48 protein-coding genes and 1 tRNA gene (1 of these 49 running past the window's edge) are annotated in these 57,671 nt (G+C 42.1%); 29 read left to right on the forward strand and 20 right to left on the reverse strand.

The window, feature by feature from the left end; genetic code table 11:
* Window positions 1-74: 74 nt before the first annotated feature.
* Window positions 75-614, reverse strand: coding sequence for a DUF2799 domain-containing protein (locus ACTXGH_RS01750; RefSeq protein ID WP_439261671.1), 540 nt, complete (start codon window positions 612-614; stop codon window positions 75-77).
* Window positions 615-969: 355 nt separating this feature from the next.
* On the opposite strand from ACTXGH_RS01750, the gene ACTXGH_RS01755 reads away from it, so the two are divergent.
* Both ACTXGH_RS01755 and topA read left to right on the forward strand, forming a co-directional pair.
* On the forward strand, window positions 970-1,566 hold the full coding sequence (locus ACTXGH_RS01755) for a hypothetical protein (protein WP_439295920.1): 597 nt from the start codon (window positions 970-972) through the stop codon (window positions 1,564-1,566).
* Window positions 1,567-1,858: 292 nt separating this feature from the next.
* Window positions 1,859-4,522, forward strand: a complete 2,664-nt coding sequence (topA, locus tag ACTXGH_RS01760) for a type I DNA topoisomerase (RefSeq protein WP_439261669.1) — start codon at window positions 1,859-1,861, stop codon at window positions 4,520-4,522.
* Window positions 4,523-4,621: 99 nt separating this feature from the next.
* Here topA and ACTXGH_RS01765 read toward each other — a convergent pair whose 3' ends face one another.
* A complete protein-coding gene (locus ACTXGH_RS01765; protein ID WP_439261668.1) occupies window positions 4,622-5,176 on the reverse strand; it encodes a superoxide dismutase family protein in 555 nt (184 codons plus the stop codon).
* Window positions 5,177-5,530: 354 nt separating this feature from the next.
* Window positions 5,531-7,987, reverse strand: coding sequence for an endopeptidase La (lon, locus tag ACTXGH_RS01770; protein WP_439295942.1), 2,457 nt, complete (start codon window positions 7,985-7,987; stop codon window positions 5,531-5,533).
* A gap of 483 nt (window positions 7,988-8,470) precedes the next feature.
* Here lon and ACTXGH_RS01775 point away from each other — a divergent pair, with 483 nt between their 5' ends.
* Both ACTXGH_RS01775 and bla read left to right on the forward strand, forming a co-directional pair.
* The gene (locus ACTXGH_RS01775; protein ID WP_439295919.1) at window positions 8,471-9,847 is read left to right on the forward strand and encodes a Na+/H+ antiporter family protein; all 1,377 of its coding nucleotides are present in this window, start codon (window positions 8,471-8,473) and stop codon (window positions 9,845-9,847) included.
* A 149-nt stretch (window positions 9,848-9,996) separates the two neighbouring features.
* Entirely contained in the window at window positions 9,997-10,893 is an 897-nt protein-coding gene (bla, locus tag ACTXGH_RS01780; RefSeq protein WP_439261666.1) for a class A beta-lactamase, read from the forward strand.
* Between the two features lie 83 nt (window positions 10,894-10,976).
* On the opposite strand, the gene ACTXGH_RS01785 is transcribed toward bla, so the two are convergent.
* Entirely contained in the window at window positions 10,977-11,876 is a 900-nt protein-coding gene (locus ACTXGH_RS01785; protein ID WP_439295918.1) for a 5-formyltetrahydrofolate cyclo-ligase, read from the reverse strand.
* 195 nt (window positions 11,877-12,071) lie between these two features.
* On the opposite strand from ACTXGH_RS01785, the gene fumC reads away from it, so the two are divergent.
* The 3 genes from fumC (at window position 12,072) to ACTXGH_RS01800 (ending at window position 14,899) form a co-directional block, all read left to right on the forward strand.
* A complete protein-coding gene (gene fumC / locus ACTXGH_RS01790) occupies window positions 12,072-13,475 on the forward strand; it encodes a class II fumarate hydratase (RefSeq protein WP_439261664.1) in 1,404 nt (467 codons plus the stop codon).
* A gap of 53 nt (window positions 13,476-13,528) precedes the next feature.
* Window positions 13,529-14,056, forward strand: a complete 528-nt coding sequence (locus tag ACTXGH_RS01795) for a peroxiredoxin (RefSeq protein ID WP_439295917.1) — start codon at window positions 13,529-13,531, stop codon at window positions 14,054-14,056.
* A 411-nt stretch (window positions 14,057-14,467) separates the two neighbouring features.
* Window positions 14,468-14,899, forward strand: a complete 432-nt coding sequence (locus ACTXGH_RS01800; RefSeq protein WP_439295916.1) for an ACP-like domain-containing protein — start codon at window positions 14,468-14,470, stop codon at window positions 14,897-14,899.
* A 126-nt stretch (window positions 14,900-15,025) separates the two neighbouring features.
* Here ACTXGH_RS01800 and ACTXGH_RS01805 read toward each other — a convergent pair whose 3' ends face one another.
* The 6 genes from ACTXGH_RS01805 to ACTXGH_RS01830 form a co-directional block, all read right to left on the reverse strand.
* Window positions 15,026-15,454: an Hsp20/alpha crystallin family protein gene (locus ACTXGH_RS01805; protein ID WP_439261662.1), complete on the reverse strand. Its 429-nt coding sequence runs from the start codon at window positions 15,452-15,454 to the stop codon at window positions 15,026-15,028.
* Window positions 15,455-15,562: 108 nt separating this feature from the next.
* Window positions 15,563-16,423 carry a DMT family transporter gene (locus ACTXGH_RS01810; protein WP_439295915.1) on the reverse strand — a complete coding sequence of 287 codons (861 nt, stop codon included), beginning with the start codon at window positions 16,421-16,423 and terminating at the stop codon, window positions 15,563-15,565.
* A gap of 273 nt (window positions 16,424-16,696) precedes the next feature.
* Window positions 16,697-17,506 carry a MipA/OmpV family protein gene (locus ACTXGH_RS01815; protein ID WP_439261660.1) on the reverse strand — a complete coding sequence of 270 codons (810 nt, stop codon included), beginning with the start codon at window positions 17,504-17,506 and terminating at the stop codon, window positions 16,697-16,699.
* 114 nt (window positions 17,507-17,620) lie between these two features.
* Window positions 17,621-18,532, reverse strand: coding sequence for a rhomboid family intramembrane serine protease (locus tag ACTXGH_RS01820; protein ID WP_439261659.1), 912 nt, complete (start codon window positions 18,530-18,532; stop codon window positions 17,621-17,623).
* Between the two features lie 57 nt (window positions 18,533-18,589).
* The gene (locus ACTXGH_RS01825) at window positions 18,590-19,798 is read right to left on the reverse strand and encodes an alpha-hydroxy acid oxidase (RefSeq protein ID WP_439295914.1); all 1,209 of its coding nucleotides are present in this window, start codon (window positions 19,796-19,798) and stop codon (window positions 18,590-18,592) included.
* Window positions 19,799-19,862: 64 nt separating this feature from the next.
* Entirely contained in the window at window positions 19,863-20,180 is a 318-nt protein-coding gene (locus ACTXGH_RS01830) for a glutaredoxin family protein (protein WP_439261657.1), read from the reverse strand.
* 210 nt (window positions 20,181-20,390) lie between these two features.
* Here ACTXGH_RS01830 and mtgA point away from each other — a divergent pair, with 210 nt between their 5' ends.
* Both mtgA and ppk1 read left to right on the forward strand, forming a co-directional pair.
* On the forward strand, window positions 20,391-21,077 hold the full coding sequence (gene mtgA, locus ACTXGH_RS01835) for a monofunctional biosynthetic peptidoglycan transglycosylase (RefSeq protein ID WP_439261656.1): 687 nt from the start codon (window positions 20,391-20,393) through the stop codon (window positions 21,075-21,077).
* 106 nt (window positions 21,078-21,183) lie between these two features.
* Window positions 21,184-23,382 (forward strand): polyphosphate kinase 1, encoded by a 2,199-nt coding sequence (ppk1, locus tag ACTXGH_RS01840; RefSeq protein ID WP_439295913.1) that lies wholly within the window; start codon window positions 21,184-21,186, stop codon window positions 23,380-23,382.
* Between the two features lie 6 nt (window positions 23,383-23,388).
* On the opposite strand, the gene ACTXGH_RS01845 is transcribed toward ppk1, so the two are convergent.
* On the reverse strand, window positions 23,389-23,934 hold the full coding sequence (locus ACTXGH_RS01845; protein WP_439295912.1) for a DUF2058 domain-containing protein: 546 nt from the start codon (window positions 23,932-23,934) through the stop codon (window positions 23,389-23,391).
* Window positions 23,935-24,292: 358 nt separating this feature from the next.
* Here ACTXGH_RS01845 and ACTXGH_RS01850 point away from each other — a divergent pair, with 358 nt between their 5' ends.
* From ACTXGH_RS01850 to ACTXGH_RS01865, 4 genes are all read left to right on the forward strand, one after another.
* Complete coding sequence (locus tag ACTXGH_RS01850; protein WP_439295911.1) at window positions 24,293-24,463, forward strand: hypothetical protein; 171 nt, start codon at window positions 24,293-24,295, stop codon at window positions 24,461-24,463.
* 86 nt (window positions 24,464-24,549) lie between these two features.
* Window positions 24,550-24,801 carry a hypothetical protein gene (locus tag ACTXGH_RS01855; protein ID WP_439295910.1) on the forward strand — a complete coding sequence of 84 codons (252 nt, stop codon included), beginning with the start codon at window positions 24,550-24,552 and terminating at the stop codon, window positions 24,799-24,801.
* A gap of 71 nt (window positions 24,802-24,872) precedes the next feature.
* Complete coding sequence (locus ACTXGH_RS01860) at window positions 24,873-25,328, forward strand: hypothetical protein (protein WP_439261651.1); 456 nt, start codon at window positions 24,873-24,875, stop codon at window positions 25,326-25,328.
* A 185-nt stretch (window positions 25,329-25,513) separates the two neighbouring features.
* Window positions 25,514-25,714: a hypothetical protein gene (locus tag ACTXGH_RS01865; protein WP_439261650.1), complete on the forward strand. Its 201-nt coding sequence runs from the start codon at window positions 25,514-25,516 to the stop codon at window positions 25,712-25,714.
* Window positions 25,715-25,857: 143 nt separating this feature from the next.
* On the opposite strand, the gene ACTXGH_RS01870 is transcribed toward ACTXGH_RS01865, so the two are convergent.
* Window positions 25,858-26,565 carry a MiaE family protein gene (locus ACTXGH_RS01870; RefSeq protein ID WP_439295909.1) on the reverse strand — a complete coding sequence of 236 codons (708 nt, stop codon included), beginning with the start codon at window positions 26,563-26,565 and terminating at the stop codon, window positions 25,858-25,860.
* 620 nt (window positions 26,566-27,185) lie between these two features.
* Between ACTXGH_RS01870 and ACTXGH_RS01875 the strand changes: the two genes are divergently transcribed.
* The 12 genes from ACTXGH_RS01875 (at window position 27,186) to ACTXGH_RS01930 (ending at window position 42,703) form a co-directional block, all read left to right on the forward strand.
* On the forward strand, window positions 27,186-29,384 hold the full coding sequence (locus ACTXGH_RS01875; protein WP_439295908.1) for a malate synthase G: 2,199 nt from the start codon (window positions 27,186-27,188) through the stop codon (window positions 29,382-29,384).
* A 598-nt stretch (window positions 29,385-29,982) separates the two neighbouring features.
* On the forward strand, window positions 29,983-31,029 hold the full coding sequence (locus tag ACTXGH_RS01880; protein WP_439295907.1) for a porin: 1,047 nt from the start codon (window positions 29,983-29,985) through the stop codon (window positions 31,027-31,029).
* A 169-nt stretch (window positions 31,030-31,198) separates the two neighbouring features.
* On the forward strand, window positions 31,199-32,329 hold the full coding sequence (locus tag ACTXGH_RS01885; protein WP_439295906.1) for a porin: 1,131 nt from the start codon (window positions 31,199-31,201) through the stop codon (window positions 32,327-32,329).
* A 230-nt stretch (window positions 32,330-32,559) separates the two neighbouring features.
* On the forward strand, window positions 32,560-34,194 hold the full coding sequence (locus ACTXGH_RS01890; protein ID WP_058369208.1) for a CTP synthase: 1,635 nt from the start codon (window positions 32,560-32,562) through the stop codon (window positions 34,192-34,194).
* Between the two features lie 222 nt (window positions 34,195-34,416).
* Window positions 34,417-35,292 (forward strand): 3-deoxy-8-phosphooctulonate synthase, encoded by an 876-nt coding sequence (kdsA, locus tag ACTXGH_RS01895; RefSeq protein ID WP_439260416.1) that lies wholly within the window; start codon window positions 34,417-34,419, stop codon window positions 35,290-35,292.
* A 27-nt stretch (window positions 35,293-35,319) separates the two neighbouring features.
* Complete coding sequence (locus ACTXGH_RS01900; RefSeq protein ID WP_439260417.1) at window positions 35,320-35,574, forward strand: heavy-metal-associated domain-containing protein; 255 nt, start codon at window positions 35,320-35,322, stop codon at window positions 35,572-35,574.
* A 179-nt stretch (window positions 35,575-35,753) separates the two neighbouring features.
* A complete protein-coding gene (locus ACTXGH_RS01905) occupies window positions 35,754-35,978 on the forward strand; it encodes a heavy-metal-associated domain-containing protein (protein WP_058369205.1) in 225 nt (74 codons plus the stop codon).
* Between the two features lie 389 nt (window positions 35,979-36,367).
* Complete coding sequence (locus tag ACTXGH_RS01910; protein WP_439295905.1) at window positions 36,368-38,716, forward strand: heavy metal translocating P-type ATPase; 2,349 nt, start codon at window positions 36,368-36,370, stop codon at window positions 38,714-38,716.
* 317 nt (window positions 38,717-39,033) lie between these two features.
* Window positions 39,034-40,350, forward strand: coding sequence for a phosphopyruvate hydratase (eno, locus tag ACTXGH_RS01915; protein WP_439295904.1), 1,317 nt, complete (start codon window positions 39,034-39,036; stop codon window positions 40,348-40,350).
* Between the two features lie 123 nt (window positions 40,351-40,473).
* A complete protein-coding gene (locus ACTXGH_RS01920; protein ID WP_299217052.1) occupies window positions 40,474-40,782 on the forward strand; it encodes an FtsB family cell division protein in 309 nt (102 codons plus the stop codon).
* A gap of 123 nt (window positions 40,783-40,905) precedes the next feature.
* Window positions 40,906-41,655 (forward strand): 2-C-methyl-D-erythritol 4-phosphate cytidylyltransferase, encoded by a 750-nt coding sequence (gene ispD / locus ACTXGH_RS01925; RefSeq protein WP_439295903.1) that lies wholly within the window; start codon window positions 40,906-40,908, stop codon window positions 41,653-41,655.
* Window positions 41,656-42,082: 427 nt separating this feature from the next.
* Window positions 42,083-42,703: a BLUF domain-containing protein gene (locus ACTXGH_RS01930; RefSeq protein ID WP_439260424.1), complete on the forward strand. Its 621-nt coding sequence runs from the start codon at window positions 42,083-42,085 to the stop codon at window positions 42,701-42,703.
* Window positions 42,704-42,935: 232 nt separating this feature from the next.
* Here the strand turns inward: ACTXGH_RS01930 and ACTXGH_RS01935 are convergent.
* From ACTXGH_RS01935 to pyrC, 3 genes are all read right to left on the reverse strand, one after another.
* Window positions 42,936-43,011: transfer RNA gene (locus ACTXGH_RS01935), tRNA-Glu, on the reverse strand.
* 520 nt (window positions 43,012-43,531) lie between these two features.
* A complete protein-coding gene (gene rnt, locus ACTXGH_RS01940; protein WP_439260819.1) occupies window positions 43,532-44,191 on the reverse strand; it encodes a ribonuclease T in 660 nt (219 codons plus the stop codon).
* 276 nt (window positions 44,192-44,467) lie between these two features.
* Window positions 44,468-45,547, reverse strand: a complete 1,080-nt coding sequence (gene pyrC / locus ACTXGH_RS01945) for a dihydroorotase (RefSeq protein WP_439260425.1) — start codon at window positions 45,545-45,547, stop codon at window positions 44,468-44,470.
* 470 nt (window positions 45,548-46,017) lie between these two features.
* Here pyrC and ACTXGH_RS01950 point away from each other — a divergent pair, with 470 nt between their 5' ends.
* Window positions 46,018-47,256, forward strand: a complete 1,239-nt coding sequence (locus ACTXGH_RS01950) for an argininosuccinate synthase (RefSeq protein ID WP_299217041.1) — start codon at window positions 46,018-46,020, stop codon at window positions 47,254-47,256.
* 136 nt (window positions 47,257-47,392) lie between these two features.
* On the opposite strand, the gene ACTXGH_RS01955 is transcribed toward ACTXGH_RS01950, so the two are convergent.
* Complete coding sequence (locus ACTXGH_RS01955) at window positions 47,393-48,646, reverse strand: alpha/beta hydrolase family protein (RefSeq protein ID WP_439260427.1); 1,254 nt, start codon at window positions 48,644-48,646, stop codon at window positions 47,393-47,395.
* 136 nt (window positions 48,647-48,782) lie between these two features.
* Between ACTXGH_RS01955 and ACTXGH_RS01960 the strand changes: the two genes are divergently transcribed.
* The gene (locus ACTXGH_RS01960) at window positions 48,783-49,298 is read left to right on the forward strand and encodes a L,D-transpeptidase family protein (protein ID WP_439260428.1); all 516 of its coding nucleotides are present in this window, start codon (window positions 48,783-48,785) and stop codon (window positions 49,296-49,298) included.
* Window positions 49,299-49,419: 121 nt separating this feature from the next.
* Here the strand turns inward: ACTXGH_RS01960 and ACTXGH_RS01965 are convergent, their stop codons facing one another.
* Both ACTXGH_RS01965 and ACTXGH_RS01970 read right to left on the reverse strand, forming a co-directional pair.
* Complete coding sequence (locus ACTXGH_RS01965; protein WP_439295902.1) at window positions 49,420-51,018, reverse strand: CYTH and CHAD domain-containing protein; 1,599 nt, start codon at window positions 51,016-51,018, stop codon at window positions 49,420-49,422.
* Between the two features lie 197 nt (window positions 51,019-51,215).
* Window positions 51,216-52,802: an isocitrate lyase gene (locus tag ACTXGH_RS01970; protein WP_299217030.1), complete on the reverse strand. Its 1,587-nt coding sequence runs from the start codon at window positions 52,800-52,802 to the stop codon at window positions 51,216-51,218.
* Window positions 52,803-53,483: 681 nt separating this feature from the next.
* Here ACTXGH_RS01970 and ACTXGH_RS01975 point away from each other — a divergent pair.
* Both ACTXGH_RS01975 and ACTXGH_RS01980 read left to right on the forward strand, forming a co-directional pair.
* On the forward strand, window positions 53,484-54,473 hold the full coding sequence (locus tag ACTXGH_RS01975) for a LysR family transcriptional regulator (RefSeq protein ID WP_439260430.1): 990 nt from the start codon (window positions 53,484-53,486) through the stop codon (window positions 54,471-54,473).
* 379 nt (window positions 54,474-54,852) lie between these two features.
* Complete coding sequence (locus tag ACTXGH_RS01980) at window positions 54,853-56,232, forward strand: NAD-dependent succinate-semialdehyde dehydrogenase (protein ID WP_439260431.1); 1,380 nt, start codon at window positions 54,853-54,855, stop codon at window positions 56,230-56,232.
* A 152-nt stretch (window positions 56,233-56,384) separates the two neighbouring features.
* Here ACTXGH_RS01980 and purN read toward each other — a convergent pair whose 3' ends face one another.
* Both purN and purM read right to left on the reverse strand, forming a co-directional pair.
* Window positions 56,385-57,092, reverse strand: coding sequence for a phosphoribosylglycinamide formyltransferase (gene purN / locus ACTXGH_RS01985; protein ID WP_439295901.1), 708 nt, complete (start codon window positions 57,090-57,092; stop codon window positions 56,385-56,387).
* A protein-coding gene (purM, locus tag ACTXGH_RS01990; RefSeq protein ID WP_439295900.1) for a phosphoribosylformylglycinamidine cyclo-ligase crosses the window boundary here: on the reverse strand, window positions 57,092-57,671 show its 3' portion. The gene runs 470 nt beyond the window's last position; the window shows 580 of its 1,050 coding nt (coding positions 471-1,050); its start codon lies beyond the right edge, outside the window; the stop codon is at window positions 57,092-57,094. The genes purN and purM overlap by 1 nt, the downstream gene beginning before the upstream one ends.

The raw sequence follows: 57,671 nt of genomic DNA on the forward strand, positions 1-57,671 counted from the left end.
CTTTATTGTAGAATGATTTTAAAGTGTCAATGTTATTTAACAATGCCAGTAAAGTTCAAAGCTCGTTGTAGTGGTTACCAGCCATAGCCAAATGGACGATAACCATAGCCAAAGCGATTAGGTCCGTAGCCGAACGGATAAGGCGTGCGTAGGTAGTCGAGGTCACGCTGACGAATGTAATAGTAGCGACCTTGCGAGTAAGCTTCCTCTAACTTTTCGATGTTATCTAACGGGCAGACAGGTTGCCAGTCATAGCCTTCGCGGCCAAGCTTGTAAGCGTTCAGCTCGGTACAATAATTTTTGAGACCTTGCTGGCGTCCCTGTTCCCATCGGATACGGTTAGGGGTAGCGCCGTCAACGCTTGCACATTGATTGGTATAGTGACCAAAATAAGCCCCTGAGCGGCCGCGGATACCATCTGCATAGCCGACTTCTTGCCAATTGCTGGCTTGGCACTGCTGCGGCGTGAGGTTTTTTGTCGTGGCACAGCCTGATAAGGCGAGTACAGCCGCGCCCATCAGCCCCAATGCTATACCCGATTTATTGACTCGTATATCGTTTACTTTGTCGCCAAAAGCAGCAGCCAATGAGTGTTGTTTAAGAAGATATTTCATAATAAACCTGCGCGCGTTTAAAATTATGGTTTATCATAGCATTTTTTGTACGAATGACTTTTATATCTTGTTATCGGGTTGAATTATTATCACTTTTTAAGTAGTTGATATAGAAGTGTTTGTTTGCCTTTTACTGATAAAGAGCAGAAGCTTGTGCTTGAATTTTAAGTATAAGACCGCGATATTAGTCTGCACATAGCATCTTGAGAGTGTCTCTTTATTGGCTCATAGCACATTGGCTTAATATATAGTGCATAAAAAAGAATTGGCCATATCTGATAACGATAGCTAGCAAACAAGTACCATTTATAATGTTAATAGATGCTTATTAACCAAACGATAAGGCAAGTTTTTCATGGGGCTATGGATCGCAGTCGTCATTGTACTATTTGTATTAGGGAGTATGATGGCGCTTAAACCAAACGGTATTGATCAGCGTTTAGATAAGCTGCGTATGACAGCGCGTCGTCTACAACTTCATCCAAAGCTTGTGGCTTGTCCTGATTGGATCAAAGGCCGTGACAATGAGTATGGTCGCGGGATGCTTGGTCAGTACTGCCTTGTGTTAGAGGATACACAGCTGCCGCATATGCGTTATCAAGTCATTGATGGCCAATGGCGACCAGACAGCAATTTTATCGATACGAGTACAGATAATAGTAAGCTTACGATTCCAAGTGTGATTCGTAATCATCAAGCTAGTAACAGTACGGTACTCAAAAAATCCAATTTTGCTCTAGATAAGGCGCCGCTGGATTTGCCTGTTAGTATCGAGCCATTTGTAAAAGGTCTGCTGACTAAATCTAACAGCATTGTTATATATTGGGAAGATATCGCTTATGTTCGTCCATTGACCAATCCTAATTATCAATCAAAAATGATTGAAACTGACTTACTTGCACTCAAAGAAAACCTTGAAAAGTGGGCCTTAACCATGCGAAAAAAGCCATAATCATATAAAACGGTCATGAAGCTGGTAAAGGGTTTTTTCATCTCCATTAAGGGATATTGAGCAGACGTTTTTGGCAAACTCTAAATTATTTAAAGTTGACAGTTTCACTATTAGCAGTGTAACGTCTTTATAACCGTATTTTTGTTTTATGGTTATTGTTTGTTAAGTAAACATTTTTAATGGCAGCTATTACTACAATAAAACGCTGAACTATTATCATTAGTCAATAAAATTGCCATGCTGCTGAATTTATCCTTACTTTTAATCTACTTATATTATGGTGTCGTCACATATGGCAAAAACTACAACTAAAAAGAAGGCAACTGCTGCTGATAAACCGAAAGGTAAGTCTTTAGTTATTGTCGAATCACCAGCCAAGGCCAAAACCATCAATAAATATCTTGGCGATAGTTTTATTGTTCGCTCAAGTATTGGTCATGTCCGTGATCTGCCTGTCAGTGCCAGTAAGAGTGCCAAAAAAGCTACGACGGCCAAAAAAGATGAAACGCTAAGCAAAGAAGAAAAGGCGCAGCAAGCTCTAGTACGCCGTATGGGTGTCGATCCAGAGCACGACTGGGCAGCAGTCTATGAAGTACTACCGAACAAGACTAAAGTTATCAAAGAGCTGAAAGCTCTGGCCAAAGACGCCGATAAAATCTATTTGGCAACGGATATGGATAGAGAAGGGGAAGCAATCGCTTGGCATCTAAAAGAAGTCATCGGTGGCCCTGATAATAAGTATCAACGTGTGGTCTTTAATGAAATTACCAAGTCCGCTATTCAAAATGCGTTTAAAGAACCATCGAAGCTTGATATCGATCGCGTCAACGCCCAGCAGGCGCGGCGCTTTTTAGATCGGGTCGTCGGCTTTATGGTGTCGCCGCTGCTATGGCAAAAGGTCGCTCGTGGCCTGTCTGCAGGACGCGTGCAGTCGGTTGCTATGCGCTTGGTCGTTGAGCGCGAGCACGAAATTCGCGCTTTTATACCAGAAGAATATTGGCAAATTCATGCTGATACTCACGTTACCAATAGTACTGCCAAAAAACCTACAGACGCTGAGCAAACTGCTTTGCGCTTAGAGGCGACCAAGCAAGGTGGTAAGACGCTTAAGCTTGTCAATAAAGAGCAGACTGACAAAGTCTTAGAGGTATTAAAATCAAGCGACTTTATCGTAAAAGAGCGTGAAGAAAAGCCAACACAATCACGTCCAAGTGCGCCGTTTATTACCTCGACCTTGCAGCAAGCTGCTAGCACCCGCTTAGGGTTTTCAGTTAAAAAGACCATGATTTTGGCCCAGCGTTTATACGAAGCGGGTCATATCACCTACATGCGTACGGATTCGACCTTCTTGTCTGGTGACGCATTAGCTGCTGCACGTGGCTATATCGAAGACAACTATGGCGCAAAGTATGTACCAGAAAAGCCAAACTTTTATGGTAACAAACAGGGTGCACAAGAAGCGCATGAGGCGGTTCGTCCCTCTAACGTCAACATGAAATCTACTCAGCTAAAAGGTGTGGAGCGCGATGCCATACGTTTGTATGAGCTGATTTGGCGTCAGTTTGTCGCTTGTCAGATGCCGCCAGCAAAATATTTGTCGGTAAACCTATTCGTTGGTGCCAGTGATGTCGAGTTAAAAGCTCGTGGCCGCACCATGACCTTTGATGGTTATACTAAAGTGATGCCACCAGCTAAAACTGACGATACTTTGTTACCCGATGTCAAAAAAGGCGATCAGCTCACCTTAGATAAGCTTGATCCAAGCCAACATTTTACTAAGCCACCACCGCGTTATACTGAAGCAAGTCTCGTTAAAGAGCTTGAGAAAAAAGGTATCGGACGTCCATCGACTTATGCCTCAATTATCTCAACCATTCAAGATCGCGGTTACGTCAAATTAGAAAACAAACGTTTATTTGCCGAAAAGATGGGTGATATCGTCACCGACAGATTGACAGCAAGCTTCCCAGACTTGATGGATTATACCTTTACCGCAGCATTAGAAGATAAGCTTGACCATGTCGCAGAAGGCGATCAAGACTGGAAAGATGTGTTAGACAACTTCTATGGTGACTTTAAGACCAAACTTGAACATGCCAAAGATAAAGATGGTATGCGTCCTAATGATCCGACGGATGTGCCAGATGTACACTGTGATATTTGCGATCGTCCGATGCAACTGCGCACGGGCTCAACGGGTGTGTTCTTAGGTTGTACTGGCTACAACTTACCCCCTAAGGAGCGCTGTAAAGGTACAAAAAACTTAATGCCAGTCGAAGCTTTTGCTAATCTTGATGATGCCGAAGGTGACGATGAAGCGGCCGAAGTCAAAGATTTGATGGAAAAAAAGCGCTGCCCGAAGTGTGGTACAGCCATGAACGGTTATATCGTCGATGGCGGTCTCAAGCTACATATCTGCGGCAATAATCCTGATTGCGACGGCTATATCCTAGAAGAAGGTAAGTTTGAAGTACCGGGCTCAGATGCGCCAACCATCGACTGTAATAAGTGTGATGGGCAGATGGAATTAAAGACGGGACGTTTTGGTCCTTACTTTGCTTGTCAAAAATGTGATAACACGCGTAAAGTGCTCAAAACGGGAGAAGCGGCACCGCCGCGTATGGACCCAATTCATATGCCGGAGCTCAAATCGACCAAGCATGATGATTATTTCATTTTGCGTGAGGGGGCGGCTGGGATGTTCTTAGCAGCATCTAAGTTCCCAAAAGTACGCGAGACGCGTGCGCCAAAGCTTGCTGAGCTACGCGCAGTCAAAGACAAAATGGAAGACAAGTTTCAGTACCTGTTTGAAGGACCAGATGAGGATCCTGATGGTAATCCAACGATTTTGCGCTGGTCACGTAAGAAAAAAGAGCAGTATATCGGCTCTGAGAAAAACGGCAAAGCCACGCGTTGGGGTGTGTACTGGCGCAAAGGCGAATGGGTAGAAGAATAAGCTTCTTTTACCTTTACTATAAATAATTTTAAGCTATAAAAAAACCTCTTAGCATCCTAAGAGGTTTTTTATTGTTGATAAGAGTTAAGCTAAACGTTATTATTTCTTTTCGATGATACCGCAAGCGATACGGTCGCCAGCGTTACCTGCTGGTTGACTGGTATAGTCATCAGCGCCAGCATGAACGATAAAGGCACGGCGATTGACACTGTATTTACCTGTTTGAGCTGCTGAAATTTGCTTGTTCACATAGTTGATAGTGGCAACACCATCTTCGTTGGCTGTTAAGTTAGGCAAGTCACCTGCATGACCGTTCATATCATCTGGGTTAGAGTGGGGGAAGTTATCAGGATTAAAGTGACCACCTGCTGCTTTACCCATATCAGCGCAGCTACCAGTTTCGTGAATATGTAGCGCTACTGTTTTACCTGGTGTCATATTCATAAGCTTACCGTAAACCTGTACACCGCCATCAACAGGGCGCAAGAACACTTGACCAACTTCCTTATTACCATCAACCGTTTTAATCGTTGATTTTAGAGCAGGTTGACTAAACGGATTACCTGTTTGGAGCTGATCTTGTACTGTTTGGCAACCTGTCATTGCTAACGCTGAACCACATAATAAAACACTTGCAAGCATCGTCTTTTTCATTGTTTTCTCCATTTTATTCGGTTATTGAACGTTTTTATTGATAGTTAAGCCTACTATCTATATAGGTTTGTTCTGTACTGTTCGCTCTGTACTACTTACAGACATCACAGTCAGTATAGACAAACATTCGTCATAGTTATTCACCATAAGCGCAACAATCGGTTAATAAATGTAAATAACGTATGGGTTTGAAAAATGAGAACATGAAGTAAGAATAAAAAATATAAGCTACGGTCATTACAGTAGTATCAAAGAGAATAAGTAGGCTTAGCTAAGTAGAAAAGAAACATAAAAAAAGACCGTAATTGATATTACGGTCTTTTTGCATTTATTGACTATTTATAACTTTACAGCTTAATTGTGCAGCGCTTTACCTGCCGTTTTATCAACGGTCACTTTTGCAGGTTTTAGTGGCGTTGGCATACTGACCAGAGCGACCTTTAATATCTCATCAATTGTCGCTACAGGCTGAATGGTTAAGCCTTCTTTGACGTTATCAGGGATATCAGCCAAGTCGCGCTCGTTACTCGCTGGAATCAATACGTGCTTGATACCGCCGCGATGGGCTGCGAGCAGCTTTTCTTTAAGACCACCAATGCGCAAGATTTTACCGCGCAGTGTAATCTCACCTGTCATCGCAATATCTGGACGAATGGCAATACCAGTTAAGGCAGAGACTAGGGCGGTCGTTAACGCACCACCAGCAGATGGACCATCTTTTGGTGTCGCACCCTCTGGCATATGTACATGAACGTCAGTGGTTTTGACAGTCTCATAGTCAATACCTAAGCTATCACCGCGAGCACGAACGACACTCATAGCAGCGCGAATCGACTCTTTCATCACATCACCTAGTGAGCCAGTGAAGCTAAGCTCACCTTTGCCTTTCATGGCTACCGCTTCGATGGTTAATAACTCACCACCGACTTGTGTCCAAGCAAGACCAGTAATACGACCAATTTCAGGGTCTTTTTCGGCCAATCCATAATCGTATTGATGGACACCTAAATAGTCATCGATGTTTTTATCATCGACTACGACCAGTTGACGCTCATCTTTTTTCGGTGCGCGTGCGCCATGGTTCTCAACCGAACCGCGTACGACTTTACGGCAGATTTTATTAACTTCACGCTCAAGGTTACGCACACCTGCTTCACGTGTATAGCTACGTACGATACTGTGCAACGCCGCTTCTACGATTTCAATCTCGCCTTCTTTGAGCCCATTTTGCTTGATCGCTTTTGGTACAAGATATTTTTGCGCGATATTGACCTTTTCTTCTTCGGTATAACCTGGCAAACGGATAACTTCCATCCGGTCAAGAAGGGCAGGCGGGATATCCATGCTGTTAGCAGTACAGATAAACATCACTTGTGATAAGTCTAAGTCCATATCTAGATAATGGTCGTTAAACTTGTCATTCTGCGACGGATCTAACACTTCTAATAGCGCTGATGCTGGATCACCACGGAAGTCTTGTGCCATTTTATCGACTTCATCTAGCAAAAATAGCGGGTTTTTCACCTCTACTTTGGCTAAAGACTGGACGATTTTACCTGGCATTGCACCGATATAAGTACGGCGATGACCACGGATTTCAGCTTCATCACGGACGCCACCAAGTGCCATACGCACAAACTTACGACCAGTTGCTCGCGCAATCGATTCACCCAATGAGGTTTTACCCACACCAGGCGGACCCACGAGACAAAGAATCGGACCGCGCAATTTTTTCACACGCGATTGGACCGCTAAGTATTCTAGAATGCGATCTTTCACATCTTGCAAGCCATAGTGGTCTTCATCAAGCGTGGTCTTAGCTTTTTCTAGATTGATAGAAACTTTGGTGGTCGCATTCCATGGCGTGTCCAAAATCCATTCGATATAGTTGCGTACGACCGATGACTCACTCGATGCAGGCGGCATCATCTTAAGCTTTTTAAACTCTTGCTCCGCCTTCTTACGGACATCATCGGGTAAGTCAGCATCTTCTAGACGCTTTTCAAGTTCAGCGACATCATCATCGCCATCGAACGCGCCGTCATTCATATCAGACAGCTCGTTTTTGATGGCTTTCATTTTTTCGTTTAAGAAGTACTCGCGCTGATTGTCTTCCATTTGCTGACGTACCGCATCTTGAATATCTTGTTCGATATTCTGCTCGGCACTTTGCTTAACCAAATATTCAGTCAAGGTATTGATGTGAGCTTTGATGTCATCATTTTCTAAAAACGACTGCTTGACATCAAGATCCATCGATACCCGAGTTGAGATAAAATAGACCAACTCAAGCAAATCATCAATGCGCTTTGCGACACGAGTAAGCTCACGAGCATTACGTAAGCGTGCATCAGCGTAGCTTTCAAACAAGCTGGTTAAAGCTTGAATGGTATTTTTTTGTTGGCTCTCATCCATTTGTACATCAAGATCAGCGCGCTCAAAGCTTGCCATCAAGACATGGTCATGACTTTGGATGGTATCGACACGCGCACGATATTGACCTTCGATAAGGACTTTAATGCAATCCTCGTCGCTATCATGTGGCATGGTGCTGACGATGCGACACACCGTACCGTATTGGTACAAGTTGTCCTGATCGATATCTTCGGTCAATGAGTCTTTTTGTGCTACGACCAATACTTTATTACCATATTCAGCTTGCGCCAGCTCAACCGCTTGCACGGATGGTGCACGACCGACGAATAGGGCGATTTGCATGTGCGGATAGACCACCACATCTCTAAGGGCCAGAAGTGGCAAATAGTCGTCCTCAGCACTATCGTCTTTGACAACGTCAGATGACGCGCTCAACTCATCTACAGATGAGTTATCTGTTTCGTTATCATGGTCAATAGCAGATGATACATCGATGTCGATGTTGTCTTTATCAATATTATGTTCACTCATATATTTTTCCTCGTTAACCAGACTTGTAAAGTCAAGTTCGTGGTTCATGTTTAGATAAATGGAGTCCCCATAAAAAATTGCAAGGCCTTACTATAGTCAATGCTAAATAAAATCAAGACATCAATAACCATGTAAAACTAAGGCAAATTCTCTTACTTAAACACAGATAATACCGCTTACTTATTTCTCCTTTAGTGAATATCTACTTCATTATCAGAATAGGTTTTACTTGTAAAATCAGGTAAACTGACGCCCGTCTAAAACTGTACTGTCTAAAGTAGAGCGTTTGAGGTACTAGAGTGTTATTTATAAGTTATATAAATTTGTAGGTTTTAAGACATTAACCAGTCTTTATCAGGCTAAAGCAAAGAGCAAAAGGGGTAATACATGGCAATTAACGCAGTATTATTGGCAGTAGTCATTATGCTTGGTCTGTCACTCGCGCGCGTGCATGTGGTGCTAAGTTTATTAATCGGAGCACTGGCAGGCGGACTCATCGCAGGTCTTGGCATTACCGATACTTTAGAGGCCTTTCAAGAAGGCATCCGTAATGGCGCACAAATCGCTCTATCCTATGCGCTACTGGGTGCTTTTGCGGTAGCGATAGCTCATTCTGGTTTGCCGCAGTCACTAGCAGGGACAGTTATCAAACGCATTGACGCGGCGGGCACTGGTGGCATGATTAAGTATATGCTGTTTGCAGGCTTAATCGTCATAAGCTGCTTTAGTCAAAACTTAATTCCTATACACATCGCCTTTATTCCGTTGCTCGTGCCGCCGTTATTACTCGCTTTTAACCGCATGCAAATTGATCGACGCCTGATTGCTTGTTTGCTGACCTTTGGTTTGGTCACCACCTATATGTTTATCCCCTATGGTTTTGGTGATATTTACCTTAATCAAATCATGCTAAAAAACGTCGGTGAAGCAGGTATTGATATCGCTAACATTTCTGTGATTCAAGCAATGGCGATACCCGCGTTAGGTATGTTCATCGGTTTGTTGACAGCAGTCTTTATCAGCTACCGTAAGCCGCGTCAGTATCAACAGGTCGCTATCGATAAAGAAGCTCGCGATACCGCTATCCAAAGTGAAGGGTTAAAAGATGATGAGCTCAGTAAGACAACCGCTGGTGCCAAGGCGCAAAGTAAGTTAAAGACGCTGGTCGCCCTGGTTGCTATTGTGACTGCTTTTGTGGTGCAATTGTATACGGACTCGCTGTTGCTCGGTTCAATGTTTGGCTTTGGGGTCTTTATGGCGACAGGCGTGGTCAAGTGGCGTGATGCCGATACGGTGTTTAATGATGGTATCAAACTGATGGCGATGATTGGCTTTATTATGATTACCGCGCAGGGTTTTGCCGAAGTCATGAAAGCAACAGGAGAGATTGCGCCGCTCATTGATGGCGCGACTAACCTTTTTGCTGGCAACAAAGCCATTGCCGCTTTGGTCATGCTGGGGATAGGCTTGGTGGTCACGATGGGTATCGGCTCGTCATTTTCGACTATTCCGATTATTGCCGCGATTTATGTACCGCTGTGTATCTCTCTAGGGTTTTCGCCTTTGGCAACGGTTGCGATTATCGGTACGGCCGGCGCGCTTGGCGATGCGGGTTCGCCTGCGTCAGATTCGACATTGGGGCCAACGTCTGGTCTAAACATCGATGGGCAGCATGACCATATCAAAGACAGTGTGGTACCGACCTTTTTGCATTACAACATTCCGTTGTTGGTCTTTGGTTGGATTGCAGCGATGGTATTGTAGGCGAATTTTTTTCACATTATGTACATAGTTTAGATACTTCAAAAAGAATGTAAGGCTGCTTGGTTGAATGTCTCACAGCCTCAGGTAAATTGTGCTATGTATAGAAAACCATATACAAAAAATAGACTAAAACGGAATTTCTAATCATCATGTACTTACGTCAAAGCAAGACTAAAATTTTTAGCACACTGCTCGCTATTTTTTGTCTTACACTATCATTACCTAGCAGTGCAGCAGACTCATTGATTGATGCTATCAAAAATGCTGAAAATGAATTAGATGCTCGTATCGGTCTAGCTGTGCACGATTTAGAGACCGAACAACGCTGGGAGTATAAAGCTGATGAACGTTTTCCTTTGAGTAGTACCTTTAAAACTCTCGCTTGTGCTAATGTCCTTCATAACGTTGATATGGGCCAAGAAAAAATAGATAGAATCGTAAGGTTCTCTAAAAGCAATCTGGTTACGTACTCTCCTGTCACAGAAAATCAGGTAGGCAAGAAAGGTATGTCTCTTGAAGCGTTGTGTCAGGCAACGCTGTCAACCAGTGACAATTCAGCGGCTAATTTTATTTTGCAAGCCATCGGCGGACCTCAGTCTCTCACTCAGTTTTTGCGTTCCATTGGTGATGATAAAACGCGACTTGATCGCTGGGAAACCGAACTGAATGAAGCAAAACCTAAGGATAAAAGAGATACCACCACACCAATAGCAATGATCGCGACACTTGAAAAGTTAGTGCTTGGAAAGGCATTGTCTACAGAGTCTCGGCAAAAATTGCAATCTTGGCTAAAAGCTAATGAGGTAGGTGATGCGCTTTTTCGTAAAGGGGTTCCAAGTGATTGGATCATAGCAGACAGAACAGGTGCTGGCGGCTATGGATCACGTGCGATTACGGCGGTCATGTGGCCTCCAGGTCGCAAACCTATTGTCGCGGCTTTATACATTACAGAGACCGATGCCTCGTTTGAAGAAAGGGATGCTTTGATTGCGAAAATCGGGACAGAAATAGCAAAAACAGTGTTAGTAGAGCGTCCTCTTAAATAATCTATTAATAATAAAAGGTGAGTATAGATAGCAATCATGCTCACCTTTTAGCATTTTCATTCATTGTTTAAACGGCACATTTTTTAATACTCATCATCAAAATCCTTAATTTCACTATTTAAGCCTCGCAAAAACTCATCACTTTGCGCTAGTAACTCATTCAAACGCGCCTCATTAATGACCCTTGCCAACTCATCACCGCTAAACACCTGTTCTTGACTGTAGTACAGTATTTCCCTAGCGTCATCACTCCCTAATTCTTTTAAGTACGTATCAACCGTATCAGCGCTAGATGTTTTTTCCCCAACGCTATCATTAGCTTTTGCATTATTACTAAACCACCTTATACCGCTTGGCGTTATCAAGCCATCTAACGGCACATCCCAAGGTTGTCGCTCGAGCTGTTCTACTACTTGAAAATCATAGCACCAGCCGATTTTTAAAGGTCTTTTTGAGCCTGAGCGGTAGCTGTTGCCAAGGGTGGTATCGTAAAAGCCGCCGCCCATGCCCATACGATTACCACTTTTATCAACTGCCACTAACGGACAGATAATGATGTCTAATTCGCGCTCCCAAAGTAGCCTGCGATGATGGTTTTGTTTCATACCTAAGCTGTGAATCCTTGTCGGCACGTTTACCAGTTTAGAATGATAAATCGGTACAAAGCGCAGGTGTTTATCAATATTGCCTGTAGCATCACGACCAAACGAACCAACGACTGGCAAATAAGGTAGATAGCCTAAGCGCTCGCACCAAGAGAGTAGTGGCTGAGTCGGCAACTCTCCAAAGCCACTATAATATAAGCCAATACGCGCACGCGGAGGCAAGCGCTGTTGCAACTTGACTAAGTGCAAGCTTGCCAAGCGCGCGTATTGTCTGCGCTCGCCATCTGTTAACTGGCGACGCTGGCGGGTAAATTGCCGTCTCGGTGGATTGCTAGGTTTAGACTGTTTCGATTCAATATTTTTGGATTTAGGATGCATAAATATACTATCCGGTAATGTATTGATTTGATGGTAGTTGATACTTTTAGACGCCAGTTAGACTTATGGACTTGGAGAAATTTGTCTTAAGTCATGCTATCATAACGGCACTTTAAAACGTATTCTCCTTTATGTGCAGCGTATTTTGCACTTTTTTCGAAGCAGCTATACAACAAACCATCAAAGAGGGTAGTTATGTCGACACAGAATCAGGCAACTCGTACCGAAAAAGATACCATGGGCAACGTGGAAGTGCCAAGTGAGGCTTATTGGGGCGCGCAAACTCAGCGTAGCCGTGAGAACTTCAAAATCGGTGGCGAGACCTTGCCGCGTCCGATGATTGAAGCGATGGCTTTAGTCAAAAAAGCCGCTGCGATTACCAATGCAGGTCTTGAGCGTATCGAAGGTGATAAGCGCGACCTAATCGTGCAAGCCGCTGACGAGATTATCAACGGTGGTCTAACGGATCAGTTCCCATTGGTGGTATGGCAGACGGGTTCTGGTACGCAGTCAAACATGAACATGAACGAAGTACTCGCCAACCGTGCCAATGAAATCGCTGGTTCTGAGCGTGGCAGCTACGCACCGATTCACCCAAATGATCATGTCAACCATGCACAGTCTACCAACGACAGCTTCCCAACGGCGATTCGTGTGGCGGCTGCTCGTCAAATCAACAGCTTGCTTATCCCAGCGGTAAAAGCACTACGCGATACGCTAGATGCTAAAGCCAAAGAGTTTGATAGCATCGTCAAAATTGGTCGTACGCATTTACAAGACGCCACACCTTTGACCCTAGGTCAAGAGTTTAGCGGCTATGTCAGCCAACTTGACCATGCATTAACGCGTATCGACAATGCGCTACAGGGTCTATATGAATTGCCACTAGGCGGTACAGCGGTTGGTACCGGTCTGAATGCCCATCCTGATTATGCAGTAAAAGCTGCTGAGCAATTATCAACCTTGACTGGCCTACCGTTCGTCACTTCACCAAATAAATTTGAAGCGCTAGCGGCTCGTGATGCCGAAGTATTTGCTTCAGGCGCACTCAAAACCCTAGCAGGTAGCTTGAACAAAATCGCTAACGATGTACGTTGGTTGGCATCAGGCCCGCGCTGTGGTCTAGGCGAATTAACCATTCCTGAGAACGAGCCAGGTTCCTCTATCATGCCGGGTAAAGTCAACCCAACACAGTCAGAAGCGATGACGATGGTTGTTGCTCAAGTGATGGGTAACGACACGACTATCAGTATGGCTGGCGCGTCAGGTAACTTTGAGCTCAACGTTTATAAGCCTGTTATCGCTTTTAACTTGTTGCAATCTATCCAACTATTGGGTGATGCGTGCAACAGCTTTAACGATAATTGCGCCGTTGGCATCGAACCAGTCAAAGAGAAAATCGATGACTTTTTGCACAACTCATTGATGCTGGTTACCGCATTGAACCGTCATGTTGGTTATGAAAATGCGGCAAAAATCGCGAAGACAGCTTATAAAGAAAACAAAACTTTGAAGCAAGTGGCGGTTGAACTCGATTTAATGACCGAAGCACAGTTTGATGAGTGGGTCACGCCAGAAGATATGGTACATCCTTCTTAATGTAAAGTTTATCTGGATAAATAAAAAGACAATAACCTAAATCGGAGTAAATAATGATTACCCATGTACCTGATGTGACTTTTAAAACTCGTGTTCGTGATGAATCTATCGGAGGAGACAATCCCTTCACATGGTATGACCTAACCACAGATGAGTTATTTGCCAATAAAAAAGTGGTTGTGTTCTCACTACCAGGTGCCTTTACGCCAACGTGTTCGACCAGCCATCTACCTCGTTATGAAGAGCTTTATGATGAGTTTAAGGGGTTAGGTGTAGATGAAATAGTTTGCATTTCTGTCAATGATGCTTTTGTCATGTACCAATGGGGTCTCAAGCAAAACCGCGAAAACGTATTCTTGCTGCCTGATGGTAATGGTGAGTTCACTCGTAAAATGGGTATGCTTGTTGATAAGAGTAATCTTGGCTTTGGTATGCGATCATGGCGTTATTCGATGCTCGTCGACAATAAAGCCATTAAAAAAGTGTTTAAGGAACCTGATTTTGGCGATAACTGCCCAATCGACCCCTTTGAAGTATCAGATGCAGACACTATGTTAGAGTATTTGAAAAGCAAAGCTTAGGGTCTGTTGAACATTCAGTTAGTAGGTTGAGTTAGTAATAGCGTAACCCACCGAGTGTATTTGAACAAAAGAAAGTATTTGAATAAAAAAGACCTTGCCATCCTTTATAAATGGGTGTGCAAGGACTTTTTTTGTCTATTAATTGAAGTACCTACACCATGCGAAACAATGTCTTACCCTTGGTTAACAAGCGCACCCATAGTTATAACAACCCAAACTAAAATTTTGGTTAATATAGTCATATAAACAGTACGAATAAATAGCAGTTTTTGACTTTAAATCGTTCAATAACAATAAAGACTGTAGGCGTAAGCTAATTAGAACAACTAAAACAGCTCGCTTATATAATCTATAATCCCTGCTTACAGTTATCTGTCTATAAGCATTCTAATCATTTAATTGAGGTCTATTATGAAAAATTTAACCGCAGCAGTATCGTCGGCCGCTATTATGATGGTGGCGTTAGGGTCAGGTTCAGCGATAGCATACTCAGACAATGTGATGGAGCCAAGCGAAAGCTATGATACGGCTATCAAGCACAGACAAGTCAACTACACTTGTCAAAACAATAAGAAAGTCAGCGTAACTTATGGTTTTAACAAGCAGTATCTACCGACCTTTGCAGAGGCCAATCTAAATGGCAAAAAAAGATTTTTACCAATTAACTTAGGTCGTTCTGACAATGTCGGTACGGTGTTTGGTGACGAAGAAAACTTTAGTATCATGACAGGACCTTTACGTTTAAATAATTATCATAAGTCCTCGGCCAATATCCAAAACGCTAAGAGCGAGATACTCTATAAAGGCTGTGATGTCGCCTCTATCGTTAAGCTTAAAGGCTAGTTGCGGCAGCTTGATACATTTACGACAAAAGCTAAATTACAAAGTCTCGTTTTTATAAAAAAAGGCACATGAATCATCATGTGCCTTTTGAATTTAACTAGCTTTCTTATTAAAGCTTATCTGGCTTTATTTAATTTCAAGCTTTTTGCGCTCTGAGCTGGTCTCTTTTGGTAGTACCAGTTCTAATATGCCGTTTTCATAAGAGGCTTCTGCTGCATCAACCTTTACTTTGGATGGCAATTGGAAGCTACGCGATACTGAGCCAAAGTAGCGCTCGCTGCGTAGTATCTTGTCGCCGTCTTTTTGCTCGTCGTGCTGCGCAATCTCAGCGCTGATAGAAACGATATCTCCGGTAATAGACAGGTCGATATCTTCTTTGGCAACGCCAGGTATCTCAGCGTTTACATGGAACGCATCATCTTTTTCACTAACATCAATCTTGATTTGGCTAGCATTAGGGAGCGCTTCACCATGCAGCGGACGCATCACAAAGCTAGGTGCCATCTCATCAAAGAAGTTGTCAAAGATTGAATTGCGTGTAACAAGTTTACTCATAACAGTCTCCTTATCATTGATTGTTTACTGTGTATCTAACCTACTATATATATAAAGGTAGGCTATATAATTTCAAGGGTTAATTTTAAGATGTTATGGTCTAATATATTAATGAGGAATTTTGTCTTTATCTATTCTTCTAGAATAGATATTTAACGAATTACCAGCGACAATAAGCAAAATGCCTATCAATAAGGCAACGCTAAAACTTTCAGAATATAAAAGCACGCCAACGATTGAAATTAGGGGTAACCTAAATAAATCCATAGTCACGACGAATGTGACCTCTGCGTATTGCATAGCTCTAGTCATACAATAATGTGCCGATAGCGCCGTTACACCTATAATTATTAGCCATGGCCACTGAATACCTACTGGCGTCGTCCACCCGTCGAGAAATAACAGCAGTCCCAAAGGCGCTTGTATAAAACACATCATAAAAATAATCGTGATTGGGCTATCCGTATTAGATAACGATTTTGTGGCCACATGAGAAAAGGCATAACAGATGGCTGCACTCAACACGATTAGTGACGCATAGTGAGCAACATCTAAGCTAGGTTGAACGATGACTATTATCCCAAGAATGCCTAATAGTACGGCAATAACTTTTTTTACCGTGATAGATTCTTTTAAGAAGAAATACGAGATGATTATCGTCCAAAAAGGGACAGTGAATTCAATAGCAAAAACGGTAGCTAGGGGCAGTAGTCCTATGCCTAAGAACCAACCGTATTGTCCCGCGAAATGAAATAGGTTCCTTACTAGGTGTAGTTTGATACGTGTGGGAAATGAGAAACGCGCCTTCTTCAACAGCAGTACGATTGGCAATAGTACCAATAGGCCGACGATACTTCGGAAGAATAAAATCTGAAAAACACCGATTTCACTATTAAGCTCACGAGCACCAATAGCCATTAAACAAAATGAGGTGAGTGCTCCAATCATCCAAAGGGTAGCGTGGAACATAATGGTGCAATCCTTTATATAAAATCAAATCTAGAGTTTATCTTATAGTTAATTTACTCTAAGGATGTTACGGCGAGGTTGATAGATATCTTCGCAGCCTCTGTTTGCGTAGTCACAGCAAGCAAGTAAATTTCTATCAACCTCGCATTCAGATAAAGTACATGACACTTTTATTTTGTACGAACTATATAGGCTAGTGTCTCATATCAACGAATTAGCACAATAAAAAAGCCAAGCAAAATGCTCGGCTTTTTCTATCACATTTCCAAAATTCTAAAACTTATAAAGCAAACCAAGCGTCGTACGAGACTCAGTGCGCGAGTCAACCATCGGGCTGTCGTATTGCTCATCCGATAGATAGCTTAAGCTCTGATTGGCAAAGCCTGCCCAGCGCTCATTAAAGTCATAGTTGGCACTGATGTTGATGTAGGGGTTAAAGCTTGAATCAGGTGAGTATGAGTCAACCCCAGTACGTGCTGATTCTTCATCGCTGACACCATAATAATATTCATTATAGTCTTCGTTATTCCACTCAATACCGATACTTGGATAGACCGTCAGCTTGTCTTTGCTATATTTGGCAAGGTAAGTTAAGCGGCCAAATGTACCATCACTACGATCTAAGACGTCAGTGGCGATTTGCCCACGCAAGCCACCGATAGGTGTACGGCGTAAATAAGTGAGACCCGCAGCGGCTGAAGCTTTACGTTTATCGAGACCTTGAAGCGCACCATTGGCGTCATCAGGATCAAACTCCATACCTGCCAGCTGCGCATAAGCTGATAGCTGGTTGGTCCCATCATTGATGATATACGCACCAGCTTGAGCACCGCGTGCATAAATCTTATTGTTATCATAAAAAACGCCTGGCAATACACGTACTTCGGTATTGTCGTCTAAGTCATAAGCTGAGTTTACCGCCATGACATTGACCCCAACGCTTAGTTCAGCGTCTTGGTCGGCAGGTAGATTCTTAAAAGGAGCCGCACTGGTCAAGCTAGCCACACTAAGTAATGCAGTCGCTGTTAAAGTACTAAACAGAACTTGCTTAGTGTTATTAGAAAGTGCTGCAATTTTGAACATAATGGAATCTCGTTAGTGAGTGAAAATGATCGGATAGAAAAAAGCGAGTAGGGCAAACTATATTAATCTGCTGCTTTTGTGAGCTATCTAGCAATAATAAATAAGTATGACAGTTTACTCAATGGTTTTTAGTACTTGTAATATTTGCTGATGAATATCTTGCCACCACCAGATAAAACCTGCGCTAATAAGTAGCATTATAAGCCATGGAAGTAGCTGCCATATCAGCGCAGGTTTAGTAGGAGTTTCTAGCGAGATAGAGTAGCTGCCAGATGGTTCATGGTTGATAGTAGTATTTATAGGATCAGCGGTAGCAGGATAGACAGTATTTGTATCCTGAGTATCGCCATACTCAGGCACGTCATAAGTATGAGAGTAGGTCATCGGTGCCATTGATGAAGTCATACGTTGACGATGAGCAAGCGCAAATCCAAAGGCGATAAGCAGTCCAGTAATAGCCCCACCAATATGACCGGCGTTATCAATACCCGGTACCGCAAAACCATACACAAGATTAATACCCATAATAAATACTAGGCTTCTTAAATTGAGAACCATACCGTTAACAGATATTTTAAATAGCGCGGCTATCAAGAGTGCAGCGCCGATACCCATGATACCACCAGAGGCCCCAGCTGATAGACCCGGTTGTCCTGTACCATCCAAAATACCTTGCCACGTCACGTAATTGTTTAGCAAATTACCACCGATGGCCGACAGCAAAAATAACGCCAAAAATCTGGCTGAGCCAAACATCGGCTCTGCAACTTGACCAAAAAAGTACATAGCAAATCCATTAAACAGTAAATGCATGAGGCCAATGTGCAAAAACGCACTACTTACCAGCCGCCACGGATCATCAACCATGGTTAATGGCAACGCATTGGCACCCCAGTTTAGCAGCGCTTGCGTCGAGGGATTATTGGCATCAACACCCGTCAACACTTGCACGATAAACAGTCCAATGAAACTGACTAATAATAAGGTGCTAACGGGCGCGGTCTTTAACAATTGCTGTATGGTCATAAAACGAAGTATCAATTAAAAATGATGAATAAAATGGTGAGTATACGAAGCTAAGCGCTACCAGCGTAACGGTGAGATATAAGGCTGAGATGATTTGAGCTGCTCATAAGTGCCTTTGACTAAAATATCGTCAGCCACCTGATTAATATTAGTATGACCGCAGAATGCCATGCTGATATCACATTCTTTATAGATGATCTCAAGGGCGCGGCGCACTCCATCTTCACCATAAGCACCAAGGCCATACAAGAATGCGCGCCCAATCATGGTGCCTGTTGCACCCAGTGATATAGCTTTTAATACATCTTGGCCCGAACGAATACCGCTATCAAGCCACACCTCGATATTACTGTTTTCGGCACGAACCGCTTGGACGATATCGCTTAAGGCAGCGATGGAAGAGGGCGCACCGTCTAATTGACGGCCACCATGGTTTGAGACCACCAATGCATCCGCGCCGCTACGAGCCGCCATGATAGCGTCTTCAGGATCCATAATACCTTTGATAATCAGCTTGCCGCCCCACATGTCTTTAATTCGCGCCACATCATCCCAGCTTAAGCGTGGATCAAACTGCTCTTCTGTCCAAGCGGTTAGAGACGACAGATCGTCCACACCTTTAGCATGACCGACGATATTGCCAAAAGTATGACGTTTGGTGCCCAGCATATTCATACACCATTGCGGTTTGGTCATGAGATTGACGATATTGGCGAAAGTAGGTCTGGGCGGCGCAGATAAGCCGTTTTTGATGTCTTTATGGCGCTGACCAAGCACTTGTAAATCAGCCGTTAATATGAGTGCTGAGCAATTGGCATCTTTGGCACGTTGAATGAGATTGGACACATATTCTTGATCGCGCATGACATAGAGCTGAAACCAAAACGGCGCGCTGGTATTTTCAGCGACGTCTTCGATAGAGCAAATACTCATGGTTGATAGTGAGAACGGCACACCAAACTTTTCAGCTGCACGCGCTGCATGAATCTCACCATCCGCCCACATCATGCCAGTAAACCCAGTTGGGGCAATGGCTACTGGCATCGACGCCGGCGTACCTATCATATTGGTTGCAAGCGAGCGTCCTTCCATATTGACCAGCACTCGTTGGCGCAGCTTAATACGGTCAAAGTCGCTCTCATTGTTGCGATAAGTGGTCTGCGTCCATGAGCCTGAATCGACATAATCATAAAACATACGCGGTACTTTACGCTCAGCGACTCGGCGCAAGTCTTCGACTTCTGTTACTTTTTTTAAATCTTTCATAGGTCTCTCATCCATAAGATCTGATGATAAAGTTACAGTTATTAGTGTTGTTAATTGGAATAAATCATTTATAGGTAAGTAACTGCTGCAAATCCATGACTGAAAATGGATAGTCTAATCGTTTTGATGATGTCAAAATTACTGGAATGCTGGTGGCAAACTCCATCATCAAGTCCTCAGGAAAATCTGCAATATCAACATACTGATACTCAATAGGTTGTACCGCCTGAAAACGCTTTATCAATTGCTCAGCGACATCACATAGATGACAGCCAGAAGTACCCAGTAACCACCAGTTATCAGAGTTTTTAGCGCAGTCAAGACTTGGGTCCGCATTAATAACGCGTGCACGCAATACCTGTATAGGGCGATCGTTATGCATAATTACTCTCTTAATTACTCGCTTAGCTTTATACTTGTCACAAACGACTTATTCTAAACGTGATCATCAACCATAATATGTTTTAGCAATCAACACATAATAAAGAAAAAGGGTAAGTAATGACAGCGATTGTGAGATTAGGTAAGATAGCTTGCTACTAATCAATAGCTGACAACTTTTATTATTTCTCATTATTTGGATATTTTGCGCATGGCAAGTTTTGGCAAGTTTATTAAACGATTATTACTGGCGCTGATGTTGTTGGTGGTAGCGTTCCATGTACTGGTGGCAGGTTTACTATTGATTTGGAAAACGCAGCCAGTCAATAACAGTATGTTTATGCTAACCCATCGACTCACAGGCGGCGCAGTGACGCAAACTTGGGTAGAGTATGATGACATTGCCAAATCTGCCAAACAAGCGGCGATTGTCAGTGAAGATTCGACATTTAGTCAGCACAATGGTTTTGATCTCAAAGGTATAGAGGCGGCACGCAAAAAAAATGAAGAGACAGGTAAGATGTCCGCTGGTGGCTCAACGATCAGTCAGCAACTGGCAAAGAACTTGTTTTTGACCTCGCATCGCTCCTATATTCGTAAAGGCGAAGAGGCAGTCGTGACTGTTATGATAGAGAGCTTATGGGATAAGCAGCGTATTTTGACCGCGTACCTAAACGTGGCAGAGTTTGGTAACGGTATTTATGGTATCGAGGCCGCAGCGCAGCACTATTTTGATAAATCCGCTGCCAATCTGAATCGCGATGAGTCAGCATTACTCATCAGTATGTTGACCAATCCCAAATACTATGAAGACAATCAAGGCGATAGACGTCTACGTAACAAGCAGCGGATTATCAAAAAACGTATGAAAAATGCTGTCTTGCCGCAAGCAGCATAGCTTAATAAAAGCAAAGTCTGACTATCAATGACAAAGCTTGCTGGCAATGACAAAGCGCACTGGAATAAAGGTTTAGCCACCATAAATAACTATAAAGGACTGCGATATGAGCACTGCCAACCATGCATCAAACGTGACTATAGAACGCGACAATAACGATAAGCTTGAACGAACACAAGATCACAGTCTTACTCAAATAGCTTGGCAACGCTCAGAAGACGGCAGCTACTCACCCAGTAGTTATATCAATCGCGACTTGTCTTTATTACAGTTTCATCTACGGGTGTTAGCACAAGCGGCAAGCCCGCGACATCCATTACTTGAGCGCTTGTTTTTCTTGATTATTTTTTCATCAAATATTGATGAGTTTTTTGAGATTCGTGTTGCCGGTATCATGCAAAAGCTCAATATCGGAGATGTCTCAACGAGCGCTCATGGCATGCGCCCAAGTGAAGTTCTCAATGAGATATCAGCCATTGCACACGAGGCTATCAATGAGCAGTATCGTATTCTTAATGAAGACATCCTACCAGCCCTTGCCAAAGAAGATATCCGCTATTTAAAACGTGATGAATTAAATGCAGAGCAATCGGCTTGGATGAAGCGTTATTTTACGGAGCAAGTATCGCCAGTACTAACGCCCATTAGCATCGATCCTGCCCACCCGTTTCCGCGACTGGTTAATAAGAGCCTAAACTTTATCGCAACATTAGAAGGCAAAGATGCTTTTGGTCGTGATATCAATCTGGCTATTGTACCTGCGCCGCGTAGTCTGCCGCGTGTCATTCGCCTGCCTGATGAGCTGACTGGCGGCAAAGAGCATCATGTCATGCTCTCAGCTATTATTCATGAGCATATTGGTGAGCTATTCCCTGGGATGAATGTGACAGGCTGTCATCAGTTTCGACTGACGCGCAATGCAGATTTGGACTTGGCAGATGATGTCGAAGATATCGCCAAAGCGCTTGAGGGTGAGCTTGAAAACCGCCGTTTTGGCGACAAAGTGCGGCTTGAAGTCACCACCGATTGCCCAACGCCCATCAGTGACTATTTGCTCAATGAATTTGAGTTACATGACAATCAATTGTACCGTGTCAATGGACCAGTAAACCTAACGCGTCTGCTCTTTGATTTTAATATTCCAGCGCTGCGTTATCAGCCGTTTACCCATGTCGTGCCAAAGGCTTTTCGTAGGGAGGCCGACAAACTTGAAAAGGCGACGAGTATGTTCGCTGCCATGCGTAAAAGTGATGTCCTAGTGCATCATCCTTTTCATGCGTTCTCGCCTGTGGTAAATCTATTGTGGCAAGCTGCCAGCGATCCAAAAGTCTTAGCGATTAAACAGACTTTGTATCGTTCAGGCACCAATTCAGAAATCGTACAAGCGCTCGCAGCTGCTGCTCGTAACGGTAAAGAAGTGACCGCCATTATCGAGTTGCGGGCACGTTTTGATGAGGCATCTAACATTGCGGTTGCAAATTATTTGCAAGAAGCAGGGGCGGTCGTAGTCTACGGTATCGTCGGTTACAAAACTCATGCCAAGCTGATGCTCATCATACGCCGTGAAGAGGACAAAATCCGTCGTTATGTGCATCTAGGGACGGGTAACTACCATGCCGCTAATGCCAAGGTCTATACGGACTACGGTTTGTTTACCGCTGACGCTGATATCTCAGAAGATGTGCACAAGATATTTCAGGAGCTGACGGGGATGGGCAAACCTGCCAATCTCAAAAAGCTGTTACATGCCCCTTTTACTTTGCATGAAAAGTTGATGAGCTTTATTGATGATGAAATCACTCATGCCAAAGCAGGCAAGCGTGCGCATATCATTGTCAAAGCCAATGCTCTGACCGAACGTCGTTTGATAGGAAAGTTATACGACGCCTCGCAAGCAGGGGTTAAGATTGAGCTGATCTTACGGTCTATGTGTTGTCTGCGTCCGCAAGTACAAGGGCTGTCTGAAAATATTACGGTGCGCTCAGTCATCGGACGCTTTTTAGAGCATACCCGCATCTACTATTTTTATAATGCGGGTGATGAGCGGATGTATTGTGGCAGTGCAGACTGGATGGATCGCAACTTATTCCACCGGGTCGAAGTTGCGTTCCCTATTGAAGACAAAAAAATATTTTCTCAAATTTATCAAGACGGCTTACAAAGCTATCTACAAGACAACGTACAAGCATGGACGCTTGACGGCAAGGGACGCTGGAAGCAAGTCCAGCCAGCAACAGACGAGCCACAGCACATTGCTCAAGAGCATTTATTAAAAACCATCAATCACGTTGGTGAAAAAACCTAACAATCCCTACCACATCAGATCATCTGGGATCACATAGGCTGCATAAGGGTCATCATCATCCTGCTCAGTGTCTGACTTGTCGTTGGACACGACGATAAACCCTTCCAATTTGGCATCTATACGATCTGCTAACGGGCGGGGAAGTAGCGCATATCCCTCTTCTAGTCGTGCAATGACCACATGACCAGCCACTATTTGGTCATACAGTTTTTGGGTGACATGGATCTTTTTTATTTTGGACTGATCAACGAATTGATAGCTAACGTCATTTTCCGTACCCGTGACCGTCTCTTTGATTTGATGCTGTTTAATCATTTGAATGATATTAGCATGCAACGTTTTTTGTTCTAAAATCTGCTGTTTTTCTTGATTAAGCTTCTGATCTTTTTCTATCTTTTTTGCTTGAGCTTCTGCCAATGCTTTTTTAGTCTCAATATTTGATGCGTCACCAGTACGTTTGGCGTGTTGAGACTGTTTGCTCAATTTTTTAGCTTTTTTACTATCAACCAAGCCAGCTTTTAATAGTTGAGCTTGTAGGGCATTTTTGGCCATAATTTGATTACCTAGACAATAAATAATGAGTCACTTTTTTAAGGATATATGGTTTTTAAAAATATATGGTAGCAAATTTTGTTAGCGCGTGTCGTGAGTTCTGCCAAATTGCATAAAATATACATAAGATGTGAATAATTAAATAGTTAAACTATATCAATCGTCCACTGACGAAGGTTACAAACTGTCTTTTAATATCACATTTATTCACACATTGATACGGCAGTACACTAGTGCTATCACTAATATGGGACATATAATCATTGTAATGCTGAACAATAAAGACAACTTTATAAATCAATAACTTCGTATACCAATAATAAAATTTATAATCTCATCATAAAAGTAGGAGCTGACTATGAGCGACATGAGCAAAGCTGTTTCAGATATTAAGCAAGCTGCAGAGCAGGTAGATAGCCAACAGATTGATAACAACTTAAAAAATACCTCTCATTCTAATATTGCCGAAGAGCTGAGTGAAGAAGAGCGGACTCCTTTTATCGAAGATGAGCTACGTACTGACAAATAATCTACGTTTTAAAGGAATAAGCATATTAGTGCTATAAGCTTGGTATCTTAAGGATATTTTTAAATTGTAAATATAAAGGACATTTCATGCCAAACAATACTGATCCAAACAACGAAAAAGCGGTGCCGATGAATGATCCTGCGACCGTACGTTCTGAGAATCCCAAAGACAGTTATGAAGGGCGTAAGCATGAGCCAAATATAGATGGGCCAGAGCAAGCGTCTCAGGAAACAGATGAAGTATATGTCGATCCTCGTAAAGAAGAAGACTTACCTCCAGGAGGCAAGAACGTTGGTGACCTAAACGCTTACGATTTAAGTCAAAAGAATAATCCGTAGATCATTGTTAGTCCTACAATTATCGTTTGACCGATTTAATGTATTTATAATAAAGATATAAGGAAAAACTCATGGAAACGAAAGATCCTGCACTGACAAAGACACTCATGACAGATGATGATTCAGCTAATACTGATTTACGTAATAACGATGTAGAGCGTAATGATTTAGACAGCGATAATATGAACAATCAGCCATTGTCAGAAGAATCAGCCAAGGCTAACGAAAAAGAATTTCATGACAGTCGTGATGAAATTGAGGCCACTACCTCAGTCAATAAAGGGACTGATACCTTTGGTGAAGAGGTGGTTCACTCAGAGCATGTAAATGATGGTGACAATCCAGCACGCCAGCCTGATCGACGTGATCAAGAAGGCAGTACAGCATTTGATGAAAACGTTAATGAAGAAACAGTTGGTAGTACAGCGCCTAAAAGCGAAGAGGTCACTGATGAAAACCGCTATGCGAGTATCGCCAATGCACAATCTCGTACTTTAAATCCAGATGAAAAGAATTCAATTCGATAAAAACTGTCAATGAGTGCAATGATAATTGGCAATATTCGTTGTATAGTCAATTCGCTATAAAAACGATACACCAGTTGCGCATTACGTTACAACGTATCGATTTTATTTGGTATCGATTATATTTACAAGTGCTACATATAGTGGTCTGGATATAACTTAGATGTTCATAATAAAAAGGAAGACTAATGAGTACTCCCAAAGATAATGATGTTAATAAAGACTACGAGTTGAAAGATGCAGACGACAATAAAGGTATCGTACCTGATGATGCGCTGCAAAAAGCGAATCCAGCTGCTGCTGAGCGAAAGAGTGAGGATCATGATCCGCACCATATTGCAAAAGATGCCAAGCAATACGATAGTCCACTCATGGAAGATGACAAATAGCGTCTTTTTTACAAGCTATAAAGGTAAAGCAAGTAAATAATAGACCAAAGTAAAAAGGTACTATCGCCAATCAAGTGATAACTTTGATCAGCAATAGTACCTTTTTGCTATATCTATAGGACCATATTTTATAGGCCGTTCCGTTATGGTATCGGTACACCGCTATGAAAGCGTAGCTCAGTGTCTGGACTAGATATTAACTCTGCTTCTACGTCTCTAAATAATGCCACACGTTCATCGATATTGTCATCACATAATGACTGTGCGAGGGCCAGATAGTCCTCGAAGTGACGGCTTTCTGATTTAAGTAAATAACGATAGTATTTGGCCAAGCGTTCATCGTTAATGACCTCAGCAAGAGCAGCAAAACGCTCACAAGAGCGCGCTTCTATAAATGCGCCAATGATCAATACGTCTACCATAGCAGCTGGCTCATAGGTACGTTTATGCTTTAACAGACCTTTAGCATAACGGCCAGCACTAAGATATATCCAGTCTTGACCACGCTCATTCATAATACCCAGTACTTGCTCGTAGTGCAGCATCTCCTCACGTATCAGCTGTGCCAATTTACGCTGTAAATCATAAGAAAACTCGTAGCGAAACAACAAGTTCATGGCAGTCCCTGCTGCTTTTTTTTCGCAGTTGGCATGGTCTTGAATGATAAGTGGCAAGTTCGTGATGGCAGCGTCTACCCAACTTTGTGTGGTTCGACTACCCAAGAATTCGTAAATAGGGGACAGATCTACCTTTATAGGTGTTCGTAGTTGAGTCACATCAATACTATCGTCGTTTTGATTATCAGGGTCCTGCAAAATATCATTGTCTATATTATTTGGTACATCACTCATGAGGTTCTCGATTACTGGCTATTAACATCTCAATTTTATTTTGAACTGACTGTAGTTAGCGCTATTATAGCTAGCACTAAGCATGCATAAAAAATCAGCGATTCAACCTGCTGGCGCGCATAGTATAACAGTAGGCTGTCCTTACATGAACCACTAACCCCTAACGCAAATAGCAAGGCTGCTAAGCCTAATAACACTAAGATTTTATTTTGTAATTATTGCTTACAGTTTATACTTACCCTTGAGTCATCTTCTTGAGTAGTATCAGCTATAGCGTCTAAGGCTTATGTCCTCTACAGTATCATTCTTATACAACTCAAATATTTATTTGGTGAATGTCTCGTTATTGTTTATTTCACTATTTGATAGTAGGATAATATTTTATCTTAGAGACACTTTACTCTAACATTGACTGTCAGCACTACTATATAGGTAGCGCTACCTTAACTGTTATTAGTTGGGCATGACCAAGCTATATTGTTTATAGCAAGCTCTATAATACTTACTTAGCACAGTATTCATATCTGAATCAGATATTAGGTGCTAAACATCTCTCAAGCGTAACCGCTATTATAATAAATCATCATTGAATTCCATCATCCACAGATAAGGACACCACTATGAACCAGACTTCTCACTCTAATCGTATCCAAAAAGGTATTCTCGCAATCGACCAGGAGATGTACGACTTTATTGAAAATGAAGTACTACCTAAAGTTGGCGTTGATTCGGATAGTTATTGGTCAGGTTTTGAAAAGGTTGTCAAAGAGTTTACTCCGCGTAATAAAGAGCTACTAGCTATCCGTGACAAAATGCAAAGTCAGATTGATCAATGGCATTTGGACCATCCTGCTAAAGATGGTGAGATTGACTATCCTACTTATAAAGCTTTTTTAAAAGAGATCGGTTATCTATTACCAGAAGGCGAAGACTTTAAAGTAAGCACCCAAAACGTCGATGACGAGATTGCTCATATTGCAGGGCCACAGCTGGTTGTACCTGTACGTAATGCTCGTTATGCACTAAATGCTACTAACGCACGTTGGGGGAGTCTCTATGATGCGTTGTACGGCACTGATGTGATTAGTGACGACAATGGCCAAGAAGCCACAGGTGGTTACAATCCTACTCGCGGCGCTGCAGTCGTCGCTTATGCCAAAGACTTCTTAGATGATAATTTTGCATTGGCATCCGGTTCTTATAGTGATGTCACAGGATTCAAAATAGTCGATGGCAACCTTCAAGTTGCGATGGGTGAGAGCAGTACGCAATTGCAAGATCCAGCAAAATTCGTCGGTTACGTTGGTGAGGCTGACAGTCCATCAGGTGTTTTGTTAAAAAATAACAATTTACACGTAGAGATTCAGATCGATGGCAGTCATCCAGTAGGCAAAGACGATCCTGCATATATTAAAGACGTACTGCTAGAGTCTGCCATTACCGCTATTCAAGACTGCGAAGACTCCATCGCTGCTGTCGATGCAGAAGAAAAAGTCGAGGTGTATCGTAATTGGTTTGGTCTTATGAATGGCGACTTACAAGAAACCTTTGAAAAAGGCGGTAAGACTCGTACGCGCAAACAAAACCCAGACCGTGAATATACCACGCCAGAGGGCGGTAAGCTGATCCTACCAGGTCGCTCACTGCTGCTTATTCGTAATGTCGGTCATTTAATGCAAAACCCTGCCATTTTAGTCGACTTAGGCGAGGGGTCTGAAGAGATATTTGAAGGGTTAATGGATGGTTTAATCACGCCGTTATTGTCTTTAAATGACATCAAGGGCAGAAATCAGCTGTCAAACTCGCGCACAGGCTCAATGTATATCGTCAAGCCAAAAATGCATGGTCCTGATGAAGTCAAAATGGCCAATGACCTGTTTAACGCCTCAGAAGACTTGTTAGGCTTAGAGCGCAATACTATTAAAATCGGTATTATGGATGAAGAGCGCCGTATGACGGTCAACTTAAAAGAAGCGATTCGTCAAGCCAAAGAGCGCGTTATCTTTATCAATACAGGCTTCTTGGATCGTACGGGTGACGAGATGCATACCAGCATGAATGCAGGAGCATTCGTCCCTAAAAGCGAGATGAAGTCACAAGCGTGGCAGCCAGCCTATGAGCAATGGAACGTTGATATCGGGCTAGAGACAGGTCTGCAAGGTCATGCTCAGATTGGTAAAGGCATGTGGGCAAAGCCTGATGAAATGAAAGAGATGATGGATACCAAGGCGGCGCATCCAAAAGCGGGTGCTAATACTGCATGGGTTCCGTCTCCAACTGGCGCAACCTTGCATAGCATGCACTATCATCAAGTAAGCGTCGCTGATGTCCAAGACAGTCTAAAATCGCGCCAGCGTGCAAGCTTAGATGATATCTTGACCATTCCATTGGCCAAAGATACCAACTGGACAGAAGAAGAGAAGCAACAAGAGCTTGAGAACAACGCTCAGGGTATCTTAGGGTATGTCGTACGCTGGGTAAACCAAGGCGTTGGCTGCTCTAAAGTGCCAGATATCAATGATGTGGGTCTAATGGAAGATCGTGCTACTTTACGCATCTCAAGTCAACACATCACCAACTGGTTACATCATGATATCGTCAGCGAAGAGCAAGTGATGAATGCGATGAAACACATGGCAAAAGTTGTGGACGAGCAAAATGCAGATGACCCAGATTATCAGCCAATGGCTCCTAACTTTGAAGATTCTTACGCATTTAAAGCGGCATGTGATCTTGTATTCAAAGGACGCGAGCAGCCAAGTGGCTATACCGAGCCATTATTGCATCAAGCTCGTTTGGACCTAAAAGCCAACGTATAACCTCATTAAATAGCAAAAAATAGCAAAATTGGCCATTATTTACTCTATAACGGAACATTCTTTATCAAAATACTCACTATTTTTATAAAAATTAAGAATATTTTTTAGGGTGTTTTGAAAGGTTTTTAGAGGTTATTAGGCTGTCAATAAGTAGCTTTGCTAATCATGGTTATAAGCATGACCACTAGTCTTTTCAAAGGCTGGTGGTTTTTTTATGAATATTCATTTGTTGTTACTAAATAATTCTCGAATTTTGTGCTATAAATATTTGAGCAACATTCTGTGATTAAGCAGTAAAAAAGATGTTGCAAATTATGTCAGAGTTGTTATGCTTATAGGCGAAGTATGAGTTTGGTAACGGATGTTACACACTAGAGCGTTAAAGACCTAAGTTTACATAGTGGTTACGCGGTTAGTATCAGTTATGTAAGTCATGGTTTTTTTCATCTTACGGTAATAGAACTTCGCCACACTTGTTTCTGACTAATCTCGGTAGCCAGTTACACATTATATCTTTGAGGATTTGTGACGATACCTTTTTGAGCATTAGCTAATAACAGCTCGCTCATTACTAAAATTGTAAAGTGGAGATACACCCATGAAAAAACTACTTTTAGCTTCAGCAGTTGCTGCTCTATCTGTATCTGCAGCTAATGCCGCACCAACTCTATATGGTAAAGCTTTTTTAGCCGCTGACTACGAAAACGCTGAGTTTGATGGTCCTTCTGGTAACATGTACGACGAAGATACGTTAGAGATTAACTCTCATGCTTCACGTATTGGCCTTAAAGGTTCTGAAGCCATGACTGCGAATACTGATGTGATCTATCGGTTAGAGTATGGCACAAGTATTGATGGTGATAATGCTACCTTCACTAACCGTGATACCTATCTTGGTGTGGTCAACAAGCAATTTGGTGAGTTCCGTGTTGGTAAAAACCAATCTAGCCTAGCGCGTATTGACAACGTTGTAGTGAACCAAGGTTACTGGGATAACTTAGGTCAAACTCAAAATGAAAGTGAGGTTGTTGAAGCGTTAAATATGGCTGATAGTGGTCGTATCAATAGTTCAGTTATCTGGACTGCACCAAAGTATGAAGGTCTACCAGTACAACTGTCTGCTATGTACAGCTCTGACGATGCAAATGGCAATGATAACGAAGGTTTTGGTGTAGCAGCGCTATTTGATCAAGGTACTGGTTTTACCGCTGGTATTGCTTATGACAAAGATCAAAACATCGACGGTGACATCATCCGCGGTACAGCAACTGTAGATCTAGGTAAGTACATGGCTTATCCAGTCAATCTAGGTGCCTTATACCAAGTAGGTGATTACGATGGCGGCGAATCAAAAGAAAAAGGCTTTGTAATCAGTGCTGAAATGGGCTTAACTAACTTTGCTCGTCCAGCGTCTGTATACACGCAATACAACAATACGTCAAACCTAGGCGGCTTTGATAATGCTGATTCAGATCAGATTGTTGTTGGTGGTAAATACTTCTATAAAGATAACATCATCGCTCATGCCTATGCTGGTATGAATAAAGCTGATAACGTACCATATAATCCAGCTGAACTTGAAGTTGCACCAAGAGGTGACGCGGAAGTAATCGTAGTTGGTACTGGTCTAGAATACTTATTCTAGTATGAACTAGAATTTGCTTCTAAAAAACTCATCCTTCGGGGTGGGTTTTTTTGTTGTGTTAATTTTGCTTTAGAACAGACAGAAAAAAACGTAAAAACGCAAGGCCATTCTAGGCTTTGTGCATTTAATACCCTGCTTAATGAATGACCAAGTATTAGAGTGAATATTTATGATGAAAAAACTCCTTTTAACATCAGCGATTGCTATTGTATCTGTACCAGTTGCGCAAGCAGCCCCAGAAATCTATGGCAAAGCATTCTTGACCACTGATTATATTAATGACGAGGCGGATTACACTAATCGTGTAGATGATGCCCCTGAGGACTCTGATGTGGACTCAGTACAAATTAACTCAAACTTTTCACGACTAGGTCTCAGAGGTTCTGAAGCGATTACTGCAAATACTGATGTAATATATCGATTAGAGTATGGCATTGATATCGATGGCGATGACAGTAATACTTTTACAAGTCGTGATACTTATCTAGGTCTAGTAAATAAAGACTACGGCGAGTTTCGCGTTGGCCGTAATACCTCTGTATTAGGGTATGTGTACGATCCGATGGTTGCAAGAGCTTACTGGGATAATCTAGGGAAAAGAACCCTGAATGACAATGGCGGAGTTGCTGCACTAAATATGCTTGACTACACGCGCTCTGATAGCTCGGTGTTGTGGATTGCCCCTGAATATAAAGACTTGCAGCTGGTAGTGCAGTATGTGGCTGATGAGGGTTCTGATGACAACAAAGACAAAGATGGCTATGGGGCTGCACTCAAGCTAGATAAAAATAGTTACACTGCTGCGATCGCTTATAGTAAGGATATCGAGGCAAGTGGTAGTATCAATACCTTAGACTTTGTCACTGATGATAATGCTGAAGGTCTTATAAATTATGGCGGTGATGCCTTTCGCGGTACGATAACCGTCGATTTAGATGAATATATAGATATGTCAACTCCCTTAACCTTAGGGGCAGTATATCAGCAAGCTGACTATGACTTTGTAGGCTCTCATAAAGAAAAAGGCCTGATAGTTAGTGGCAAAATGGCATTAGAGAACTTTGCTCACCCAGCTTCTGTCTATCTTCAATATAACAAAACAGACAATCTAAACGGTATCGACAATAATAATTCGGATCAGATTGTATTGGGCGGTGAATACGAGTTGAAAGATAATGTGATCGCTCACGCTTATGTTGGTCAAAACTCAGCCGATTATACCAGTCCTTTAGATCCTACCAACTCTGTCGCAGATATTAAGGTCTTCGCCGTTGGTGGCGGTTTGGAATATCTGTTCTAGTGGCTTTTATCTAAGTAGTCTGTATTGTAAAATCGTCCAAGTGATAGCTAAACATCATAACTATATAATGTTAAAGGACTCATCCTTCGGGGTGGGTTTTTTCGTTGTGCCAACTTTAATAGGGTAACAGCCAGTAAAACCTAAGAGTTTAAGAGACTTTGAGTTTTTACCCTATATTTTATGGCGTATTTTTAGTAAAATCCTCTTTTACCAATTACCGATAGAGTACTATGACCAAGTTTATATTTGTGACCGGTGGGGTAGTGTCCTCACTAGGGAAAGGTATTACCGCAGCTTCCCTTGCCGCGATATTAGAAGCGCGCGGTGTGAGTGTAACCATGACCAAGATGGATCCGTATATAAACGTTGATCCAGGGACGATGAGCCCGTTCCAGCATGGTGAAGTTTTCGTCACTGAAGATGGGGCGGAGACAGATTTAGATTTAGGCTATTATGAGCGTTTTTTACGTCATTCTAAGATGAGTAAGAGCAACAACTTTACCAGTGGTCGCATCTATCAAAACGTGCTGAATAAAGAGCGCCGCGGTGAGTATCTTGGTGGTACGGTACAGGTGATTCCGCATATCACTGATGAGATTAAAAGTAAGATTCTAGCCAGTGGCGAAGGCTATGATATCGCTATTATCGAGATTGGCGGTACGGTCGGTGATATCGAATCACTGCCCTTTATGGAAGCGGTACGTCAGATGCAAGTAGAGCTTGGTCGTAATCGCGCCATGCTAATGCATTTAACGCTCGTGCCCTATATTGCCAGTGCAGGTGAAACCAAAACCAAACCCACTCAGCATTCAGTGAAAGAGCTGCGCTCTATTGGGTTGCAGCCTGATATTTTGATTTGCCGCTCTGACCATCATATCTCTCAAGACAACCGCCGTAAGATTGCACTATTTACCAACGTCGAAGAGCGTGCGGTCATTATGTGTGAAGATGCCCAAAGTATCTATCAGATACCGCGTACCCTTCATGAGCAAGACCTTGATGATTTGATTTGTGAGCGTTTTGGTCTTGATGTACCTGAAGCGGATCTGAGCGATTGGGACAAGGTGGTTGAGGCTCAGCTAAACCCTGAATCGACTGTTACAGTAGCAATGGTGGGTAAATATGTCGAATTGCCTGATGCTTATAAGTCTATCAACGAAGCATTGCTACACGCTGGTATTACTCATAAAGCAGATGTCAAAATCAACTACATTGATGCTGAGCATTTAGAAGATGATGAGAGCTTACTGACACAGTTAAATGATGCTGATGCCATCTTAGTGCCAGGTGGTTTTGGAGAGCGTGGTACGAATGGCAAAATACAAGCCATCACCTATGCTCGTGAAAACAACGTCCCATATCTAGGCATCTGCCTTGGTATGCAGCTGGCAGTGATTGAGTATGCTCGTAATGTAATCAAAATTGATGCTAACTCTTCTGAATTTGATCGCAAGACTGCAGAGCCTATCATTGGTCTGATTACTGAGTGGTTAGATGAGCGCGGCGAGTTACAGATTCGCAGCGATGATTCAGATCTTGGTGGGACGATGCGTCTGGGTGCACAGCAAGCTGAACTGGTTTCTGGTAGCAAATTAAGCCAAATCTATGGTGCTAGTAATATCACAGAGCGTCATCGTCATCGTTATGAGATGAATAACCGTTATATCGAGCCATTAGAGCAATCAGGCATGACTATATCAGGTTATTCAGCCAAGCAGCATCTGGTCGAGTCGGTTGAGATTAGCGATCATCCTTGGTTTATCGCGGTACAGTTCCACCCCGAATTTACCAGCTCGCCACGCGGTGGTCATCCACTGTTCAACAGCTTTGTGAAAGCTGCGAAGAACTATAGCGAAGCTAAATAGGGTTTTAGGCTTTTGTTACAGCTATTATATTAATTAAAAGACTGATCTTCGGATTGGTCTTTTTTTATGAGCTGATAGTTGGCTGAACTTTCACAATATTTGTATCTGTCCATCTACCATTTGTCTGTGGCCTCTAATTACGCTTAGATACTTTTTTTAATTGAGCCATCGGTTACAATAGCGGATAGAGATATCGATAACTATAAAGAGGATCACTGTTTCATGGATAATTTATCTACAGCTCAATCGCATATTCAGCTTACTACTCCTAACAATAATACGATTAATATTGGTAACGATCAGCCGTTTGTGTTGTTTGGCGGTATGAACGTCTTGGAGTCTAAAGAGTTGGCATTTGAGATTGCTGAGCAGTATGTCGAGATATGCCAGCGTTTAGGGATTGGCTATGTATTTAAGGCCAGCTTTGATAAAGCCAACCGTTCAAGCTTACACTCATATCGTGGGCCTGGATTGGAACAAGGTATCGATTGGCTCGGTCAAATTAAAGAAAAGTTTCAAGTACCGATCATCACTGATGTGCACGAGCCGTATCAAGCAGCACCCGTCGCTGAGGTTGCCGATATTATTCAGTTACCGGCGTTTTTATCGCGTCAGACTGACTTAGTGCATGCGATGGCAAAGACTGATGCGATTATTAATATCAAAAAAGCGCAGTTTTTAGCGCCGCATGAGATGCGTCATATCGTTAATAAATGTCTTGAAGGAGGTAACGATAAACTTATTCTATGTGAGCGTGGTAGTGCTTTTGGTTATAATAACCTGGTCGTCGATATGCTCGGGTTCGATACGATGAAGCAGATGAATATACCAGTGTTTTTTGATGTGACCCACAGTCTACAGCAGCCAGGGGCACGTAGTGACAGTGCAGGCGGACGCCGTGAGCAAATCACAACCCTTGCACGTGCTGGTATGGCAACCGGACTAGCAGGGCTATTTTTAGAGGCGCATCCAAACCCAGAAACGGCAAAGTGTGATGGGCCATGCGCCTTGAGAACCAGTCAATTAGAGCCATTTTTGCGTCAGTTAAAGCAAGTGGATGATTTAGTAAAAAGCTTTGAGGTGTTAGATACTCATTAATGGATAAGTAACAAAGAGGGCAGCACAATGGCGATTCAGACAGCACAAGTGAGTATTGAGAATATCGATGACGCTGAAGGATTAGACAGTGTCATGATAGCGTTAAAGAACATCACAGGGGTCACTGCGATAGATCTTGATGCAGCGAGTAGCATCGCAACCGTGCGCTACGATGATACCGATACCAGTATTCACGCCCTAACAGCTGCGATTAGTACGGTCGATTATGTGACCCAGCCATATCCTATTGATGCACCGCAAAATCCAAATTATGATAATTAAATAACCTTATCATGTTAGCAAAAAGCTATTATTCTTTAATAAAGTGATAACCAAAAGGTGTTGTTGTTAACGATGATTCGGCTTATGCTAGTCGAACGTTGTTTTGATAAGTCTTTAATAGTTAATTACTAGATTTTCATACAAGCAATTCATTAATTTATAATAATAAGGAGCTCAACATGGCAAGCCAAACACGTATTATCAAAATCGACGGTATGACTTGCGGCGGTTGTGTGGCAAGTGTGCATACTGCGACTGACAGTATTGATGGTATAGACACTATTTCTGTCGATCTTGCTGACAATCTAGCAACGGTGACTTTCGACGATAGTAAGACCAGCGCAGAGGCTATTGCGTCTGCTATCGATGAGGCAGGATTTGATGCCACAGTCGCCAACTCTTAAGTTTTTTTCTACAGAAAAACCAGCTATCATAGCTGGTTTTTTTAATGGTCGTTTATTATCTTTTTAGTAGTTTTTAACGATTATAATTTGTAGCTGGTCACTATGATTTATCTATCATCTATGTTCATGCTGTTTAATTGAATGCCCTTGAAATGTTAGTGACCACAACCATCTACTATGTATATCAATATGTATTTTAGTATAATAATATGTAGGTTATTCGGGGCTACAGATCAGATATCTATGCTGAGACCCAGTTAAACTACCAGACTGATTAAGCTACCTGATACGCTTAAAGTTTTGCATAACAGTTAGCCTTTTTTATAGCTCATAACAATCTATAAATGCTCTATAAACGCTCTCCATAAACATTGTAACGAGTTTTATTTATGAATGATTCTATCCGTACTGCCGATGACCAATCCTATGATGTCGATACTGACATTCAGTCCAATACGCTGCTTGAGCCTCAGCGTGCGCACTTGCAACTAGCCATTGATGGTATGACATGTCAGGCCTGCGCATCTAGAATCGAGAAAGTCCTTAACAAGAAGTCCTCAGTTTATGAGGTGAATGTCAACTTCGCAGGTGAGACTGCCAATGTCGATTATGATCCAGCGCAGACGACGCCTGAACAAATCACAGAGTGGGTAAGTAAAACAGGTTTTGTCGCAAACGTGCAGGCAGGAGATAGATTGTTTGCCAAGACGGATACAGACACCGCGACAGAGTATCCATGGCGATTGATTGCGCTATGGGTCTGCTTGGTGCCTTTTTTGGTCGGTATGGCGGGGATGCTCTTTGGACAGAGTATGGCGTGGATGCCGCCTGTTTGGATTCAATTTATCCTTGCAACCATTGTACAATTTGGCTTGGCGTTGCCGTTTTATAAAAGTGCTTGGGCGTCCATCAAGGGCGGTCTTGCCAATATGGATGTGCTGGTGGTCATTGGTACGGTCACTATTTGGGCATATTCAACGTATCTATGGCTCACGCATGGCGATGGTACGTTAAACAGTCTATTGCAAAGCGGTCATGGTAGTGGACACGGACCAGCTGTATATTTTGAAGCAGGGGTGATGGTCATTGCTTTTGTCCGCACGGGTAAGTATTTAGAGGAACGTACCAAAAAGCATAGTCTTAATAGTATCGATCTATTGTTGTCATTGACGCCAGATGAAGTCGAACAACAACAGTCAAATGGCGACTTTCACAATGTCGCACTGCAAGACGTGCAGGTCGGAGATATCCTGCGTGCCAAACAAGGCAGTCGCGTTGCCACCGATGGCGTGGTCATTGATGGTAGTGGCTGGTGCGTTGAGAGTCATTTAACTGGCGAGTCTGTGCCCCTAAAAAAAGAAGAAGGAGGTGAGCTGCTTGCAGGCGCTTTGGTCGAGAATGGTAGCTTATTATACCGCGTCAGTGCAAAAGGTAGCGATACCAAACTTGGTGATATGGTGCAAGCGCTTAGCGATGCGCAAGGCTCCAAAGCCAATTTGGCGCGTCTGGCTGATAGAGTAACAGCAGTATTTGTCCCAGTTGTTGTGGCCATTGCTATCGTCACCTTTGCGCTGACATGGTGGCTGACCGGTGCGATCGATACGGCCTTAATGCATGCAGTTTCAGTATTGGTGATTGCGTGTCCCTGTGCCCTTGGTTTGGCGACGCCGGCGGCTATTATGGCAGGTATGGGTGTCGCTGCGCGTCATGGTGTCTGGTTTAAAGACGCGCAAAGCCTTGAGGCAGCAGGTAATATTGATACTGTCGTTTTGGATAAAACCGGTACCTTAACTGTTGGCAAACCGACGATCGTTGATCAAGTGATGGTCGATAAATCTTTACCAATAGATGATGTGTTGCAAATTGCTGCAAGTGTTGAAGCACATGCCAGTCATCCGCTGGCAACGGCGCTTATCAATGCAGCAAAAGCGCGCAAGCTGTCGTTGTTGACGGTCACTGATATTAGCGTCATTAGAGGTGCTGGTATACAAGCAAATATAGAAGGTCTTGGTTTGGTTAAAGTCGGTACGGCAGAGTTTGCCAGTCTAAATTTACCTAAGCTGATGCCAAAAGTGTGGCAAATCGCCAGTACGGTTGCTGTCAGTATTAATGATGAACCCTTAGGCGCCTTTGCCCTTGCTGATGATCTAAAGACGGATACTCCGCAGGCTATTACTGCACTACAAGATGCTGGTATCAATGTTATTTTGATGAGTGGTGATAAACAGTCTGTCGTCGATCATGTGGCAGGACAGCTGGGTATTGGGCAAGCTTATGGCAAGATGAGTCCTCGTGATAAAGCCAGCCAAATTGCTGTACTGCAAACGGCGGGTCATAAAGTGGCGATGGCAGGAGATGGGGTTAATGATGCACCAGCGATGGCAACCGCTGACGCCAGTTTTGCCATGTTTGAGGGAACAGATGTGGCTCAGCATAGTGCGTCTGCACGTTTGATGGGCGAGTCGCTCATGCATATTGACGCTGCGCAAAAGATCGCTCAAGCAACCTTACGCAATATCAAACAAAACTTGTTTTTTGCCTTTATTTATAATTGCTTAGGTATACCGCTTGCCGCTTTTGGTTTTTTAAACCCTATGATCGCTGCTGCTGCTATGGCGCTGAGCTCTATTTCAGTATTAATGAATGCGCTACGATTAACACAATTTAAGACAAAGGTTGAACTGAATAACACCGTATCTGCGTCTAATATGAACAGCCAGAACCCAGCAAAAACGTAAATAATATATTTTTTTAATAATATATGCACTTAAACGAGACAATGATGCCAAGCGTTATATAAATGTTTGGTTTTATGGACGCCAGTTGGTGTAAGATAAGGGAAGTTTAACTAAATATATGCTATGATGCCAAGCACTATAGCCGAGTATTATTGTAACGAATAGACCTTCAATGACTTTCAAAAACAGCTGGTTGTATGATGGTTTATCATTGTTGCAAATGCATGAGCTATCAGATATTTTTCTTTATTTTTTGTATTCTAGTTGCCGTTTTTTATCCCACAAACTTGGCATGACCAAAGGAATTAACAGACATTATGTACGCTGAAGAAATTACCAACGTCACCGCAATTAAAGACATTCGCGCTCGTGAGATTTTAGACTCGCGCGGTAACCCAACGATTGAAGCCGATGTTATCTTGGCTGATGGCACTGTTGGCCGTGCTGCTGCTCCAAGTGGCGCATCAACTGGCTCACGTGAGGCGCTTGAGCTACGTGATGGCGACAAAGATCGCTACATGGGTAAAGGCGTCAAAAAAGCCGTTGCCAATGTCAACAGTCAAATTCGTAGTGCATTAATGGACAAAGATGTCACTGAGCAGCAAAGCATCGATGATGCGATGATTGCGCTAGATGGGACAGAAAACAAAGACAATCTAGGCGCTAATGCCATGTTGGCCGTCTCTCTAGCAACTGCTAAAGCTGCTGCTAAATCACAAAATTTGCCATTGCATCAATACATCGCTGACTTGCGGAATCAGACTTCTTTAACGATGCCTGTACCGATGATGAACATCTTAAACGGTGGTGAGCACGCGGATAACACAGTTGATATCCAAGAGTTTATGATTGAGCCAGTTGGTTTTACAAGCTTCTCAGAAGCATTGCGCGCTGGCACTGAGATTTTCCATAGCTTAAAATCTGTCCTAAAATCACAAGGTCTAAATACAGCGGTCGGTGACGAAGGCGGCTTTGCACCGAATTTACGTAGCAACGAAGAAGCCATCACTGTCATCATGCAAGCGATCGAGCAAGTTGGTTATAAGGCTGGTGACGACATTCATTTAGCTTTGGATTGCGCCGCTACTGAGTTTTATAAAAATGGTCAATACGTCTTAGCAGGCGAGGGCAATAAAGCCTTTGATAGCCAAGGTTTTTCAGATTATCTAGTAGGGTTGGCGCGCCAGTATCCGATTATCTCTATCGAAGACGGTCTTGATGAGTCTGATTGGGATGGCTGGAAATATTTGACTGAGCAAATCGGTGATAAGGTTCAGTTGGTCGGAGATGACTTGTTTGTGACCAATCCTGCCATCTTGCAAGAAGGTATTGATAAAAATATCGCCAATGCAATTTTGATTAAATTTAATCAAATCGGTACGTTATCAGAAACTCTAGATGCAATTTATCTGGCGAAGAAAAACGGTTACGCAACGATTATCTCGCATCGTTCAGGTGAAACTGAAGACAGCACCATTGCAGATTTGGCAGTAGGTACAGCGGCAGGACAAATCAAAACAGGCTCATTGTGTCGTTCAGATCGCGTAGCAAAATACAACCAGCTATTACGTATCGAGCAACAAGTACGCGCAAGCTATCGTGGCCGTGAAGAGTTCATCGGTCTACGTGGTTAATGTTTAAGCTATAAAGCTATATTAAGTGTTAGTGCTAGACGGTATATAGAAATTTATATATTGTCTAGTCAGCTTAGTTAGTCTTTCTTTTATCCTCTTTAGATTATTTGGCGTTATTGTTTTATGAAATACTTCAGCCAATTTATATTACTCGCTTTAGCTGTGGCAGTGCTGTTAGGGTTGCAATATCAGTATTGGTTGGGTGAAAATGGTCGATTTGAACATAATAAACTGCTTACTCAAATTGAAGATCAGCAGCGCCTAAACGACAATCAAGTGGCGGCAAATAACTTGTTACGCACTGATGTACATGACCTAAAAAATGGTCTTGAAGCAGTTGAAGAGCATGCTCGTTTAGACCTAGGCTTAATTAAGCCAAACGAGACCTTTGTACAAGTATCAACTGCACCCAACACTCATAGTCGTCAGTAGCTTTTTTGATATTTCATCAAATCCTTCTTATATAACGACGATTCTCTTTATTTCTTTAGTAACTTTCAAGCTTTGTCTTTTTTAAGCAACGTTGTGATGGGCTTAAATCATGAGTAGCACGTTATGAATACCAAACCTAGTGTACACGCGATGATTGTCGCTGCAGGTCGCGGTAGCCGTTTCGGTGCATCTGTCGCTAAACAATACACAAAATTGCAAGGGCAGACGCTACTACAAAACAGCGTTGCAAGGCTTGCTAGTAGTACCTATATTGATAAGTGCTTATTGGTTATATCAGCAGATGACAGCACGGCACAGACTTTAGATTTTGCGCTTCCTATCGATTATGCTATAGGCGGCAACGAGCGTTGGCAGTCAGTACAAGCAGGCGTAGAGGCTATTGCTAACGCGGGTGCTAAGGACTCAGATCTGGTTCTTATTCACGACGCTGCGCGTCCTGCTGTACCACGTTCTGATATTGATAAAGTTATTGAAGCGGCAATGCTGGAGCCTTATGGCGCGATTCTAGCCACTCCTGTGGCTGATACGCTTAAAGTGTCTACTGACTCTAACGATCAATATGAACCCACAGATAGACCTGTAAGTACAAACAATCAGCACTCTTACATCAAACGTACGATTGATCGTAGTCATATGTGGCAAGCGCAAACGCCGCAAGTATTTCGCATAGGTCAATTGCAGCAAGTATTGGCTTATGTGTCTGAACATCAGCTGGTGATTACAGATGAAGCCAGTGCTTTTGAGCATCTAAACCTTCCTATTCGATTGGTTGATGGCAGTCGTCAAAACATCAAACTTACTTATCCTGACGATATTATATTGCTAGCCGCTATCCTAACTGCTCAAAACTAATACCCTCCTTCTTTTTACATCACTATGACTATCAGTAGCAATCTTAGTACGCTACTGACTTTTCTAATAATACTCATTTTCGTCGTTATAAATATTTATCGGCATAGAGCAGTAACAAAGAGAATGAAGTAGAACGTTTTTATTCTACCTCTTTTTTGATCTTAAATGACTTTAGCCCTCTATATATCTGCATTCGCGAATATAAAGCAAAATACAGAACATTGTCTGGTTACAATTCTTTGTTGCCATGTTACATATTAAGTTGCTTAGTTGACCAAACTGCCTTATTATGTAACCAAGTTCATACAATAAATAATAAAACTTATAATATCAATACTATGACAATGTATGAAGTCTTGTTTTTTATCATATTTTTTTATTTTAAAAATAATAGGCGTTCATTCGCTTGACTTTAAGGGGCAATTGATTGTCAGACGTTACTACTATGAATACATCAGAAGAATTAGAACTCTATCAGTTTGTATATGTTAGCCGAATTACTTCTACTGGATTATCAGGCGCGAGTACCCTAAATGATATCGCTGAATTTTCTATAAAGAATAATAAGAGCGATAACATTACTGGCGTACTCTGCTATGGCAACGGTTATTTTTTTCAGTGTGTGGAAGGGACGGAGCAAGTATTAACCAACTTGAAAAACCGTCTTTTGTTAGATGATAGACATAAAGATATACAGACTCTAGACTTTTCGGCGATTAGTGAGCGCGGATTTACTGGCTGGTCGTTACGCTCCATCATCCTTGAACGTTGGATGGTTAACGATCCTAAAGCGAAGGCACTTATGCCTTTTAAGCCCTACAATTGGGCCCCTAATGAATGGAAGCAATTCTTGAAAATTTTAAAAGGTTATTATAAAGAGCAAGAGGGAACAGGCGACATCGATGCTCAACCGATTAAGTACAATGCACTAGGTCTGACATTAGGGAAAGTAGTGGGGCAGCATCAAGCCTTTTTCCTAATCCAAACTGTATTGGGTGCACTTATTATATTGGCATTGTTATGGTTTATGCTCTCTGATAAATTCTAATAATAGATAAATCTTCAATGCTTTACAAAGAGCCAGCGTCCTGCTGGCTTTTTATGTTTTATGTTTTATGTTTTATGTTTTATGTTTTATGTTTTATGTTTTATGTTTTATGTTTTATGTCTAAAATAATAAAGCTATTAGGGTAAAAATAGACATAAAAAAAGCCCATAAAATCTATTAGATTTTATGGGCTTAAAAAACGCTAAATTAACTGCTATAGCGTTTTAATATGTGGCGTCCCCAGGGGGATTCGAACCCCCGTTACCGCCGTGAAAGGGCGGTGTCCTAGGCCTCTAGACGATGGGGACTAGGTACTACGCTTCAGCTGCTTTCACCGTTTATGCTGAAGTGGTGCACATTTTAATGGCGTCGACGCTTTGTGTCAAGCCTTTTTCTTCGTCTTTTTAAAATTAAATATCTTTTTTTGATAGCGCGGCGGGGATGCAAGTCTTTACTTTTTAAATGATGGCGAATCCACAGTGATGTGCAAGCACTAATAGTCACAGCCAATAACATATAACCAAGAATGGTAGCCCATAATTTGAATTGTGGATCCATTATAAAGTCCCTCCGTTGTTCCTATATAAGGTATCACATACGCGGTATAGAATATGAGCAACTTAGATCATCTATAGAAAATTTCTATATTGATATGGATAAGAATAAAAAAGAGAAGTGAACCTATCAATTGTGTTTATGCCGTGAAATATATGAACCTTAATAGACAGTTACCTTTGTTATGGATTATAAAATCAAGATGGTAAAGTCATCTAAATATTGAAATCAACTCACTGGCTCATAAAGGTAACAATATTCGTCCGTTACTGTTTATTCGTCATCGTTGTCATTCAACTCTACCTCTGTTTGCTCAGTATGTAAAGCATTTGGCAACATAGGGTAGTGGTTTAGAATATGGCAAAATAACTCAGCAGTCTTTTGGGTATCATAGAGCGCTGAGTGAGCATGATTGCCATCAAACTCAAGTCCTGCGGCTTTACAAGCCCGTGCAAGTACCGTCTGACCAAAAGCCAGCGCTGATAAAGTGACTGTGTCAAATACTGAAAACTGGTGAAATGGATTATGGTTTTTGTTATTAGTACGCATGACTGCGGCATTTAAGAATGCTAAGTCAAAATGAGCATTGTGACCAACTAGCACACATTGACGACAGTCTTCAGCACGGCGCACTTCTTTTAAACCTTTAAATATACGACGCAGGGCAGTTTTTTCATCTTCTGCAATCGCTTTACGCATAGGATTGTTAGGATCAATACCGGTAAAGGCCAATGAGCGTGGCTCCAAATTGGCTCCTTCAAAAGGTTCAATATGAGCATTAAGCGCTTCTCCTGGATAGAATACTTCCTGCTCGTTTAACAGAATTGGAATACAGGCAATCTCAAGCAGCGCATCGGTTTGTGCATTAAATCCAGCCGTCTCGACATCTACAATGACGGGTATAAACTTACGAAAGCGCTCTTTCATAGTCATGGGAGCCAAGTCTTGCTCGGTCTCCTCATGGGTTTGGTTGGCATTAGAGTCAGTAGGTAAGTCTATACCTTTATGATTACATGAAGGCTTATTAGTTTGAATGTGTAATGAATCATCATTAGACAAGGTAGCGTCGTTTTGAATGGTCATATTAAGTTAAGTCACTTTTATCGATGATATAAATACATTGACATGCTCAAAGTGTCCAATACTACTAACGTAATAGTAATGGAACACTCACAGCATCTCAGTCGCATTAAGAGTTTTAAGTACGGTTTAAGCTTTGATAGACCATGGTAGCGTCTCACCAGCCATGAGTGGGGTAAGCGTTTGTCCATCAAAATAAGGGTAACCTGCCGGCACTTGCATAGGGTTGTTGGTTAGAGTAACAGTGTTTTCGTTGACTGGCAGGCCATAAAATTGAGCACCAAAACGACTGGCAAAGCCTTCTAGTTTGTCAATTTTGCCAATACTATCAAATGCGGTTGCGTATAAAGGTAGGGCTATTGATGAGCTATAACAACCAGCACAGCCGCAAGCAGCCTCTTTTTTATCCTTAGCATGTGGCGCTGAGTCCGTTCCTAAAAAGAACTTTGGACTGCCACTAGTAGCCACATTGAGCAGTACTTCTTGATGCTGTTTACGTTTTAGAATAGGCAAACAATAAAAGTGCGGTTTAATACCGCCAAGTAGGAGATGGTTACGGTTGAACATCAAATGCTGCGGGGTAATCGTAGCTGCTACTTGATTGCCTTGAGCCAAGACAAAGTCAGCGGCGTCACTAGTGGTAATATGCTCCATCACAATCCTAAGGGTAGGAAATTTGGCAATAATTTGTCCAAGCACTTCCTCTAAAAATCTTTTTTCACGGTCAAAAATATCGACATGATCGTGCGTCACTTCGCCATGTAATAGCAGTGGTAAATTGTGCTTTTCCATGGCTTCAAACACATTAACGCAAGCATTGATGTCAGTTACCCCATCAGCAGAGTTGGTTGTGGCCCCTGCAGGATAAAGCTTGACTGCTTGTACGATACCAGACTGAGCAGCTAATTCGATATCTTTTGGAGTGGTTTGATTGGTTAGATATAAAGTCATTCGCGGATCAAAGGCAGCTTTGCGTCCCGCCTCTAAGTCACTGGCTTGCAGGTGTTGTAATATGCGCTCACGATAAGCGCGGGCATCATCTACGTTTTTGACTGGGGGTACCAAGTTTGGCATACAAATAACGCGATTAAAACTTGCAGCTGCGTGTTTTACAGTAGTCGCTAGCGCGTCATCATCACGCAAATGAATATGCCAATCGTCTGGCTGCAGAATGGTTAGCTCTTTAATGGAATCAGTAATTTGAGTCATAGTGTTCTATGTCTTGAGGTAGTGAAAAAAGGGGAGTGTAAAATATACTAAGGTATAAACATACTAAGGTATAAACGTTGTGACCTGGCCACTTTGATTTGAGCAAAAGCTTGTGTGCAATTATTTTAGCTATAAAAACGTGTGATCAAATGGCCTGCTTTACACAACGCTGTGTGTTCATCACCCTGTTTATTTATAATGCTGTATGAACCTTAACCATCATAGCAGATTTGACCGCTGGACTAAATATATGCCCGAATATAACCGCGTAATCTGCTATTAATAGTGATGCTTTTTAAACATGATAGCGTTACTAGCAGATATGACAGATATATCTGATAAATCATCGCTTACAAAGTCGTTGTCCTTTTGCCAATTGTGAATATGATGTACACTGATTAAGCAATTTAAACTTCGATTCATTGTCAGTGTTTTTTCTGATAACTACATTCTTATATTAGGAGTTGTTCATGGCTCAGCTTGACCCAAAAAATATTAATAAAATCGTATTAGCCTATTCAGGTGGCCTTGATACCTCAATTATCGCTAAATGGCTGCAAGAAACTTATGATGCTGAAGTGATTACTTTCACAGCTGACATCGGTCAAGGTGAGGAAGTTGAGCCAGCACGCGCTAAAGCTGAAGCGATGGGTATCAAAAACATCTATATCGAAGACTTACGTGAAGAGTTTGCTCGCGATTATGTGTTCCCAATGTTCCGTGCCAATGCTATTTATGAAGGCGAGTACCTACTCGGCACCTCTATTGCACGACCATTGATTGCCAAACGTTTGGTTGAAATTGCCAAAGAACACAATGCTGATGCAATTAGCCATGGCGCGACTGGTAAAGGTAATGACCAAGTACGTTTTGAGCTGGGTGCGGTTGCCTTGTCTCCAGATGTTGTGACGATTGCACCATGGCGTGAATGGGATTTATCTAGCCGTGAGAGCTTGATGCAGTACGCCGAAGAGCACGACATTGCCATTGATTATGCCAATCAAAAGACAAAGTCACCATACTCGATGGATGCCAACCTTTTGCACATCTCTTATGAAGGCGGTGTGTTAGAGGAGCCGTATACAGAAGCCGAAGATGATATGTGGCGCTGGTCAGTGAGCCCAGAAGAAGCGCCTGACGCGCCGCAGTATTTAGAACTTGAGTATGAAAAAGGGGATATCGTTGCTATCGATGGTGAAGCCCTTAAGCCTTACGAAGTCATGATTAAGCTCAATGAGATTGGCGGTAAACATGGTATCGGCCGTTTGGATATTGTAGAAAACCGTTACGTTGGTATGAAGTCACGCGGTTGTTACGAGACGCCAGCTGGCACGATCATGTTAAAAGCGCATCGCGGTATTGAATCACTAACGCTAGATCGTGAAGCTGCCCATCTAAAAGACGAGCTGATGCCGCGCTACGCAAAAATCATCTATAACGGTTATTGGTTCAGCCCTGAGCGTATGATGCTACAAGCGCTAATCGACAAATCACAAGAGTACGTCAATGGTACGGTACGTGTGAAGCTGTATAAAGGCAGTGTCAGCGTCGTTGGTCGTAAGTCTGATGATTCGTTATTTGACGAAAAAATTGCAACTTTTGAAGATGATGCTGGTGCTTACGATCAAAAAGATGCAGAAGGCTTTATCCGTCTAAATGGGTTGCGCTTGGCTATCGAAGCCAGTCGTGGCCGCGACTTATCAAAATAATCAAAAGAAACTATCTTTAATAGTTAAATAACCCTCTAAAGCGTAAAAAACAGAGACCTATATTCGTAGTGTCTCTGTTTTTTATTATAAATGTGTTCTAGCACAGCATTTAAAACTATGTAATCCTAGTTGCTATTTACTCAGCTGTAGCGGTTTCTTTAGCCTCATTTTCGTCATCGTTTACCATGACAATAGCGACATCCTGCTGCTGACGCTCTTTGACAGAATCTTGAGCCAATACCTCTTCTGTTGCAGAGACGACACCAGCAGACTTTTGCATCTGATATTTCAAAGTAGCAAGAGCACTAAGACTTCCGATGACAAGAATAACAATTAAAATGACAGGATTTTTCCAAATAGGAGCCGGGGCGTCATACTCAATCGGTTTTTCGCTAATGGTCGCTGGAGTATTATCGCTATTGCCGTTCATAACCCCTAAGCTAACCAACGGAGGTTTTGGTGGATTTTCGGGTTCAGAAGTAATACGCAGACGATTACGCTGCAAGTAAATCTCTGAAATTTTAGCCAACTGTAGTAACCAGCGCTGGTGTGGTAACGTAACAGCGGACATCTCTGCGAACATAAGTAAATCATTATGGCCGCCTTGCTGTATGTTTTCAGATGAACGACCAATTGCCTTTAAATAATTACCGGTTGCAAGCTGCATGTCTTGTGCAGATTCATTATTGTTCGGGGTAAATGCCATCAGCTCATACCAAAAGGGATCAAAGGCTGGTGGCATAGTTGATAACTGCTCGTTATTTAAACGTTTTAACTCTGTGTTTTCTAGCTCGGTCTCTGTATTTTCTATATTAGGTGCTTTACTAGTAGTGGGTTCTACATTCGTAGGGATAATGTCTGACACAGTAGTGGTAAATCGCTCCGCTGATAAAAACTGAGGCTGTAAGGCGAACCACTTGTCTATCTCATCATAATCAAGTTGACTATAGTCTGCTAGTATCGCAAGTTCGCGTAGAGCAATAATGCACAAGCACTTAAGTAATGTTTGTACCTGCACAGTAGTAGCATCAATTTGACTGGCAATGTGATCGCTAGCTTTAATAATATCAGTGCTGTCTTTAAATACAGTATCAGCAGTATCATGACGATAGTATAATGTCGCATCGATAGTCGCAAAATTCATAGAGTTATATCGACGCAGCTCTTTTATAGCACTGCGATTGAATAGTTTTTTGCTAACCGACTGTCCTTGATAACGCTGCTGATACGTAAGTAAAGCACATACTATTGCTTGTAAGCCAGAACCAACGGCAAGACGCGTCTGCGGTAATGATAGCTGAGACACATCAGCTAATAATGATATCATCGGCTGGATATCTTGATATAAAAAGTCATACATCGACACACGTGTCGGTGAAATAGTCGTCATAATCTGCTAGCATCAAAGAATGTGCCTCTATATTACGGTGCCAAATGTCTTGATACAATCCCTTAATAATAGAAATTTTGACCAATTTTAATCATAACGCTATTGGTCATGTCATGAATAACAATCGGATGCTTTTATGAACAATCACGCAAGTCTTGATAAACAGCTAATTATTAACATTGCTCAGCAGACTTTGACTCTATACAAGCAGCACGAAGTTGCAGTTCAATATACGGTATCAACGGCAAAAAACGGCATTGGCAGTCAGCAAGATAGTGGCTGTACACCACTTGGCGAGCACATCGTTGCAGAAAAGATAGGAGGTAGTGAGCCTATGAATGCTGTGTTTGTTGGACGTGTGCCAACAGGCGAGGTATACAACGCAGCTCTTGGTATATCAAATCCTAATCGCGACTGGATATTGAGCCGTATATTATGGTTAAGTGGTCTAGAAGAAGGGGTAAATAAAGGCCATAATAACCAGGGTGGCTGTGATACTTATCAGCGTTACATCTATATTCATGGTACACCAGATACTGAACCTATGAGTATCCCCCTCTCACACGGCTGCGTACGTATGCGTAACAAGGATATCGTTGAGCTATTTGATCAAGTTGAAGAGGGAGATGCCGTTACTATAGTTGCAAGCTAATGAATGATTTTGTAGACAATAGATAACGTTATATTTATTCATTTAAAGCTTAAAAAGACAGCACCTACCAATAGGGCTGTCTTTTTTACTCTATATCTTTGTTATACCGTTATTAGCACGTTTACCAAAAGGTGGGGCTATCTTGAACGTTAGCCAAGCGTTTTTTAGCGCGTTTAACGTCTTTTTTTAGCGTGGCAGCAAACCATCCTGCACCATATAGCGCATTAATATCTGTTGCAGATTTTAACTGATAACGCTGTTGATATAGTGCATGTTTACGATATTTCTCCATTGCTTTTTGTGCTTTTAATACATGTTTTAGCCAGCGTTTGGTTTTCTTTTTAGCTTTTTTCTTATTCAATAAGCGTGAGGCAAATTCACTGGCATAACGCAAGTTTACTAACTGACAATATAAGTCGTCTTGGACCTGATTATGATTTCTGCTTTTTAGATTAACGCTTTTTGAGTCTTCACTATAAGGCCCATTGTCGTTGGCTGCATTTTTATCCTGTAATCTTCGCTCAGTTTCAATAAATTTTGTATACTGCTTCGATAGAGTCTTCGCCAATTTGTCGACAGCAGGCTTATCTGCTTTTGGTTCGAGACTTGGATCACTCATTATAAAAGCAATCAGCTCTAATAACGTAAGTTGAAAGTCATTGGCGCTTACGACATCAAGTGGCTGAATTTTGAGTGTATCGATATCTGCTGTCCAATCAACGCTAGGTGCGCCGCAACTTTGTAGCTTGGGCTCGATGTGAGCGGCTAGGTAAGTAAGCTCTTGGTAGTCACTAAGTAAGGCTGCGGTTTGTGTTAATATTGGTAGCCAATCAGGATTGATCTCATCAGAATAATCAGCAAACACTGTCAAGGCAGCTTGCAAGCGAGTGAGTCCGATAGTCAATTGCAAGACATGTGTATTATCAATGCTACCCGCTACGATAGCACTGCTATTTGGTAATATATGTAATAGACAGTTGTGCACGGCTGCGCGCACAAATGCAGGCATGCTACTGTCTTTATTGACGGCTAGCTGGCTTAGGTCAGCACTAACCGCTGCACTGTGGTTTTGTCCTCTTATCAGTAATCCACCGCGCTCAGCTTTGGTGACAGTAGACAAGCAAAGCTTATAACGTTTGCACCATGTCTTGGCTGTCGCAAACAAAAAATCTACATCTCCTGTTACCAGTTCAAACTCGATTTCTTGAATAGAGTCTCGCTGAGTATCATCAAGACCATGGATGACCTCGCCATGATCGTATGCCATCTCAATGCTACTACCATCTTCATCGTTATTGCCTTGTATTAATAAGCGCGTGATGCGCTCTACATCGGTCACATATAGTCGTGTAAGTTTTTTAGCCAACTTTTTGAGTTTAAAAGCAGCAAGAGCAGGGGCTACCGAGGTATCTTTGTAAATTGTTAAATCAGGCACTAGTGTGTCGCTATCTAGCATTGCCTGTACTTGCTCATTATCTAATACAGCATTATGCTCTAGGCGCGCAGCAATACCATCACCACCAGCTTTGATGGTCTGCACCCAAGTATCGCCTTCTTTACGGATGCGTAAACCAATGCCAGCCTGCGCAAGCTTTTGATCAGACGTATCGTAATAATGCGCCGCCAGTTGCATATGCTTTGAGGATTTAACTTGCGCTTGACGCATTAGACCTTTTAGTCGCGACTCTGGTACCAAAAACTTTAGCTCAATCTCTTGCATAATGGCTCCCGATTATTTTAATACTATATAAGTTATTATCTAGGTGACTACCATCGTATGAAAGCTATCGCTGAATAACAAGTAAAAATTTATTTTTGCTTGGTTTAACAGAGGGCAATAAAAAGCCGCCCTACATAATGCAGAGCGGCTTTTTTTATAACTGGTATTTATAAAATACCATTATAGGTAGTGGGTTACTAGAACTGGTTCATGGTGTTTTTACCGCCACCAGCTTTAAGCGCGTTGTCACCAGAGAATATCTCTTTGTGGTCATCACCAAGGTCAGAACCTGCCATTGCCTGGTGCTTAACACAAGAGATGCCTTCACGGATTTCTTTACGCTGGACGCCAGCAGCATAGGCAAGCATACCTTCTTCACCAAAGTAGCCTTTAGCAAGCTCATGTACACTTAATGCTGTAGTGTGATAAGTTGGTAGGGTGATTAAGTGATGGAATACACCTGCTTCGCGTGAAGCATCTTTTTGGAAGTTTTTAGCTGCTTCATCAGCTGCTGTATCAAGCTCAGTACCATCATAATCAGCGCTCATCAAGTCATCTTTATTGTACTTAGAGATGTCTTTACCTTCATCTTCCCACTGAGCGATGATTTGCTTACGGAAGTTTAGCGTCCAGTTGAACGATGGGCTGTTGTTATAAACAAGCTTCGCTTTTGGCTGCTGCTCTTTAATGCGATCGACCATCATTTTGATGTGTTCAACGTTTGGCGTTGGGGTTTCAATCCATAATAAATCCGCACCGTTCTCTAGCGCCGTCACACAGTCAAGTACCACGCGATCGATATTGGTGTCTTCACGGAAGCTATATAGGCCGTTTGGCATACGTACTGGACGTACTAATTTGCCGTCATGCTTGAGTAAGCTGTCGTTTTCGTTGGCTTCTTCAATGCTCACTTCTTCCATTTCTAGGAAGTCGATATATTTAGAAGCAAGATCGCCTGGCTCGTTTGATACTGGGATTTTTTGCGTGAGAGACGCACCTTCAGAGTCAGTACGAGCAACGATAACACCATCTTCTACACCAAGCTCTAAGAATGCATAGCGAATAGCATTTAACTTTGCGATATAGTCTTCATGAGGGACAGTTACTTTACCAGCTTGGTGACCACACTGTTTTGCATCAGATACTTGGTTTTCGATTTGTAGCGCACAAGCACCCGCTTCGATTAGCTGTTTGGCCAATAAGTAAGTCGCTTCTTCGTTACCAAAACCTGCATCGATATCAGCAATAATTGGCACAACATGTGAATCAAAGTTTTCGATTTTTTCTAAGATAGCTTTAGTGTCTTGACCCGCTTCTTCAGCTGCATTTAACTCACGGAAGTAGTCGTTCAATACTTTAGCATCAGCTTGACGTAAGAAGGTATAGATTTCTTCGATTAGCTTACCAACTGAGGTTTTTTCATGCATAGATTGGTCAGGTAGAGGACCAAACTCAGAACGAAGAGCAGCAACCATCCAACCAGATAGGTAAATATAGGTTTTAGAAGTCGTGCCAAAGTATTTTTTCTTAGCGTACATGGTTTGTTGAGCAATAAAACCATGCCAAGCACCTAAAGACTGGGTGTACTGAGAGGTATCATTATCATATTCTTCCATGTCTTGACGCATGATTTTTGCAGTATATTTAGCGATATCTAAACCTGTTTTAAAACGGTTTTGTAACATCATACGCGCCGCATCGGTTTCACTGATATTTTGCCAGTTACCGTGTTTTTGTTTTAGTTCACGTACTACATCGATCGCTGATTTATAAGCAGTTGACATCTATAATCTCCTTGGTGGGGTGTAAAACAGTAAGTTAGAAGTATTGGAATAATTTTGGTATGTATAGAAAAATGCTGGCAGAAGTAAAAATTAAAATATAAACCTTTTGCGTTAGCAAGCTCTACTAAACTATAAGAAAATTATCATAAAAGCAAATAAAACCTGTCGATTTGGTCAGCTTTTATTGTTTATTTTTTATTTCAGGCTAAATGGGTTCTTTTATAAGGCTTATTCGATGGACAAAGTGCTTGTTATCTTGAAAGATACAGATACCTAATCCAAGCTTAAGAACAAACAATAGCAAAAAATAAGTAGGGGTAATAAATGTTATGTCCGTATTTCCGCATGAAAATGCGATAAAATACACGTTGTAACTAATCTATTAAGTTCACAGTGATAGCCTGATAAATAACAAAAACTAATTAAGCACTTGCTAAACACTATAGCTAGGTTATCTTGATTTATCTAGTTTATGATTATTATCTTGGGTATTTTTTATGATGATAGTATTTATAAAACAACGATTTATGATAGATGAATTAAGTTATAATGCGTATATAATAAGAAAGCCACTCCAAAATTATCCTTATTTCATTTTAATATAGATGGCTTGTACTCAATAACAGGACAAAAAGTGCCGCGTTTATAGTGGTATTTATTCTAAGGTAAAGAGACACATATATGAATTTGCAGCGGGTAGACTTGAATTTACTGGTACATTTAGACGTGTTGCTACGAGAAAAAAACGTTACTCGTGCAGCTGAGCAGCTTGGCATTACTCAACCTGCGATGAGTAATATACTGCGTCGTTTACGCAAACTGTTTAATGATCCATTGTTAGTACGTTCATCTGAAGGCATGACGCCGACTGAGAGAGCTTTAGAGTTACAACCGCGTATTCGCGAAATACTTGCTGATTTGACTCAAGTGCTAGAACCCCGTACAGAATTTCGTCCGTATAGCACATCACGTGTCTTTCGTATTATGACCTCAGATTATGCCGAAGCGACATTAGTACCAAAATTGGTCAAAGCCTTACGCTCTGAAGCACCCAATGTCATTTTGGACTTCTTAACGCCATCAGATGTGTCTTATCGTGATATGGAGCAGGGCCGAGTCGATTTGGCGATTAACCGCTTTAATGAGATACCACAAAGCTTTCATCAAGTATTGGTTTGGCGTGATACTTTTAGCTGTTTGCTAGCATCAGAAAGCCCTTATGCCAATCGTTTTAATCTCAAAAACTATCTAAAAGCGCAACATGTATGGGTGTCTAAAACTGGTATGGGCGTGGGGTTCGGTGTCAATCCAGAAAAATCTGGGGGACTTGGCTCTATTGACCAAGCATTGCAACGTTTGGGACAAAAAAGACAGATCAGCGTCTTTACTCGTCATTATCAGATGCCAGCGATGCTTGCAGCAAATAAAGATTTGATTGCCACATTGCCGACACGAGTTGCACGCATGCAGGCTAACAACGACAGCATCATGATGAAAGAGCCACCATTTTTTATTCCTGAGTTTGAGCTAACAATGGCGTGGTCACCGTTACTACAGCATCATCCAGCTCATCGCTGGTTACGGCAACTAATTATGCATGTCGCACGGCAAGTGGTTGCTGATGAAGAGAATCAGGAGCAAGAAATACCTACTATTAATCATCTGTTCTAAAAAAATGACGAATAAGCATCTCTTATTCATATATTTATTAGAAAAGAGACAGTATAGAACCAGCTACCGTGCTGGTTTTTTATTTGCTTAAACCTGGCATTGGTTAAGTATTTCTTAATAAGACAGTCACACTCTTAACATATTTAGCACATTTCTTTATATCTTGTAAAACTGTAAGCCAAATAGTTTTGTTATGATACTTCCAACTTAAAAAAGTTAAACGTTAAGCAAGAAGATATTTAAAATGAACGTCTAACGAATATTTTCAAAATAATAACTAATTAAGCCTAGATGATCAGGCTAAGAAATATATTTTTCATAATTAGTGTCATCTAAGCAATTTATCAATTAACTAAACAAATAGATAAGGTTAATAATCATGGCAGATATTACTACTGTAAACCCAGCAACAGGCGAAGACATTAAAGAATATAACTATATGAGTAATGAAGAGGTCAATAAGATTGTTGAAGCCTCACATCAGGCGTTTTTAGAATGGCGCAAAACTAGCCATGAAGAGCGTGCGAAGGTTATTAACTCTATTGGCGAGACCTTGATGAAGTACAAAGAGGAGCTGTCTCGACTTATGACTGAGGAGCGCGGTAAACTTTATAGTCAGAGTTTACAAGAAATTGATCTATGTAAAGCGATTTGTGATTACACCGCAGAGAAGGGTGTGGCCGCGCTTGCTGATGATGAACGTGACATTGAAGGTCTCAAAAAAGGTGTTGTCACTTATCAGCCCATTGGTGTTATCTATGGTATGCAGCCTTGGAATTTCCCAGCTTATCAAGTGTTCCGTTATACCATCGCCAATTTGATGGCAGGTAACAGCATTCTGCTTAAGCACGCAGCAAACGTGACTGGTTCTGGCTTATTAATTGAAAAAATATTCCATGAATCTGACTTACCGAACGACTTATTCCGTACTATTCTAATTGATCATGATCAGTCAGAAATTCTAATTGGCCATGATAAAGTACGCGGTGTGACGCTTACTGGTAGTGATGGTGCAGGTAGCATCGTCGGTCAGCAAGCAGCAAAAGCAATCAAGAAAGCAGTCCTAGAGTTGGGCTCAAACGATGCATTTATCGTTTTGGAAGATGCTGACTTAGAGCTTGCAGTACAAACTTGCACTCTCGCGCGTCTTATTAATAATGGTGAAACTTGTGTTGCTGCAAAACGCTTTATCGTTGTTGATAGTTTGTATGACGAGTTCCGTAAGCGCATCGTTGAAGAGTTTGAAAGCAAAAAAGCAGGCGATCCGATGGATGATAGCTCTGATCTTGGTCCGCTAGCGCGCAAAGATCTGCAAGAAAAACTGCATGAGCAAGTAGAAGAGAGTGTAAGCAAAGGTGCTACTGTATCTGTTGGTGGTAAATTACCAGAAGGTAAGGGCAGCTTCTATCCAGCGACTATTTTGGAAAATGTTGAAAAAGGCCAACCAGCTTATGACGACGAGCTATTTGGTCCAGTAGCATCGCTAATACGTGCTAAAGATCAAGATGATGCCTTACGTATTGCTAATGACAGCCGTTATGGTTTGGGCGGTGCAATTTTCTCTAAAGATGAAGACAAAGCTATTCGCTTAGCCAATGAAGAGTTTGATACAGGTATGGTATATATCAATGGCTATGGTCTTGCCAATCCAGCACTACCATTTGGCGGCGTAAAAAACTCAGGTCATGGCCGTGAACATGGTGGCTTTGGTATTAAAGAGTTTGTTAACATCAAAGGTGTACACGTCCATAAAGGTTAATAATGCATAAAAGTATTGAGAGCTAAAACCCTCTAAATACTCTTTAAAAGTGAACAGTAAAAAGCCCAGTTATTCAAAGTATGAATGATTGGGCTTTTTTATGATCGATAGTTTTAAATGGTTAATATCTTTTTTTGCTTCTTGCCATTGCTTTAACTGTTTAAATATAGCTTCAAAGGTAATGTCGGCATATAGGTAGGTTTCTGATTTGATAATTGCTCGTTGTTCAACGACAAGACACCTTTGGATATTAGCAAAATTGTCCAAGGTAACAATTGATGCTCAAGCGTTTGCACACGTGTTTGCAAACTATCAGCAGTATCTTTATGATTTATGTCTAGCACTGCTTGGGTCAAAACAGCACCAGCATCCAGCTCAGCTGTAACCACATGAATACTACAACCATGCTGACGCTCGCCTGCCTGTATGACGCGTTGATGCGTATCAAGCCCTTTATAGGCCGGCAATAAAGAAGGATGTAGATTAATCATTGGCGCTGACATATTGTCGATAAATTCGGCGCCTAGCACCCGCATAAAGCCCGCCAATACAATCAGATCAGGTTGCCATGTCGCTAACTGGGCGCTGGCATGAGTCTCAAAAGTCTTAATCCCCATGCGTTTACCGCTCGCAACGTGTGACAACACTGCTACTGGAATAGAAGCATCTTTTGCGCGTGTGATGGCATAAGCGTCATCGCGGTTGCTGATGACCCCGACTATCTCAACTGGTAGTGTACCTGCTTGTACCGCGTCTATTAAAACTTGTAAATTGCTACCACTGCCTGATACTAAAACAGCCACGCGCAATGGCTTATGATTCCCTTTTTTATGACTATCTTTTTTATGACTGTCTGGCATTAACGGTATACCACTGCGTCTGCTTCACGGCTAACCATTTCACCGATTTGCCAAGCGTTTTCACCTGCCTCGTTCAACGTTTTAATAGCGATATCTGCTTTGTCTTTTGGTACTACGATAACAAAACCAACCCCACAGTTAAAGGTGCGATACATCTCGCTTTGCTCGATATTACCTTGGGTTTGTAGCCACGTAAATAGCTCTGAGAACTGCCAGCTACTCGTATCAATACTAGCAGCCAAATTATCTGGTAATACGCGTGGTAGATTGTCTGTTAAGCCGCCACCAGTAATGTGCGACATTGCATGTAAAGCCGAGCTACCAAGCGTATCTTGCAAAGCTTTAATGGCTTTTACGTAGATACGAGTCGGTGCCATTAGGGCATCTTGAATAGGCTGACCATCTAGCTGCTCATTGCTGCTAGTGACATCAACACCGCTTACCTCAATAACTTTACGTACAAGAGAGTAGCCGTTTGAGTGCGCGCCACTTGAAGCAAGCGCGATTAATACATCGCCCTCGCTGACGTTTTCACCTGTGATAACTTCGCTTTCTTCGACTACGCCGACACAAAAACCT

Origin of the sequence: Psychrobacter sp. 1Y10, assembly GCF_052259005.1 — a bacterium.
Lineage (GTDB): Bacteria > Pseudomonadota > Gammaproteobacteria > Pseudomonadales > Moraxellaceae > Psychrobacter > Psychrobacter saeujeotis.

Bases quoted from the DNA above. Each gene is read 5' to 3' on its own strand.
- ACTXGH_RS01750 (WP_439261671.1), bottom strand. From the start codon at position 614: ATGAAATATCTTCTTAAACAACACTCATTGGCTGCTGCTTTTGGCGAC.
- ACTXGH_RS01755 (WP_439295920.1), top strand. From the start codon at position 970: ATGGGGCTATGGATCGCAGTCGTCATTGTACTATTTGTATTAGGGAGT.
- topA (WP_439261669.1), top strand. From the start codon at position 1,859: ATGGCAAAAACTACAACTAAAAAGAAGGCAACTGCTGCTGATAAACCG.
- ACTXGH_RS01765 (WP_439261668.1), bottom strand. From the start codon at position 5,176: ATGAAAAAGACGATGCTTGCAAGTGTTTTATTATGTGGTTCAGCGTTA.
- ACTXGH_RS01775 (WP_439295919.1), top strand. From the start codon at position 8,471: ATGGCAATTAACGCAGTATTATTGGCAGTAGTCATTATGCTTGGTCTG.
- bla (WP_439261666.1), top strand. From the start codon at position 9,997: ATGTACTTACGTCAAAGCAAGACTAAAATTTTTAGCACACTGCTCGCT.
- ACTXGH_RS01785 (WP_439295918.1), bottom strand. From the start codon at position 11,876: ATGCATCCTAAATCCAAAAATATTGAATCGAAACAGTCTAAACCTAGC.
- fumC (WP_439261664.1), top strand. From the start codon at position 12,072: ATGTCGACACAGAATCAGGCAACTCGTACCGAAAAAGATACCATGGGC.
- ACTXGH_RS01795 (WP_439295917.1), top strand. From the start codon at position 13,529: ATGATTACCCATGTACCTGATGTGACTTTTAAAACTCGTGTTCGTGAT.
- ACTXGH_RS01800 (WP_439295916.1), top strand. From the start codon at position 14,468: ATGAAAAATTTAACCGCAGCAGTATCGTCGGCCGCTATTATGATGGTG.
- ACTXGH_RS01805 (WP_439261662.1), bottom strand. From the start codon at position 15,454: ATGAGTAAACTTGTTACACGCAATTCAATCTTTGACAACTTCTTTGAT.
- ACTXGH_RS01810 (WP_439295915.1), bottom strand. From the start codon at position 16,423: ATGTTCCACGCTACCCTTTGGATGATTGGAGCACTCACCTCATTTTGT.
- ACTXGH_RS01815 (WP_439261660.1), bottom strand. From the start codon at position 17,506: ATGTTCAAAATTGCAGCACTTTCTAATAACACTAAGCAAGTTCTGTTT.
- ACTXGH_RS01820 (WP_439261659.1), bottom strand. From the start codon at position 18,532: ATGACCATACAGCAATTGTTAAAGACCGCGCCCGTTAGCACCTTATTA.
- ACTXGH_RS01825 (WP_439295914.1), bottom strand. From the start codon at position 19,798: ATGAAAGATTTAAAAAAAGTAACAGAAGTCGAAGACTTGCGCCGAGTC.
- ACTXGH_RS01830 (WP_439261657.1), bottom strand. From the start codon at position 20,180: ATGCATAACGATCGCCCTATACAGGTATTGCGTGCACGCGTTATTAAT.
- mtgA (WP_439261656.1), top strand. From the start codon at position 20,391: ATGGCAAGTTTTGGCAAGTTTATTAAACGATTATTACTGGCGCTGATG.
- ppk1 (WP_439295913.1), top strand. From the start codon at position 21,184: ATGAGCACTGCCAACCATGCATCAAACGTGACTATAGAACGCGACAAT.
- ACTXGH_RS01845 (WP_439295912.1), bottom strand. From the start codon at position 23,934: ATGGCCAAAAATGCCCTACAAGCTCAACTATTAAAAGCTGGCTTGGTT.
- ACTXGH_RS01850 (WP_439295911.1), top strand. From the start codon at position 24,293: ATGAGCGACATGAGCAAAGCTGTTTCAGATATTAAGCAAGCTGCAGAG.
- ACTXGH_RS01855 (WP_439295910.1), top strand. From the start codon at position 24,550: ATGCCAAACAATACTGATCCAAACAACGAAAAAGCGGTGCCGATGAAT.
- ACTXGH_RS01860 (WP_439261651.1), top strand. From the start codon at position 24,873: ATGGAAACGAAAGATCCTGCACTGACAAAGACACTCATGACAGATGAT.
- ACTXGH_RS01865 (WP_439261650.1), top strand. From the start codon at position 25,514: ATGAGTACTCCCAAAGATAATGATGTTAATAAAGACTACGAGTTGAAA.
- ACTXGH_RS01870 (WP_439295909.1), bottom strand. From the start codon at position 26,565: ATGAGTGATGTACCAAATAATATAGACAATGATATTTTGCAGGACCCT.
- ACTXGH_RS01875 (WP_439295908.1), top strand. From the start codon at position 27,186: ATGAACCAGACTTCTCACTCTAATCGTATCCAAAAAGGTATTCTCGCA.
- ACTXGH_RS01880 (WP_439295907.1), top strand. From the start codon at position 29,983: ATGAAAAAACTACTTTTAGCTTCAGCAGTTGCTGCTCTATCTGTATCT.
- ACTXGH_RS01885 (WP_439295906.1), top strand. From the start codon at position 31,199: ATGATGAAAAAACTCCTTTTAACATCAGCGATTGCTATTGTATCTGTA.
- ACTXGH_RS01890 (WP_058369208.1), top strand. From the start codon at position 32,560: ATGACCAAGTTTATATTTGTGACCGGTGGGGTAGTGTCCTCACTAGGG.
- kdsA (WP_439260416.1), top strand. From the start codon at position 34,417: ATGGATAATTTATCTACAGCTCAATCGCATATTCAGCTTACTACTCCT.
- ACTXGH_RS01900 (WP_439260417.1), top strand. From the start codon at position 35,320: ATGGCGATTCAGACAGCACAAGTGAGTATTGAGAATATCGATGACGCT.
- ACTXGH_RS01905 (WP_058369205.1), top strand. From the start codon at position 35,754: ATGGCAAGCCAAACACGTATTATCAAAATCGACGGTATGACTTGCGGC.
- ACTXGH_RS01910 (WP_439295905.1), top strand. From the start codon at position 36,368: ATGAATGATTCTATCCGTACTGCCGATGACCAATCCTATGATGTCGAT.
- eno (WP_439295904.1), top strand. From the start codon at position 39,034: ATGTACGCTGAAGAAATTACCAACGTCACCGCAATTAAAGACATTCGC.
- ACTXGH_RS01920 (WP_299217052.1), top strand. From the start codon at position 40,474: ATGAAATACTTCAGCCAATTTATATTACTCGCTTTAGCTGTGGCAGTG.
- ispD (WP_439295903.1), top strand. From the start codon at position 40,906: ATGAATACCAAACCTAGTGTACACGCGATGATTGTCGCTGCAGGTCGC.
- rnt (WP_439260819.1), bottom strand. From the start codon at position 44,191: ATGACTATGAAAGAGCGCTTTCGTAAGTTTATACCCGTCATTGTAGAT.
- pyrC (WP_439260425.1), bottom strand. From the start codon at position 45,547: ATGACTCAAATTACTGATTCCATTAAAGAGCTAACCATTCTGCAGCCA.
- ACTXGH_RS01950 (WP_299217041.1), top strand. From the start codon at position 46,018: ATGGCTCAGCTTGACCCAAAAAATATTAATAAAATCGTATTAGCCTAT.
- ACTXGH_RS01955 (WP_439260427.1), bottom strand. From the start codon at position 48,646: ATGACGACTATTTCACCGACACGTGTGTCGATGTATGACTTTTTATAT.
- ACTXGH_RS01960 (WP_439260428.1), top strand. From the start codon at position 48,783: ATGAACAATCACGCAAGTCTTGATAAACAGCTAATTATTAACATTGCT.
- ACTXGH_RS01965 (WP_439295902.1), bottom strand. From the start codon at position 51,018: ATGCAAGAGATTGAGCTAAAGTTTTTGGTACCAGAGTCGCGACTAAAA.
- ACTXGH_RS01970 (WP_299217030.1), bottom strand. From the start codon at position 52,802: ATGTCAACTGCTTATAAATCAGCGATCGATGTAGTACGTGAACTAAAA.
- ACTXGH_RS01975 (WP_439260430.1), top strand. From the start codon at position 53,484: ATGAATTTGCAGCGGGTAGACTTGAATTTACTGGTACATTTAGACGTG.
- ACTXGH_RS01980 (WP_439260431.1), top strand. From the start codon at position 54,853: ATGGCAGATATTACTACTGTAAACCCAGCAACAGGCGAAGACATTAAA.
- purN (WP_439295901.1), bottom strand. From the start codon at position 57,092: ATGCCAGACAGTCATAAAAAAGATAGTCATAAAAAAGGGAATCATAAG.